Genomic DNA, 52,885 nt, shown 5'->3' with positions numbered 1-52,885 from the left:
TAGAAAGCCCTGATTCGTGCAGATGCCCTTCGCCTAAACAGCCAAGGTTACTTGTTATAAGACACCTGTTGACGAGCTTCATGCTTTCCTGCTGCTATTTCACACAAAGGTTATTGTACCATGAATAAAGTCAAAAGTAAAGGGGAATAAACAAAAAGAGTCTGGGACAAAAGTCCTAGCCTCTCAATTGTCTTTGGATTGTCGAGCAAGACGCAGTGGTTGAGTGGGCTCTATTACGCTGATTTCATCAGCTTTTACAGCCCTACTCAACTGTGCGGAGGTGGGACGACGAAATCGAATTCTAACGAATTACCGATTTCTGTCCCACTCTCTAAAGTCATTTTTAGAAAACAAGGCAACTCACAGCCCCAAAAGCTTCAAAATCTCTTGCTTGTATCGCAGCTTCTGCAGTTCTTTATCCTCGCTGTCTGACCAGGTCAGTTGGAGGTTTGCCACGATTTGTCCAGGCCAATTTTTCAGAATATAGATGCGGTCACTGAGAGCCAGAGCTTCCTCAATGCTATGCGTGATGAGAAGAGTCGTCAACCCCAACCTGCGGTGAATGTCCAGATACCAAGCGTGCAGCTCCATCTTGGTCAGCTCATCCAGAGCACTAAAGGCCTCGTCCAGAAGAAATAGCTTGTGGCCGAACATATAGGTCCGCAGCAGAGCCACGCGCTGCCGCATCCCCCCGCTTAGTTCATGTGGATACTTATTTGCCACATCAAAGAGCCCGAACTCCTTCAAAATCTGAGTTGCCTGCTCCGTCGCTTTCTTTTTGGATACCTTTCGGATGAGGAGGGGCAAGATGACATTGCCCAGCACCGTCTTGTGCTCCAGCAGCAAGTCCTTCTGCAGCATATAACTCACCCGGCCCTTGGGATTTTCCTGCCCATCTAGGACAATCCGGCCCGACTGGACCTCCAAAATCCCAGCAATCAGATTAAAGAGGGTCGTTTTCCCGACTCCACTAGGTCCCAAAATTGCTACGACCTGGCCTGCTTCTACCTCTAGGCTGATATCTTTCAAAATCTGCTGCTCATCATAAGCATAGCTTACATTTTCAAGTTTAATTTCTGTCATTATTTTATATAATCGTTGCTAAATCCCTTGTCACTCAAGTCATTGTTCACGATGCCATTGTCCTTAGTCCATTTGTAAAAGGCATTCCAGCGGCTAGCCTCAAACTGACCCCACTTGTCCTTATCCGATGCATATTGCTCGGACAGATATTTTTGCGAAGCCAAGACAAAGTCGCGCTTGCTTTTCAACTCTGGCGCATGCTTGATTAAAATATCCGCTGCTTCTTCAGGGTGCTCCATGGCGTATTGATAGCCCTTCTTGATGGCCTGCAGGACCTTTTTCGCCTCGTCCGGATTCTTCTTCAGATAGTCATTATTGGCAATGATGACCGGAGAATAATAGTCAAACTCCTTTACATAGTCCTTCATGTAAAAGAAATTAGTATCCATGCCCTGAGTCTGAGCCATGATGCCGTCCCAGCCATGATAAATCCAGGCCGCATCAAACAAGCCATTTTCAATCGGCGTAATAGAGTTGGAATCGTTGTTGGGAACTTTTTCTACCGCATCAAACTGACCGCCTTGGCTTTCGACCAAAGTTTTGAGCATGCCTAGCTCCACTGGATCATTCCAAGTACCGTATTTCTTGCCAGCCAGATCCTTAGGGCTTGTAATCCCAGCAGATTTTTTGGAAATAATGCCCGAAGTATTATGCTCTACAATAGCCGCGACAGCTGTGATTTCTGCGCCCTTATCCAGTTTTTTAGCCATAGAGTCCTGGAAGTAAATACCAAAAGGTGCCTTGCCGTTGATAATCAAATCCGAACTGCTATCTTCAGGCGGCAACTTGATATCCACATCCACACCTGCTTCCTTGAAGTAGCCCTTTTCCTGAGCCACATAAAGGCCGGTATGGTTGGTGTTTGGTGACCAATCTAGGATAAAATCAATCTTTTTGTCCTTACTAGCAGACTCTGAGCCTGACTTGCTGCAAGCCGCTAGGCCAAAGATAGAAACGGCAGCCAAGCCTGCCAGCAACATTTTATAAGTTTTTTTCATTATAATCCTCTTTTCTTTTTTGGAAATAGCAGAGCTGAGCTCTTATTTCCATTTAATGACATATTTTTCACTGATAGCCACCAGCTTCATCCCCAGAAGACTGATAACCGAAACCAATATGATAATAGCAAACATGGTGTCGTACTGGAAAAGTTTCTTAGACTGAATCATGTAAACACCCAAACCTTCGAAACCACCCAGCCATTCAGAAACTACGGTCGTGATAAAGGCATAGGAGACACTGACACGCAAGCCCGCATAGAAATAGGGCAAACTGGTCGGAATCTTAAAATGCCAGAGAATCTGCCAGCGATTGGCCTGCATGAGCTCAAAGAGCGTCAGAGTATCCCGATCACAATGCCGAAAACCATCCAGAATACTGACGATAATCGGAAAAGTCGTCGTCAGAATAATCAGCACAATCTTGGGCAAAATCCCATAACCCAGCCAGAGAACCAAAATTGGCGCCAAAGCAATGGTCGGAATCGTCTGCACCACGACCATCATGGGATAAATCAAATCATTGAGCCAGCTCATGCTGTCCATGAGTATAGCTAGTATACAAGCCAAGATGACGCCCAAGACTAACCCCAGCAAGGCTACTTTTAAGGTGGCCCAGCTATGACTTGCTAGAAAGCCAGCATCTCTGATAAAGGCCTGACCGATTTCCAGAGGTGTCGGCAGGATAAACTTGGGCAAGAGCTTAAGCCAGCCCATGACCTGCCAGATGACAAGAATTCCCAGCATACCCAAAAGGCTAATCTGCTGGCGCAGGATATTTTTCAAGTTTTTCATCAATACTTAAAATCTTTCCATAGTTTATTTTCACATTAGCAAAAACATTGTCTGCCTGAGTGCCTGCAAGCTCAATCGCCTGCTGTAGAATAGGAAATAAAGTCTCCCATTCCCCTTCTAGAACGGTCTCAAAAGGCGTCACGACCATCTTCACTGGCTGTTTTTGCAAAAACTCAATCACTTCCTCTATGACTGCCAAACGATTCACATCATGTGACAAAGGAAGAATTTGTAAAGCAATACTGGCTTTCATCTCTTCACCTCCTTACTTTCATGTTTCATCTGAGAATAATGTATGCAGATAGGATTAAAATTCACAAGAAAATAACTTGGCATTTAAACAAAAAGACAGCGAGCTCCCTTTATAAACACTTTGCTTTCCATACAAAAACACCTTCCCCAATATGGAAAAGGTGCTGCATGCATCAGTAAACTAACTTGGCGAATAACTCCCCATTTTAGCAAAACCACAAGGTCTTTACAAATACAATTCCCTACGCTGGCATTACCCAGATCAGGTGCGGTCGAAGCTTACACTTCCTCTCAGACTGTACACAGACTCCCATATATAGGATTATGATAACGCAATCATCAGCAAATGTCAAGATTGGAGCTTGGACTCACTACTTTTCAACTACAAGTGAATCAAACGATCATCAATCAGGCAAACTCTCCTTTCGCAGCCAACAAAGACTCCATAGCCCTGATATTCTCTGACTCACTTATGGATAAGATGGTTTCAAAACCCAGTTCAGCTGCCGTATCCAAGTTAGCCTGAATATCGTCAATGAAAACGGATTCTGTCGGATCAATCTCGTACTTTTTCAGCAGTTTTTGATAAATCTCTGGCTCTGGCTTGACAACCCCGACTTCTGAGGAAAGAATATAGCCCGACAGTAGTGGATAGATGGGTAGCAAACCAGCTTTTTCAATATGATAAAAAATCTCGCAAGTAGTTGACAGGATGTAAATGCGATAGCCTTGATCAGCCCATAAGCCAATCTGCTCCTGTAAACCACTGTAAACCTCCACAACCTCATACCAATTGTAGAAGATATTCTGAACAGCAGAATGATACGAATCTTCCAGCTGAGCTAGTCCTTCGTCACAGGCTTCTTTCAAGCTCAACTCTCCCTTGTCTGTTTGATGCCAGACACCCGACTCAAAAATGACCTGTCTAAGAAGCTGTCGCCGCTCTTTCTCAGGTTCAAAAGAGGTCAAGATTTTCTCAGAATTCCATTCAATCAAGACATTTCCTAAGTCAAAAACCAAGTTTTTTATCATTTCCTTCACCAGCACTTTCCCTTTTAATAGAAGCTTTCGTAAATTCTAGCTCATGCCACTGCAAATCTGCCATTCCAACCTATCTTGACTATCCCTAATATAGCATGTTTAGGTTAAGAAAAATCCCAGAAATGAACTGTTCCTCAAAGTTGGGTTTTGCCCAACTCTAGGAAACAATACAAAGTTCTGGAATCACCTATTATTCTTAGTCAAAATAGCGAATTAAATTTTTCTCTGTCAAAATATCTGAGTAAGTGTAGGACTCCACATAGGTGTTAGCAATTTCACCTGGTTGGCCTCCTTCATTTTCATACTCAACGATAAATAGAGAAGGATAAACTTCAATCAAGCGACCTTGTTTGCTCTTTTGGCGCTTACGGCCATTTTCCAAGGTCATCTCTACCATCTGCCCCTCGTGAGCCTTGATGTCCTCCTTGATTTTCTTCATTTTTGCTACATCTGTAAATGCATCACTCATACTATACATCCTCTCTTTTAGAAATACTTGAAAATTTATTATATTCTTTTTGGAAAATCAGCTCAACCGTACCACGCGCCCCGCTCCGGTTTTTCTCAATAATGACTTCAACCTTGTTGTTCGGAATGCCTTCCTCTTCCTCACCGGCCCGTTCATAATAGTCGTCTCGGTAAAGAAAGGCTACGATATCCGCATCCTGCTCAATAGACCCAGACTCCCGAATATCAGACAGTACTGGGCGCTTGTCCTGCCGTTGCTCCACGCCACGCGAGAGCTGACTCAGCGCAATAACCGGCACCTTGAGTTCCTTTGCTAAAATCTTAAGCTGGCGGGAAATTTCCGAAACTTCCTGCTGGCGATTTTCACGACCCGTTCCTGTAATCAATTGCAGGTAGTCAATCAAAATCAGGCCAAGATTGCCTGTCTCTTGAGACAGCTTACGAGCCCGCGAACGAATCTCCGTAATCCGAATCCCTGGCGTGTCATCAATATAAATACTAGCATTGGCCAGATTCGCTGTCGCAATGGTATATTTCTGCCACTCTTCATCTGTCAATTGCCCCGTACGGATAGAGTGAGAATCAATCACTCCTTCTGAAGCCAGCATCCGGTCGACCAGGCTCTCTGCCCCCATTTCTAGGGAGAAGATAGCCACTGTCTTATCCAGCTTAGTCCCGATATTCTGAGCAATATTGAGGGCAAAGGCTGTCTTACCGACTGCTGGACGAGCAGCTAGTATGATTAACTCTTCTTCGTGCAAGCCCGTCGTCATCTTATCCAACTCACGGTAACCCGTCGCAATCCCTGTAATATCAGTAGTTTGCTGAGAACGGGCTTCTAGATTAGCAAAGTTAAGATTTAGAATATCTTGAATATTTTTAAACCCACTGCGGCTGGCCGTTTCACTGACATCAATCAGAGCCTTTTCTGCTCCTGCAATGATTTCCTCGGATGGTCTCTCACCGTCATAGGCTTGGTTGATGGATTCTGTCAAACGTGAAATCAGGCGGCGTAAGATTGCTTTTTCAGAAACGATCTTGGCATAGTACTCTGCATTGGCAGAAGTCGGCACAGAGTTAACGACCTCCACCAGATAGCTTAGTCCGCCAATATTCTGCAAGTCTCCTTGGCTATCCAAAATATTGCGAACGGTGGTCGCATCGATAGCATCCCCACGATCCGCCAAGTCAATCATGGCCTTAAAAATCAGACGATGGGCATATTTAAAGAAATCCCCAGGCTCAATATATTCACGGACAAAGACCAGTTTGCTCTCATCGATGAAAATGGCCCCTAGTACAGACTGCTCTGCTAAAATATCTTGAGGCTGAGCTCGCAACTCATCAATCTCTGCCATAGGTGAATCCTTCCTTTAATACTTTTTACCCTTCCGTAACCCGCAGGCGAATCACACTTGTCACGTCTTGGTAAATCTTTACAGGAACATCAATCAAACCAATCGAACGAATGGGAGAATCAACCTTGATATTCCGTTTGTCAATTTTTAGGCCAAATTGCTTTTGTAGTTCATCAGCAATTTTTTTGTTAGTAATCGAACCGAAAGTGCGTCCGTCTGGTCCGACTTTCTCTGTAAAAGCAACAACCGTTGTTTCTTCTTCCAACTTAGCCTTAATAGCTTGAGCTTCTGCCACCATCTCTGCATGAGCCTTTTCCTGAGATTTTTGCTTTCCTCTCAGCTCACCGATAGCTTGTGCATTGGCTTCCTTAGCCAGATTTTTCTTAATCAGGAAATTTTGAGCGTAGCCAGTAGGCACTTCCTTGATTTCCCCTTTTTTCCCTTTTCCTTTTACATCCTCTAAAAAAATGACTTTCATTTTATTTCTCCTTTTCTATTGATTCCTCATTATCCATCACTTGATCCATAATCTCTTGATTTAGACGTTGAGTGACTTCAGCAACCGTTTGATCGCTAACTTGCGCTGCTGCTAGATTAAAGTGGCCGCCACCACCCATTTTCTCCATAATCCGCTGAACATTGATCTTGCTGCGACTACGAGCTGAAATGGATACGTAACCCTCAGTATTTCTGCTAACTACAAATGTTGCTTCAATGCCCGACATGGCAAGCATGGTGTCAGCTGCCTTGCTAATGACGACTGTATCATAGCTGGCATTTTCAGGACCCGCTGCTACAATCACATTTGGCAAAAGCTTCTTACCATTCAAAATCAGCTCATTGACTGCTCGATACTCTTCAAAATTCGTAGAAGAAATATCCTGAATGACGACACTATCACTGCCCCGAGCCCGCAAATAACTGGCTACATCAAAGGTTCGACTGGTCACTCTGGAAGTGAACTTCTTGGTATCCAGCATAATCCCAGCCATAAGCAGGCTGGCTTGAATTTTATTCAGGCGATTCTTCTTGGAATTTTGAAACTGAATCAGCTCCGTTACCAATTCGCTGGCACTGCTGGCCCCACTTTCGATATAGGCGATAACTGCATTTTCAGGGAAATCCTCATCACGGCGGTGATGATCCACCACAATCGTCTGACTAAATCGGTCAAATAATTCCCTTGAAAGCGTTAAGGCCAGCTTCGAGTGGTCCACCATTATCAAGAGCGAACGACTGGTTACTCGGTTCATGGCTTCCGAAATCGACAAAAGATAATCAGCGCCTTCCGACGTCAATTTTTGAATGGAGCGATAGATGTCTGAGCCCATCTGTTGGTCATCATACACAACATAGGCTTTCTCAATGATATTGCTGGCAAAAAGCTGCATACCCACCGCGGAACCTAAGGCATCCAAATCAAGATTGCGATGACCAACCACAAACACCTGATCTACACTCTTGATTTTATCTGAAATAGCTGCCATCATAGCCCTCGTACGCGTGCGTGTACGTTTGACAGATGCAGCCGTTCCACCACCAAAGTATACTGGATTCTTGGTCTCGTCATTCTCTTTGACAACCGCTTGGTCACCACCCCGGACCTCAGCTAGGTTAAGATTAAGGAGGGCAATCTTACCAATTTCATCATGCTTACCATCCCCGTAAGAAAAGCCCATACTAAGCGTCAGAGGAAGTTTTCGATTCTTGGCTTCTGTCCGAAATTGATCAATGATCGAAAATTTACTATCCATCAGTTGTTCCAAAACCGTATAATCCGTGAAAAGATAATAACGATCCATCCCCACCCGACGGTAGAACATATGAAATTGCTCAGAAAACTCTGCTACAAAGTTAGCTACAAAACTATTGATATGACTAATATCTGAATCTGATACAGCATCTTCCAAATCATCATAATTATCAACTGAGACAACACCGATAACTGGTCGTGTCGTAACGAGCCCAACTGTTGCTTCATACTCACTTGATGCATCAAAAAAGTACAGGACACTAGAAGCTGAATCAAAATAAACAGAATATTGATTGTCTCCTACTGTTGCGTAGCTACCCGATTTCGAAGCAGCAAGGTGAATAATTTCCTGCAGGAGATCACTATTTAGCTCCCCATCATCCGTTGTAAAAATCAATTCAGCATAAGGATTGAACCAGTCCACATCTCCACTATTTTCATTGATTTTAATCACACCAACTGGCATCTTATCCAATAAGGAAGCCAAACTTCCTTCTGCTTGATGATTGACATAGCGAATCTGATCAAGCTCGTCCAATTCAGTCACTCTTTGCTGCTGAATAAATAGCCCAATCAAAAGCGCCAGCACTATGAAAAGAGAAGCCAGCATAGCAAAACTGTCACCAAAAAGGCGCAAACAAATAGCTAATATGATAAAGGAAGTAACCCCCGCTATTGCCAAGTGGCTTGGGGCAAAACGAATTTTTTTCATTAAAAAACCTCTTATTGCGCCATTTTACCATATTTTCTTAAAAAAAGCGAGTTTTCACTGCCCTTGGACACTTGTAAAGCAAGACAGAGTCAAGTCGCTAGAATTCTTTTCGGATAAGAACTTGTGAATCGCTTTCAATCTATGTAAATCTTGTAAACATAAAAGTTTTAATGATTTACAACATCTGTAAACTCTATTTTGTATAAAGAGATTATTTTGTCAACTTTCGTTTACAAAACTGTAAACTATACAAAAAACGCACCATCTATTAAGACAGTACGTCGATAGCTTATCATCTTGCTTGATTTTTAGAAATGCTTCTAGACTTGCCTTCTAAGTAAACCATCAAAATAGAAATATCTGCTGGATTAACACCCGAAATACGACTAGCCTGACCAATTGTTTCTGGATTGATTTTCTTGAACTTCTGACGCGCTTCTGTCGCAATCGAGTCAATATCATCCCAGTCAATATTTGCTGGAATCCGCTTTTCTTCCATGCGTTTCATCTTTTCAACCTGATCAAGGGCTTTAGAAATATAACCTTCGTACTTAATCTCTGTCTCAATTAGCTCGATAATCTTTTGGTCCAACTCTTCTGCCGCTGGACCAATGAACTGAACCACATCTTGATAAGACACTTCCGGTCGCCGCATAAATTCTTTGGTTGTCACTGCATCTGTCAGAGCTTTAAAGCCAAGCGCTTCTATCTTAGCATTGGTTTCCTTGACGGGTTTCAACTTGATGGATTCCAAGCGCTTCATTTCATTGTCAAACTGATTCTTTTTAATCTCGAAACGAGCCCAGCGCTCATCATCTACCAGACCAATTTCTCGTCCCATCTCTGTCAAACGCATATCGGCATTGTCGTGGCGGAGAATCAAACGGTACTCAGCTCGGCTAGTCAAGAGTCGATAAGGTTCTACAGTCCCCTTGGTCACCAAATCATCAATCATGACTCCAATGTAACCATCACTACGCTTCAAGATCAACTCTGGCTTCCCTTGGATCTTCAAGGCCGCATTAATCCCAGCGATAATTCCTTGACCAGCTGCTTCTTCATAGCCAGAAGTCCCATTGGTCTGACCTGCTGTAAAGAGGCCAGAAATTTTCTTGGTTTCCAAGGTTGCCCGCAACTGGTGGGGCATAATCATATCGTACTCAATGGCATAGCCTGTCCGCATCATCTCAGCATTTTCTAAACCTTTGATAGAGTGAACCAAGTCCTTCTGTACATCTTCTGGCAGACTAGTTGACAGCCCCTGCACATAAACTTCTTCCGTATCGCGACCCTCAGGCTCTAAGAAAAGCTGGTGGCGTTCCTTATCCGCAAAACGGACGATCTTATCCTCAATAGACGGACAATAACGTGGCCCTACTCCTTTAACGATACCTGAAAACATAGGAGCCCGATGCAGGTTATTTTGGATAATTTCATGACTTTCTGCATTGGTATAAGTCAACCAGCAAGGCACTTGATCTTTCACATAGTCCTCATCACGAGACGTGTAAGAGAAATGATTGGCTTTTTCATCACCTGGCTGAATCTCGGTCACATCATAATTGATAGATGACGCCTTAACACGTGGAGGCGTTCCGGTTTTAAAACGACCAATTTCAAAACCTAGATCCCGCAGGTTATCTGCTAAAGGAATGGCTGCCAAGCTATGGTTTGGACCAGATGAATACTTGAGATCACCAATGATAATTTCTCCCCGCAAGGCTGTTCCAGTTGTAACAATGACAGCTTTAGCTGCATATTCCTGTTGCGTCGCTGTTTTAACACCAATTACTTTACCATCTTCAACCAAGATTTCATTAATCATGGTTTGTCGCAAAGTCAAATTTTCTTGATTTTCAACAGTCTTGCGCATTTCTTTAGAATAGAGCTCTTTATCCGCTTGCGCTCTAAGAGCACGAACTGCAGGTCCTTTGCCAGTATTGAGCATTTTCATCTGGATATAGCTCTTGTCAATATTCTTAGCCATCTCCCCGCCCAAAGCATCTACTTCACGAACGACAATGCCTTTAGCAGACCCTCCGATAGATGGATTACAAGGCATAAAAGCCAGCATCTCAATATTTATAGTTGCTAGCAAAACTTTACATCCCATGCGGCTAGCAGCCAGCGATGCCTCAACTCCAGCATGGCCTGCTCCAATCACGACAATATCATAACTTTCAGTAAAATTGTGTGTCATCTCTTTTTCCTTCATTTTTTCACCAAAAAAGGCCAAGTCTCTAGAAGTGCAGGACAAAAAGCCTGCAACATCCATGAGCTTTGACCATCATAGGTATTGCTTATCTTATTGTAGCAAATTGAGCGAAATTGTCAATCTAAAGCAACTAAGATTGGCGAATTGCTTCAAAAGCTTCTTTATCAATCTCGACAGATTCAGAGAATGCATCCAGAACAATCCCTCTTAATGAAAATCTCCCTCTGCCTTCAACTGCAAACAATCAATCTGTGACAGGCAGTTGCAACCAAGAAAAGCGATCATAGTATTCTTTTGGAATCTCTTGCTCGTTTGAGAAAGAGGGATAGAAATAATCATCTCCCTTCTGCAGAATATCGGGTTTTAGGCGAGCACCCTCTTGGCCTTCACTCTCATCCATTAGATAAGCATTGAAAGGAACCCAAACCTTAGATTGCTTTAATACCTTAAATAATGCCTCTATAGATTCTGTCGTTTTCTCATGCAAATACTGCTTCTTATAGTCAGAAAGAGTTTCAAGTTCCTCCTTCTTAACAGTCTTTTTCTTAAAAAATTGAAACATTCTCGTTCCTCTTGTAGCTACTTAAATGTACTGCAAGACTTGACCATTCTTATAAGCTCTGTCAATCAAGCCACCACCTAAGCACTCATCTCCATCATAGAAAACGACTGCTTGACCTGGAGTAACTGCCCTTTGTGGTTGATAAAAGTTGACAACAGCCTTGTCACCCTTTACAGTAACTGTCACCTTAGAATCTGGCTGCCGGTAGCGAAACTTAGCTGTACATTCCATAGTAAATTCTTCTGGCATTTCTTTTGTGAAATGAACCTGACTAGCGTCAAGGCTGGTTGACATTAAATGGTCATGATAGAATCCTTGACCAACATAAAGAATATTTTGGCTAAGATCTTTTCCGACCACAAACCAAGGTTCGTTGTCACCGCCCTGCTGACCACCAATTCCAAGACCACCCCGCTGGCCAATGGTATAATACATGAGTCCTGCGTGCTGTCCCATATCTCGGCCATCCATTGTCATCATGCGACCAGGCTGGGCTGGTAAATATTGACTCAGAAATTCTTTAAAATTCTTCTCACCTATGAAGCAAATGCCAGTCGAGTCTTTTTTCTTAGCAGTGGCCAAGCCAGCTCTTTCAGCAATCGCTCGAACTTCTGGCTTTTCTAAATGCCCCAGAGGAAACATGGTCTTTTGCAGTTGTTCCTGTGATAGCTGGCTCAAGAAATATGTCTGATCCTTATTGTTGTCCTTACCACGTAACATATGGACTAGGCCATCTTGGTCTCTCTTCACCTGAGCATAGTGACCCGTTGCCACGTAATCCGCTCCCAGTGTCAAGGCATAGTCAAGGAAGGCTTTAAACTTGATTTCCTTGTTACACATAACATCTGGGTTCGGAGTCCTACCAGCTCTATATTCTGCCAAGAAGTATTCAAAAACGCGATCCCAATACTCTTTTTCAAAGTTAACAGAGTAGTAAGGAATGCCAATCTGATCTGCAACAGCAGCTACATCCTTGTAGTCTTCCGTAGCTGTGCAGACACCAAATTCGTCTGTGTCGTCCCAGTTTTTCATGAAGATGCCAATCACATCGTAACCTTGTTCTTTCAAGAGTAAAGCAGTTACTGATGAATCGACACCTCCGCTCATACCAACGACGACACGAATCTTAGAGTTATCACTCATTGTGTTCTCCCATCTTTTCGTTATTTCACAATTGAAGGTCGTGCTGTGCTTTCAACGATTGAAGGTCGCTTGAGCAAGGTCTATTATAGCATGATTTAGCAAGGAGAACAACGAATAACCTTTGGCTCGATCTGATGAGTATTTTAAGTTGTCAATTAGATTTACAGAATTGTAAACCCCTTGATACAAAACGTCATAAGCCTACCAATATTTACTAGTAATTGCAAAAAGGGACTAGAATATAAACTCCAATCCCTGTAAATATAATTTTTCCTAAAGTCTTAATACCAGCCATTTGCTAACCAGAAATTTTTAGCAGCCGACCATGAGCCATAGCGACCTGCTACATAAGCATCTGCTGTCTTCTCTTGATTTTCTGGTGATAAATCTCCATTTAGATAGGTGATAGTCAACTGATAACGACCATAGTATTGCCCATTTTGCGCTGTATAACTGCCGCTGGACTCTTTTTGAGCAATCCACTCCTTAGCTTCTGCATCTTCAGCACTCAAGCCAGAACTTGGGTTTACAGTAGATTGCTCAGCCTTATCTGATTTTTCAACAGTCATCTGCTCAGACACATCATCATCCAGCTCTAAAACCTGACCAATACTAATCAGGTCGATATTGCTAATCTTGTTTTTTTGCGCAATCTTGTCAACAGTCATCTGATGAGAAGCAGCAATCGCTGACAAGGTATCACCTGACTTGACAGTATAACTTTCTGCATTGACTACAATAGGAAGCAAAACAGCAGCTCCTGCCATCAAACTGAGTAAGCCTGCTTTCATCATTCTATTTTTAAAATACAAATTCATGTTTAGAATTCTCCTTTTCTGTGATATATCTATCCTAAAGCAAAAGTATTACAGAACCTTATTACTTTGATGAATTATATTACAGACTATTGAAGAACTTGTAAAAACAGACATGTATTTTGAATTTTTTTGATAGTTTAAAGGCTATCCCGAGCTATTTCTATGTTTTTTGCTCCATTTAAATCGAACTATATCGTAGAAGAAAAATAAAACTATACCTAAAATGAAGGCTGCTGTTCCTTCCTTTAATCCCCTTGGAACAAATGATAGGGTAACTCTGCCTGCTCCTCTGCTCACATCAAGTTTCATAAAACCATTCTGCGCACGTTTTAACGGTACCTTCTTGCCACCTACACTAGCCGTCCAGCCTCTGTCATAAGGAATGGTGAAAAAGAGAGAACTATTTCTATCCGCTTGATAATCAACCGTTACCGTATTGGATTTTGTCGTCACAGAAACTTCTTGTTCTTTCAATTTACTTATTAACTGCTGATATTTATTCACATCCACAGAGAAAAATTCTGGCTGGTTAAAAGACACAGTCCGATTCTCTGGAAAAGAAAATTGGATAGAAACCGTCTGTGCTTCCTTAAAATAACCAATATTCAAAAATGGAAAAACATTATGAGTTGAGTAACGATTCGTGATTTCATTTACAGTGATATTGACATCCGTTTGATTATCGTTTGAAAAATCAAGATCTGCAAGGTTGACATAGACTTGACTACCTGCAGGCACCTCAATTGTGTAAGTAATGCTAGCATAGCTTAACTGAGCATCATTTTCAATGCTTGCAGTTACTTTCCCTTCAGTTTCTTCCTCATTACCAACTATAGAAATCCGCTCATAATATTTATGCTTCAAACCTGATAATTGATTTAAAAAGGCTGTTTGATTGTCAAGCGTTAAATTTGTAAACTTGACATCTTTGTAAACATCATTGGTTAAGAAAGCCAAGCCCAAAGTATAATTGTTCTCATACAGTGTCATTGACCGCTCAGTCTTCTCTGCAGAAAAACCAAATTTCTGTGGGTCTCTTTCAGATAAGTTATATCTTACAGCAAAGATACTATCCATCAAAATAGTATTATTTTGATAGCGGAGATTGAGATTAGTTCCTGCCGATTTAAATCCTAATTTATCTAAAGTTGAGCTAGCTTGCGTATTTCTGACTGATGAAAATTGAGAAATTCCATTATAATTAAATTTCATACTGTCATTGCCAGTCTGAGGATCAAGCCTCTCTGTTCGAAAGAAATCTCTATTTTCCCTCTTACTATACTTGACAAGTTTGTCAATTTCATCCATCTTTTTCGAATAGGAAGAACGACTTGCAAAGACCCATTCTTTAGCAATACCATCGACCTGATAATAAGAGTTTAAGGTGAGCTCAAAAACCACAAAAAATAGTAAAGATAGTGTAAACATACTCTGCCTAACGTGACAACGAATAAAAGCAAAGCTGATTAACAGATAGGCAAAGAAAAACTCTAAAGTAAAAATGTAATTTTCAGGACCAAGAAAATCATAGCGTTTACTATAGTATAAAGTGGCTAGAAAACCAAAAGAAATGAGCAGGAAGCTAAGGAATACTTGCCACCATTTAACTTCCTCCAAACGATTGAGCGTTTCTGCAGCCATCAAAATGATAAGAAGAGAAAAAAGCCAAGAATAGCGATGTAAAAACATATTTGGCGCATGCATTCCCTGCCAGAGTAAATCCAAATACTGCAGTCGGAAGCTCACTATAAAAATGCCAATCAACAGAATGTAGGTCAGTTTCACGCGAAGCTTAATACTTTTTATCGTGAAAAACAAGATACTTAAAATGAGAGGAAATAGACCAACATAAATCATAGGAATAGAACCGTACTTAGTTGTGTCAAAACTTCCTATAAAATTTTTAGCAAAAATATCTAGATACCAACTTTTCTCAGTAAACAAGCCTTCAACCTTTGTCAAGGTCTCACCATGTGAACTCAGATCTAGATAAGTCGGCAAAATCATAATTAGACTAGTAAGCCCTGCTAATATTGACACGATCGCAAAATCAGGGAAAGACCGAATCCTGGCCTTAAAGTCCCAAGAGAGCTGAACGAGATACCAAAGAACTAAAAACAGAGCCATCATGTAACCAAAATAATAATTCTGGATAAAGAGAATTGACAAGCTTGCAAAGTATAAAACTCTCCCTTGTCCATTCATCAACTTGTGTAAACCAAAGATGATAAGGGGTACCAATATAAATACATCTAACCAAGTTTTAATTTCTAGTTGACTGACTGAGAAACTCATCAAGGCAAAGGAAGTTGACAGAATCAAGATTAGTGTGTCTGGAATTTCTTTAAAGATCCCTTTAATACTAATACAAGTTGTCAAGCCAATCAAGCCAAACTTGATAAGAGTAAACAAGTAGACTGCATCCGGCATTGATTTTAAATCGAAAAAGTAGACGAAGGGGGAAAGGAAACTTCCTAGATAATAGCTGGAGAGAGCATAAAAATTTTGCCCTAATCCACTTGAAAATGTGTAAAAAAGACTATCCGTTCCATGAAGGATATTCCTCAATGTCGTATCAAATACGACATACTGATGGAAGCCGTCTCCAAGTAACGGCGAAGTATCGCTTCCCCAGTAAATACCTTGACTCAGATAAACGAAACACATAATGAGAAAAGGTAAGGTGAAGGAAGCTAAATAAAGCCAATTTTTCTTAAAAAAATATCTGATTTTTTCCATGTTTCTTATAGAGAAAGAGGCCGAAACGTTGTTTCATGCCTCTGTAAACTTCTGTCAACTTATGTTGACAACTTATTAATCTTTCCAAAGTTCTTTGACTTTTGCCTGAACTTCTTGATTTTCCAAAAATTCATCATAAGTTTCGTCAATGCGGTCAATCACACCATTTTTTGAGAGAACGATGATATGGTTGGCCAAGGTTTGAATAAACTCATGGTCATGGCTGGCAAAAATGATTGACTCTTTAAAGTTCTTCAAACCATCATTAAGACTAGAAATAGATTCCAAATCCAAGTGATTGGTTGGATCGTCCAAGACCAAAACATTTGACTTGAGAAGCATCAGTTTAGACAGCATAACCCGAACTTTTTCTCCACCTGACAAGACGTTGACAGACTTGTTAACTTCATCGCCAGAGAAGAGCATCCGACCCAAGAAACCGCGAAGGAAGGTATTATCATCCTCTTCCTTGCTAGCAAATTGACGGAGCCAATCAAGAATAGATTCACCACCCGCAAAGTCGCGAGAATTATCTTTTGGCAAATAAGAACGACTGGTTGTAACGCCCCACTTGACAGTTCCTTCATAGTCAATATCTCCCATCAAGGCACGAATCAAGGCAGTTGTCTGGATATCATTTTGTCCAATCAAAGCTGTCTTATCTCCAGGGCGCAGGATAAAGCTGATATTGTCAAGAATAGTCTCGCCATCAATCTTGACAGAAAGATTTTCTACTGTCAAGAGATCGTTTCCGATTTCACGCTCAGCTTTAAAGCTGATAAATGGATATTTTCGACTTGACGGAACAATTTCTTCCAATTCAATCTTATCCAGCATCTTTTTACGAGAGGTTGCCTGTTTAGACTTAGAAGCATTGGCTGAGAAGCGAGCCACAAACTCTTGCAATTGCTTGATTTTTTCTTCCGCCTTAGCATTTCGGTCAGCGAGCAACTTAGCTGCCAATTCACTTGATTCTTTCCAGAAATCATAGTTTCCGACATAAAGTTTGATCTTACCAAAATCAAGGTCAGCCATATGCGTACAAACTTTATTTAAGAAGTGACGGTCGTGGGATACGACAATAACTGTATTCTCAAAATCAATCAAGAAATCTTCCAACCAAGTGATAGACTGGATGTCCAAACCATTGGTCGGCTCATCCAGAAGTAAGACATCTGGCTTGCCAAAAAGAGCCTTGGCAAGAAGGACCTTAACCTTGTCACCATTCGACAATTCACTCATATTTTGATAATGCAAGTCTTCTGGAATATTGAGGTTTTGTAGCAATTGAGATGCTTCACTTTCAGCTTCCCAGCCACCCAACTCAGCAAATTCTCCTTCCAGCTCAGCTGCTCGAACTCCATCCTCGTCAGAGAAGTCAGGCTTCATATAAATAGCATCTTTCTCTTTCATAATGCTGTAAAGGTGCACGTTCCCCATGATAACGACATCAATGACCCGCTCATCCTCATAGTCAAAATGATTTTGACGCAAAACAGAGAGTCGCTCATCTGGCCCTAAAGAAATATGGCCTGTCGTTGGCTCAATATCCCCAGCTAAAATCTTCAAGAAGGTAGATTTACCTGCACCATTCGCCCCAATCAAACCATAGGTATTTCCTTCTGTAAATTTAATATTTACTTCATCAAATAATTTTCGATCACTGAAACGCAGTGACACATCAGATACTGTAAGCAATGATTTTCTCCTATATATGTGATCTCCTCCATTTTACTAGAAAATTCTTCTTTTTTCAAATTATTATGGGATAAAAAACTATTTTAAGAGATAAATATGTTGTAAACCTTGTAAATACCATGTAAACATGTTGTCAATTAATTGTTTTTTGAGCTGCGAATCTTCTTTTTTCTTCTAGATTCTTCCGCATTTTCTTTGAAAATGATATAATGAGAACAACACTAATTGAGGAGCAAGCAATGACAAAACCCATTATTTTAACCGGAGACCGTCCGACTGGAAAATTACATATTGGTCATTATGTAGGAAGCTTACGTAACCGTGTCCTTTTACAAAATCAAGACAAGTATGAGATGTTTGTTTTTCTGGCGGACCAACAAGCTCTGACAGACCATGCGAAAGATCCACAAACGATTGTAGAATCCATTGGTAATGTGGCTTTAGATTATCTAGCAGCTGGACTGGATCCCAAAAAAGCAACTATTTTCATCCAGAGTCAAATTCCAGAGTTGGCAGAACTGTCAATGTACTATATGAACTTGGTGTCTTTAGCTCGTTTAGAGCGCAATCCGACTGTCAAGACAGAAATTGCTCAGAAAGGTTTTGGAGAAAGTATCCCAACTGGCTTTTTGGTTTATCCTATCTCTCAAGCAGCTGACATTACAGCCTTTAAGGCCAATTATGTACCTGTCGGAAATGACCAAAAGCCTATGATTGAGCAGACACGTGAAATTGTTCGTTCTTTCAATCATGCTTATGATTGCGAGGTTCTGGTGGAACCAGAAGGCATCTATCCAGAAAATGAAGCGGCTGGTCGTCTGCCAGGGCTTGATGGCAATGCTAAAATGTCCAAATCATTGAACAATGGGATTTATCTAGCGGATGATATGGATACTCTCAAGAAAAAGGTCATGAGCATGTATACCGATCCCGACCACATCAAAGTTGAAGATCCAGGAAAAATCGAAGGTAATATGGTTTTCCATTATCTGGATGTTTTTGGTCGGCCAGAAGATGCTGCTGAAATTGCGGCTATGAAAGAACACTACCAACGCGGTGGTCTGGGTGATGTCAAAACTAAACGCTATCTCTTAGAGATTTTGGAGCGGGAATTAGGACCAATCAGAGAGCGTCGCCTCGAGTTTGCAAAAGACATGGGCCAAGTCTATGACATGCTGAAAGAAGGCAGTGAACGTGCTCGACAAGTTGCTGGACAAACCCTGTCAGAAGTCAAAAATGCAATGGGAATTAATTACTTTAAATAACGAACAATAATAGCAGATTGTATCAAAAACCATCGTCTTTTACCTTCAAAAGAGATGGTTTTTAATTTTTGCATAATAATCATTGACAAATGCCTATAGAATGGTATGATATTAACAATAAAAAGACGAGCCCTGCTCAATATATAAGAAAAGAGGAAACTGTGGATGTCTAACTGGGACACTAAATTTTTGAAAAAAGGTTTTACCTTTGATGATGTATTGCTCATTCCAGCTGAAAGTCATGTGTTGCCAAACGATGCTGATTTAAGTACAAAACTTGCTGAGAATTTGAAATTAAATATCCCAATTATTACTGCGGCTATGGATACAGTTACCGAAAGTCAAATGGCGATCGCCATTGCCCGTGCCGGCGGTCTAGGTGTCATCCACAAAAATATGTCTATTGCACAGCAGGCTGATGAAGTTCGTAAGGTAAAACGTTCTGAAAATGGTGTCATTATCGATCCATTCTTCCTGACTCCTAATCATACAATTGCTGAAGCAGATGAATTGATGGGTCGCTACCGCATCAGTGGTGTGCCAGTGGTTGAAACGATGGAAAATCGTAAATTAGTCGGTATCTTGACTAACCGTGATTTACGCTTTATTTCAGATTATAATCAACCAATTTCCAACCACATGACCAGTGAAAATCTTGTTACAGCTCCAGTCGGAACTGATCTGGCAACTGCTGAAAGAATTCTGCAAGAACACCGGATTGAAAAACTACCTTTAGTGGATGAAAACGGTCGACTTTCTGGTCTCATTACCATTAAAGATATTGAAAAAGTGATTGAGTTCCCAAATGCAGCTAAAGATGAGTTTGGTCGTCTGCTAGTTTCGGGTGCGGTAGGGGTCACTTCAGATACTTTTGAGCGTGCAGAGGCCCTCTTTGAAGCAGGAGCAGATGCCATTGTTATTGATACAGCCCATGGCCATTCAGCTGGCGTTCTACGTAAAATTGCTGAAATTCGTGCTCACTTCCCAGATCGCACTTTGATTGCCGGAAATATTGCAACTGCTGAAGGTGCACGCGCCCTCTTTGATGCCGGTGTTGATGTAGTAAAAGTCGGAATTGGACCAGGATCTATCTGTACAACTCGTGTCATTGCTGGTGTTGGTGTCCCACAAGTAACAGCAATCTACGATGCAGCTGCAGTTGCGCGTGAATATGGAAAAACCATCATTGCTGATGGAGGCATCAAGTACTCAGGTGATATCGTCAAAGCGCTTGCTGCAGGTGGAAATGCAGTTATGCTTGGTTCCATGTTTGCTGGAACAGACGAAGCACCAGGTGAAACTGAAATCTTCCAAGGACGTAAATTTAAAACTTACCGTGGAATGGGCTCTATCGCAGCTATGAAGAAAGGCTCTAGCGATCGCTACTTCCAAGGTTCTGTCAATGAAGCTAATAAGCTAGTTCCAGAAGGAATTGAAGGGCGTGTAGCTTATAAAGGAGCCGCTGCAGATATCGTCTTCCAAATGTTGGGCGGTATCCGTTCTGGTATGGGATATGTCGGTGCAGCTAATCTGCAAGAACTTCATGAAAATGCTCAATTTATTGAGATGAGTGGTGCTGGTTTGAAAGAAAGTCACCCTCACGATGTACAAATCACCAATGAAGCTCCAAACTACTCTGTCCAATAAAATTATAAAGAAAAACAACCTTGTCAACTCCTTGACAAGGTTGTTTTTCTAATTTACAAAGTTGTAAAATGTATTTACAATTTATTGACTAATCTGTAAAGTTAACATTCTCTTCTTTCTTTATTACACCCTGACTTATCTGAAAAATATTAATATCTTCTGGTAGATTATGTAAGTGATCTAAGCTAGTTGTCGTGATGAAAGTCTGGATATTTTGAGAGATAGTTTCTAGCAATTTTAATTGACGCATATTGTCAAGCTCGCTCATTACATCGTCAAGCAATAATATCGGAGTATCTTTTGTAAGACTTTCAATTAGTTTGATTTCAGCTAATTTGAGAGATAGAACAACACTGCGGTGTTGGCCTTGGCTACCAAATCCAGCATCCATATCATTGATAAAAAAGTTGATATCGTCTCGATGAGGTCCGACACCTGTATTCTTTTTGAAAAGATCGCGTCTACGGCTCTCTGATAAGGCAGCTCGAAAAGAAGCTTCCAAATCTTCGAGACGTGAAAACGGAACAGATGACAAGTACTTGATTATAAACTTCTCTTTTCCTTGAGAAATATCTCTATGACTTTCCTGAGCAAAACCTTCCAACTTTTCAATAAAGTCTAAGCGATGTTGCATGACACGACAACCAAAATCAATCAGTTGCTCATCTAAAACAGAGAGAAAGGTTTCATCTACCTTGTCATTGGCCTTAAGATAGGCATTTCTTTGCTTGAGCACATGATTATAACTAGATAAGTCAGCAAGGTAGATGGGCTTGATTTGCCCAAGCTCAATATCAATAAATTTTCGGCGCAAAGCAGGGGCGCCTTTAATGAGCTGTAAATCTTCTGGAGCAAACAAGACAACGTTGACAATCCCTATATAATCTGATAATTTCCCTTGTTTTAAATGATTTATCTTGGTTATTCTCCCCTTTGGTGTCAACTCGATGTCAAGTGGGATTTTACCCGTTGTTTTTTCAATGATTCCTGAAATTTGAAGATTTTTCTCTTGAAAATGAATCAAATCCTTATCGGTTCGGGTTCGGTGACTGCGAGTAAGGGCTAAAAAATAGATGGCTTCTAGAATATTGGTTTTCCCCTGTGCATTTTGCCCCAGAAAGATATTAAGGCCAGGATCAAAATCAACCTCCGCAGACTGGTAATTACGAAAATGTTTAATTTTCAGCGTTTTTAACCACATGGCTTAGGTTCCTGGAAAGCGAACAGGTGCTTTTTTGCTTCTCTGCTCGGGCTTTCTTTTCTTCTGTTCTTTTTTTGCTGGTTGAGATTTTTTCAAGTCCTTATTCATGGCTTTAACTAAGTCTGCCACTCTTTTTTTCTCTACTTGCTCCTCTTGATGTTCAAGGATCTCCTCCTGACTTGGGGCAAGGAGGACAATCTCCAGTTCTTGGTCTGGGAGAGAGACGACATCTCCAATTCTAAGTTTTTTTCCTCGTCTATTTTCTAGTTCGCCGTTAAAAAAGACCTGATTATCTGCTAAAAAGGACTTGATTGCTCCACCACTTTGAATAATACCGACTTCTTTTAAGAGAGCCTGTAGAGTAATGTATTCGTCAAATAATTTATATTCCATATTTCACCTCAATCCTTGTCATTATATCATAATTTAAGCAGAAACTGTTCCGTGGTAGTCTCATTCAAGGACAAGTTTTACTAGAAAAACAGAAAACGCTTTAATCACTAAAATTGCCGATCCTTACAAAGCATTAAATAGCATTTCGTGTTATAATAGAAGTCTATATTATTCGGTATGAGGAGCGCAATGGAAATCATAAAAGGAGTACATCTTCACTTCATTCAATCAGAAAAATTTAAAACTAATAAAATTAAAGTGCGATTTTCAGCTCCTATGTCTGAAAAAACAATAGCTGGGCGGGTTCTTACGGCCAGTATGCTAGAGACTTCAAATGCTCTTTATCCAACATCGCAAGCCTTTCGAGAAAAATTAGCGAATTTATACGGTGCTAATTACTCAACAAGCCTCTCTCGACGGGGTTTAGTGCATTATCTGGATATCAATCTTTCTTTCGTGCGAGATCAATTCTTGAGCCGTAAGAATATGTTAGCAGATGAAATGCTAGATTTTTTGAAGGCTAGTCTCTTTTTTCCTCTGTCAAATGGAAAGGCTTTTGATACTAAAACCTTTGAAATTGAAAAGAGAAATGTTTTAACAGACTTGGAAGCTGAAATTGAGAATCATTTCTACCATGCTCACAGAGAGTTAAATAATTTATTTTACGATTTACCAGAAATGCGAATTCCGCGCGTGGCAACAATCGAGCTAGTAGAAAAAGAAACAGCTGAAACTAGTTTTTCTGCTTTTCAACAAATGCTAAATCAGGATCAAATTGATTTTTTCTTCATCGGTGATTTCAATGAGATTGCTGTCCGTGAGAAAATCCAAGAATTCCAGTTTTCTGAGCGAGAGCAGTCTTTACAGCTTAGCTATCAGCAAAACTATTCAAATATAACTAGAGAAAAGCTGGAGCAGCGAGATGTGCATCAGTCCATTGTTGAACTAGCCTACCATTTTTCTAGTCAATATGGGGATCGCAGCCATCTGCCCCTGATTGTTTTGAATGGCTTGTTGGGAGGATTCGCCCACTCCAAACTCTTTGTCAATGTCCGGGAAAAAGAGAGCCTAGCCTACACCATCTCTAGTAATTTTGATATTTTTTCTGGTTTGATGCGAATCTATGCTGGAATTGACCGAGCAAATCGGACAAAGACCATCGCTTTAATCAACCGCCAAATTCTAGATTTGAAGCGGGGGCATTTCACAGATGAAGAACTTGAACAAACCAAGAATATGCTAAAAAATTCGATCCTTCTGGCTCAGGATCGACAAAACACCTTGATTGAGCGTGCTTACATGTCCTCTGTTCTAGGGAAAAAATTTCTGTCACTAGAGGCTTGGCTGAAAGCATTAGAAAATGTCAGCAAGACTGATCTTATAGAGGCAGCCCAGCAGTTGAAATTACAAGCGATTTACTTTATGGAAGGGAAATAATGCAGAATCCAGGTCTAGAAAAAATCAATTATATAGCCGTGGGAGAAAGCATCTATCGGGCGGTGCTAGCAAATGGATTGCAGGTTTACCTACTCCCTAAAAATGATTTTAATGAAACCTACGGCATCATCTCAACCCATTTTGGCTCTGTTGATACTAAGGTTGTTTCACGTGAAACAAAGCAAGTTTCTCATTATCCAGCAGGGATTGCGCATTTTTTGGAGCACAAATTATTCGAGCGTGAAAACGGCGAGGATTTGCTGCAGGAATTTACCAAGTTTGGTGCAGAAAGTAATGCCTTTACAAGCTTTACACGAACCAGCTATCTGTTTTCTACGACAAACTGTGTAGCAGAAAATCTGAAGCTGTTGCAGGAACTCGTTTCCCAAGCTAATTTTTCAGAAGAATCTGTTCAGCGTGAGCAAGGAATTATCCAACAAGAAATCGAAATGTACCAAGACGATCCAGATTATCGGCTCTTCTTTGGTGCTTTGAGCAATCTCTACCCTCAAACTCCACTAGCAGAAGATATCGCTGGAACGACAGAGTCAATCATGGATATTACTGTGGAAGATCTGACAGAGAACTTCGAGCTTTTCTACCGTCCGTCCAATATGACTTTATTTGTCATTGGAAATTTCGACTTGGAGTCCACTTTTGAAGACATTGTCCAAACACAAGAGACCTTATCGCCTCAATTATTAACTTCAGTAATTAAAAAAGAGCCTATCAGCTTACAACCTGTGCTTCCAACCGCTACTAGTCGCATGGAAGTTGCTAGTCCTAAGTTGGCGATTGGTATTCGTGGGAAAGATGCGATACAGGATACGGAGCTTTATCGCTATAAAATTGCCCTGAAATTGCTTTTTGCCATGATGTTTGGTTGGACTTCCAAGCGTTTCCAGACCCTGTATGAAAATGGCAAGATTGACAATTCGCTCACTCTTGAAGTAGAGGTGGCAAAGGAATTCCACTTTGTCATCCTAACTATGGACACGCAGGAACCAGTAGGAATTTCTCATCAATTCCGCTCAGCCATTCGGAAGTTTGCCCAGGATCCAGATGTCACAGAAACACATCTAGACACGATTAAAAGTGAAATGTTTGGAGATCTTCTGCATGGTCTGAATTCTCTTGAATACATGGCAACCCAGTATGAACCGCATTTAAAAGGTGAAAATCTTTTTGATTTACCTAAGATTTTACAGGATATCACTCTAAATGACGTCTTAAAAGTCGGATGTCGCTTTATTGACCAGTGTGATATGACAGATTTTACTATTTTCCCAAAATAGTTCCGAGTTTATTTCAAAATTTTGTTAGAATAATGTCTAAGAGAAAAGGACTATCCCTATGAGAAAAAAAACGATAGGAGAGGTACTCAGACTTGCTCGAGTAAATCAAAAACTTACTTTAGCAGATGCAGCCAAAAAAACAGATATAAAAACTGACTACCTAAAGGCTCTTGAAAACAATCAATACGAAAAATTTCCGAATGCCTTTTACGTCCGTAGCCTGCTACGAAAATATGCTTGGGCTCTGGATTTAGACGAGACAATTCTTTTAGAGGCCTACGACACAGATAATACTGTCGTTTATGACGAAATTGAATTAGCTGAAAACGAAGAATTTCGAAGTAGAAAATATAAAAATCGTTCTTTCTCGCTTCCGCTCTTTTATTTCCTAGTAGTTGCCTTGTCTATCATTATTTTTGTCACCTATTACGTTTGGCAATATGCAAATACAACTACTCCGCAGTTTACCAGCTCTGATAGTTACAGCCTCGTCTCTAGCTCAAGTCTCGAAGATCGTTCAAGTCCACCTGAGACCTCCACTACAGATTCTAGTTCAACAAAAGAAAAGCTGGAAGTCACTGGAGAAGGAAACTATTTAACTGCAAAATATCGCGGTGAGTCGCAAACTACTCCGTTAACAATCTCAGCGAGCAACACCTCAAGCTGGATTAGTGTGACAAATACAGACTTGGCAGCAGGTACAACCCTTACTCCAACCCAATCAAGCCAAACTGTGACACTCTCTCCCAATACAACTTATACAATTACCTTAGGAGTTGTAAAAGGCGTCACTGTCACTGTCGGCAGTCAGAAAATAGACCTATCTACCTTGACCAGTGACAGTGCTGTAATTACCCTTACAATTGAACCATAAAGGAAGAATGATGAAAAAAGAAAATATCCCCAACGCTTTAACCCTTGCCAGAATTGCCTTAATTCCAATCTTTATTTTGATTTTGACTTTTGGGCATTCGCCAGCCATGCATATCCTAGCTGGAATTATTTTCGCCCTTGCCAGCATCACAGACTATCTAGATGGCTATCTGGCGCGCAAGTGGCAGGTCGTGACTAATTTTGGAAAATTTGCCGATCCCATGGCCGATAAACTGCTGGTTATGTCCGCTTTTATCATGCTGATTGAAATGAAAATGGCTCCTGCTTGGGTGGTAGCTATCATCATTTGCCGAGAGCTGGCCGTCACTGGTTTGAGACTCCTCCTAGTCGAAACTGGCGGAACAGTTCTAGCGGCCGCTATGCCAGGCAAGATCAAGACTTTCACGCAGATGTTTGCCATCCTCTTTCTTCTGCTTCATTGGACGTTACTCGGTCAGATTCTCCTTTACATAGCCCTGATTTTCACTATTTATTCTGGCTATGATTATTTCAAGGGCAGTGCCTATCTCTTTAAAGATACATTTAAATAATATGGAAAATATCATTGAAGTAAAAAATCTTAGTTATCGTTATGACCATAACTCTGAAGATTATATTTTAAAAGACGTATCGTTTCACGTGAAACAAGGAGAATGGCTATCTATTGTCGGTCACAATGGTAGCGGAAAATCGACTACTGTTCGTTTGATTGACGGTCTTTTGGAGGCCGAGAGTGGCGATATTATCATTTCTGGAGATAAATTGACGGCTGATAATGTTTGGGAAAAACGTCGCCAAATCGGTATGGTCTTTCAAAATCCTGATAATCAGTTTGTTGGGGCGACTGTTGAGGATGACGTTGCATTTGGTCTGGAAAATCAAGGCATGGATTATCCCATGATGGTGAAACGCGTCCATGAGGCTCTGGAGCTAGTCGGCATGCAGAATTTTAAAGAGAGGGAACCTGCTCGACTTTCTGGCGGACAGAAGCAAAGAGTCGCTATTGCTGGCGTAGTCGCGCTCCAGCCAGATATTATCATCTTGGATGAAGCAACCAGTATGTTAGACCCTGAAGGACGACTGGAATTGATTCGGACTGTCAAAGAAATTAAGGATAAGAATCATTTAACAGTCATCTCCATTACTCACGATTTGGACGAGATTTCGCTGAGTGACCGTGTACTTGTTATGAAAAATGGTCAGGTTGAGTCAACTGCTACACCGAGAGAACTCTTTTCTAGACCTGATTTGGAAGACTTAGGCTTAGATCAACCTTTTGTCAACCAGGTCAAAGCTGCCATGATTCAAACGGGGTTAACTCTGCCAAAAAACTATTTAACTGAAAAAGAATTGCAGGAACAATTATGGGAATTACTCTAAATAAAGTCAGTTATACCTATCAGGCTGGAACTCCATTTGAGGGTCCAGCGCTTTTTGAAGTTGATTTGGAAATCAAAGATGGCTGCTATACGGCTTTGATTGGGCACACTGGTAGCGGAAAATCAACCATTTTACAACTCTTGAATGGCTTGCTGACTCCTAGCGAGGGCAGCGTGCAAGTCAACAATGTTACCATTACCTCAAATTCCGTCAACAAGGACATCAAACAAGTTCGTAAACAGGTTGGTTTGGTCTTTCAATTTGCTGAAAGTCAGGTTTTTGATGAGACTGTTTTGAAAGACGTGGCCTTTGGCCCGCAAAATTTTGGGGTTTCTAAAGAAGAAGCTGAGGCTTTAGCACGTGAAAAATTAAGCCTTGTCGGCATTTCTGAAGAATTGTTTAGCCGCAGTCCTTTTGAACTTTCTGGCGGGCAGATGAGAAGGGTCGCCATTGCTGGAATCCTAGCAATGGAGCCTGATATCTTGGTTCTGGATGAGCCAACGGCTGGACTTGATCCAGCAGGGCGCAAGGAATTGATGGAACTCTTTAAGAAACTGCATCAAGCTGGAATGACCATTGTTCTTGTAACCCATTTAATGGATGATGTTGCTAATTTTGCCGATACGGTCTATGTGTTAGAGAAGGGCCGCGTCGTCAAAAGCGGTCAGCCTGCTCAGGTTTTTCAAGATATCGATTTTATGGAAAAGATTCAGCTAGGAGTGCCTAAAATCACGAAATTCGCTCAGGAATTAGCTGAAAAAGGAATGACATTTTCTCATTATCCAATTACAATTGAGGAATTTAAGGAGATGATACATGGATAAATTGATTTTAGGACGGTATATCCCAGGAAATTCAGTCATCCATCGATTGGATCCGCGCAGTAAATTGGTGGCCATGTTCTTCTTTATTTTATTAATTTTCTGGGCCAACAATCTCATCACTAATTTGCTGCTATTTGTTTTCGTTTTTACTCTGATTTTTCTCTCAAAAGTTCCTTTGACATTCTTCCTAAAGGGCATTCAATCCATGGTTTTCATCATTGCCTTTACCACCCTCTTCCAGCTCTTTCTGACGGGGGGAGGCAAGGTACTTTTCCAATTTGGTTTCATTAAAATTACAGAATTTGGTCTTTCTCAAGCGGGGATTATCTTTAGCCGTTTTGTTTTGATTATTTTCTTTTCAACTCTGTTGACCTTAACCACAACACCGCTCAGCCTTTCAGATGCAGTAGAAGCCCTACTAAAACCACTCAAAGTCTTTAAAGTTCCTACGCATGAAATTGGCCTCATGCTGTCTATGAGCCTGCGCTTTGTACCAACTTTAATGGACGATACAATGCGGATTATGAATGCTCAGAGGGCTCGAGGAGTTGATTTTGGCGAAGGAACGATTGTACAAAAGGTTAAGTCAATTATTCCAATTTTAATCCCTTTATTTGCTTCTAGTTTCAAACGGGCAGACGCCTTAGCTATCGCAATGGAAGCGCGTGGCTATAGTGGTGGTGAAGGAAGAAGCCGCTATCGACAACTTTCTTGGAAAATGATTGACAATCTGGCTATTCTCTCTATTTTCCTGATCGGTATCTTGCTCTTTATCTTAAAAAAATAAAGAATAGTATAAGTTTGATAGCAATATTTTTGTTAGAGATCTAATGAAATACACTAAAAATCCTTTTAAAATAATATTTTTATGTGTAAATCTCAATATTTTTGTAATATTCGTACTTAAAATGTAATCTTTTAGTAATATTTAATGTGTATGATAGTATTATAACTAAAGGAGAAAACTTTTAAAATGAGTATGAAAGTGAAAAAATTGACTCTAGCAGGAACGATTGCTACAGCAACACTATTTGCATCAACTATTGTTGCTAATGCTGAATCTTATACAGTAAAAGCTGGAGATACCCTATCAGAAATCGCTGAAAGTAAAAAAACAACTGTTGAACGTTTGGTAGAATTAAACAAAATTTCAAATCCAGATTTTATCATGACTGGACAAGTTTTGGAATTAGGTGATTTGAAAGATGTTGCAAAACAAACAACATCAGCACCTGCTGTCTCACCAGCGACACCAGCAGTCCCAGCTCCAGTAACTCCAGCTGCCCCAGTAGCTACGGAAACTCCAGTAACGACAGAAACTCCTGCAGTTGCTGCAACTTCAGACTACTCTGCCTATTCATCAGACGTCGTACTCGCAAATGGTAATACTCCAGGTGCTGTAGGTTCTTACGCAGCTGCTCGTATGGCTGAAATGACAGGAGTGTCTGCATCTACATGGGAAAATATTATTGCTCGCGAATCTAACGGACAAGTCGATGCCTACAACCCATCAGGAGCAAGTGGTCTTTTCCAAACAATGCCAGGTTGGGGATCTACTGCAACTGTTGAAGATCAAATTCAAGCAGCTTACCGTGCTTACAGTGCACAAGGACTATCTGCTTGGGCTTACTAAAATAATAAAAAAATGACTAGAATATCTAGTCATTTTTTCTTGCTCAAAGATACTATTTATTCTCCAAAAATTTCTTTTGAAAGTCTACGGCCGGTAGGAGTTGTAGCTAGCCCTCCTTCAGCCGTTTCCCTGAAGGCAGTAGGCAGGCTAGAGCCTACTTGGTACATGGCATCAATGACTTCGTCAACAGGGATTTTAGACTCGATTCCGGCCAAAGCCATATCCGCTGCGATAAAGGCGTAGCTAGCTCCCATGGCATTTCGCTTGACACAAGGAACTTCTACCAAACCAGCTACTGGGTCACAAATCAAGCCCAGCATATTTTTGATGACAAAACAGATAGCTTGACTCGCCTGAAAAGCAGAGCCACCAGCAGCCAGAACCAAAGCAGCTGCACTCATAGCAGAAGCAGAGCCCACCTCAGCTTGACAGCCTCCTTCTGCGCCGGAAATAGAAGCGTTATTGGCAATAACCAAGCCAAAAGCACCAGCAGCCAACAAAAAATCTAATTGCTGCTCCTCTGTCAAATCTAATTTTTCAATCGCTGATGTAAGCACGGCTGGCAAGCAGCCGGCACTACCAGCCGTAGGAGTTGCACAAACCAGCCCCATTTTAGCGTTGTGCTCATTGACTGCAATGGCATTTTTTGCAGCAGTCAGCACAGTGTGATCTGACAAGGCCTTCCCTGACTGGATATAGTGGTGCAGTTTGGCTGCGTCTCCACCGGTCAATCCGCTGCGAGACTTGCTCTCATCAAGCCCAAGAAGGACTGAGGCTTTCATCACTTCAAGATTTCGGCTCATCAGGCGTAAAACTTCGTCTCTTTCCCGACCTGTCAATTCATACTCGGTCGCAATCATTAATTCAGCGACATTGCCATTAAAGTCTAAATCAGCTTGCTCAACCAACTCTTTTATTGAATAAAACATCTCTTCTCCTATTTAAAGAAATTGACATTGTGAAGATGGGGGATTTTCCGAATCTCTTCGATAGCCTCTTCGCAACTACAACTATCCACCTCAATGATCATAATCGCTTTCTCACCCGCTTTTTCTCTAGTCACCGTCATTTGAGCAATATTGATATTGTAGCGGGACAGAGCCTCCGTTACATGGGCAATCATACCTGGAACATCTTGGTGGACGATGATAATGGTTGGCGTATTCATGCTGAGAGAGACTGAGAAGCCATTTAACTCGGTCACCTGAATATTTCCACCACCGATAGATACACCCGTTACACTGATGGTCTTATAGTTATTCTTAACCGTGATTTTTGTCGTATTTGGATGGGGAGCATTGCTATCTTTCTGGATAGTCCAGACGATCTTGATACCGCGTTTATGGGCAATTTCAAGGCTATTAGGAATTTCAGGATCATCCGTATCCATTCCTAAAATACCTGCTACCAAGGCCAAATCTGTACCATGTCCGCGATAAGTCTTTGCAAAGGAATTAAAAAGCTGAAATTCAACCTCGGTCGGTGTGTCATCAAAAATCGAAGATACGATCTTGCCGATACGCACAGCACCTGCAGTGTGACTGCTGGAAGGGCCAATCATGACAGGCCCGATAATGTCAAAAACAGATTGAAATTTTAATGATTTCATAAGAAACCTCTTGAACATATTTTCTAAAATTATTATATCAAACTTATCAAAGTTCTGCCTGATATCATACAAAAAAAGAGGACAATTGTCCTCTTTTCATTCTTGGTAATTCGCATACCTGAAACTCTTTTACTCCGCCAGTAGGACTCGAACCTACGACATCATGATTAACAGTCATGCGCTACTACCAACTGAGCTATGGCGGATAGTATAGTCCGTACGGGATTCGAACCCGTGTTACCGCCGTGAAAAGGCGGTGTCTTAACCCCTTGACCAACGGACCATCTATGTTCTTTTCAGAACATATTCTATTATACCAGGTTTTGAATCTTTGTCAACAGTTTTTTTATTTATTTTTTAAAATTTCTTTTAAATGTTTTGTTCTTAGCCTGGAAACAGGGCAACGGCGGCCTTCATAAAATATAATTTCCTTGGTTTTCTTATCATAATCGCAGATATTATCGATATTGACTAAGAAAGATTTATGGGAAGCAAAAAAACGTTGGGTTTTCTCATCCTGATCTTGAACACTGGCAATTGTTCCATAAAATTCCTTTATAAAGTTTTTTCCGACCATCCGTAACTTATGAGAGGAGCTTGAGGTTTCGATATACAAAATATCATTAAATGGCACGCGCACATCATTGCCTCGATAGCTATATTCAAAGTAATCAACCATGTTGGTGTTTGTAATTAAGGTGTTTTTCGTATAAATGATACAATCTTTTATACGTTTTTTAAACGAATCATCGTTAATATCCTTGTCAATAAAATCAAGAGCAGATACTTTATATTTAAAGGTCATGGTCGCAAACTCCGATTTTGAAGTTACAAAGACAATAATGGCATATGGATTATGATGACGAATAAAACGAGCAACCTCCAATCCTTTGGTCTCTTCCCCTTTAATATCTATATCCAGAAAATAAATCTGATTGACATCTTCATTTTCGACGTAGTCCTTAAATTCTTGAATTTTTCCTGTGATTTTTACCTGGATATCGAGCCCCATTTCTTCAGCAATCTCTGCTAAAGTTTTCTCCATGCGGACTTGGTGCGCTAAAGTATCTTCTAATGCTAAGATTCTCATAAACTATTCCTTCTTTTAATTGTTAATACTTGGGTGAAATCATACTTACTTATTTCTGTATCGAGCATGATATATTCATAATTCTCTAAAATTTCTTTTAGATTATTTAAACCTAAGCCTCTTCGACAACCTTTCGTTGAGAACTCTGGTTCATAAATTTCTTCTAAATCTAATTTTCTTTGCTTGCGGGAATTTTTTACAACAAAAATGATTTCTGTATCGAGTTGAACTAAAGTCACATGAATCATTTTTTCATAGCTTTCGATTGCGCCTTCAACAGCATTGTTTAGCAAAATACTGGCCATTCTTACCACATCTAATAGCTTAATCGGTAATTTCTCAACAGGATCTTTGACTTCGAATGTCAAATCAATCTGGTGCTCACGCGCCTTGAACAAAGTCTCTGTCATAACGCTTCGGAGAGCTGAGTCACCAACATTGTTCAAATCAAAATAAGTGTATTTATCCGAGCGTAATTTTAAATTTGCATCAACTAAAACTTCTTGATATATTTTTTCAATTTCCTTGATATCTTGAGTATTGATGGCCGTCTGAAAGCTGGTCAGCATGCCAGCATAATCATGGCGAAAGCCACGAATTTCATTATAAAGAGAAACAATTTCATCTGTATACTGCTGCAGCTGCAACTGTTCCAATTCTCTTTGTCGAATCTCCTCTTCTTTTTCATACTTTTCCCGAATCGCCTTTAAATAGAAAAGAGTCGTCATAAAGATCAAGAAACAAATAGTCGCTAGCATACTACTAAAACTATTAAAATGATCGTCTTCACTTAACCAATGCGAAACATTCAATATGAGGATCGTTAGAAAATAATAAATATTAATCTTTTGAACTATTTTTTTAAAGGAAGAGTCTTTAAAATCTCTCAGTTGAAATTCAAAATAATCAATGGATTTTAGCATAAACAAAACAGAGATACTGTTTATCGTAATATAAAAGATAGCCCAATTACTTTTTACAAATTGATCCCCTGTAATGGATGAAATAATAACTGAAAAAAAGGTAGACGAAGCCTGAGTTGCTAAATAAAGGAAAAAAGATAAAAATAAAGAAAGATAATTAGGCAACTTTTCTTTCTTATAAAAATAAGCATAAAAAAGGAAAGGTTGCACCATTAAGATGATGTAATAGAGTAATAAATTAATCAGAGATGCTAAAGGAGCAATAATAACCGTAAAAATACAAAGACAAATAAAGTAAAATCTAGATTTTACTTTACTTTCTACTTTTTTATATATTTTTACAATTGCAAAAATTTCTATTAATTCACATATAAACCATAAAATGAAGTTTAATATCATTTTTATCTCCTAATTACTTCCTTTACTTAAAAATAATTCGAGGAAGGCCTATCTTTCTAAAATCTCCTCCAAGAATTTCTGTAAGTTCTTTTTCATTCAAGACCGGGAACTGAGCGATTGTTTTAAAGTTTTTCTGAGTATTTTTCATAATAGATTCTCCTAAAAATTTTTTCGTAAGTGTTACCTTACAAGATCTATTATAAATAAAATTTCAAATAATCTGTCATCTTTCCCTGAAATGTCATTTTTTATTCCTGAAATGTCGTTTTCTCAAAAAATATAATAAAAAAACACGAAATTTTTCGTGTCTGAATAGTGTATATTATGATCCCAGCAGGATTCGAACCTGCGACCGTTCGCTTAGAAGGCGAATGCTCTATCCAGCTGAGCTATGAGACCGATACCTTTTCATTCTATCAGAAAAATCTAGTATCGTCAAGATTTACTTATGGTAGGGACTCCCCTGTTGAATCATGAAAGCCCGGTAAATCTGCTCTACCAAAACAAGGCGCATCAATTGATGAGGCAGGGTCAATTTTCCAAAACTCATTAGTAGATTGGCTCTTTTTTTAACAGCAGGAGACAGGCCCAAGCTGCCGCCAATCACAAAAGTAATATCGGAAAAGCCACGGACTGTGATGTCGCTCAAGATCGAACTAAACTCTTCTGAAGGAAATTGCTTTCCTTCAATAGCTAGAGCAACCACGAATTCTCGTTCAGAGACTTTTGCTAAGATCCGATTTCCCTCTTTTTCGAGGATTTGCTGATTTTCTACCTCACTGGCCTTATCTGGTGTTTTTTCGTCTGCTAATTCCACAATTTCTAACTTACAAAATCGATTCAGGCGTTTGGCATATTCAGCAATTCCATCCTTAAGATACTTTTCTTTTAATTTTCCAACGGTTACAAGCTTTATTTTCATACTTCCATTCTATCATATCCACATGGATTTCACACTTTATTCACATCAGTCTTTTATGGAAAACTTGGTTGAATCTATGTATTTTCTAACCTCTATCAACATTTTTTATAAGTTTTCCACAAGTTGTGGAAAACTTGTGGATTTTAAGTTATAATTAAGAATAGATTTCTATAATTTCATCAATTGTAATCAAGGAGGAAAATATGAAAAACGCTTCAAATTTCTTTAAAAAATCTTTGTTGCTTTTTATTGTTTTAGTTGTAGGATTTATCGGCGGAAGCCTAGGAAATTTAGCCACTGCATTTGTTAATAATAAAATGGCTAATATTAGTCCTTCTAGCTCAAAGACCACTGTATCAACGTCTTATAAAAACACAACCGACACCACAAAGGCTGTAAAAAAAGTGCAAAACGCAGTTGTATCGGTGATCACTTATACCGGTTCTAATCAAGAAGGAGTGATCAATAATGAATCAACCAGTGATCCTCAAGTAGCTAGTGAGGGATCAGGTGTCATTTATAAGAAGGAAGGAAAATATGCCTACCTTGTTACCAATACTCACGTGCTAAATGGAGCAAAAAATCCCGATATTCTACTAGCAGATGGTAGTAAGGTTCCTGGTGAAGTGGTGGGATCAGATGTTTATTCTGATATTTCTGTAGTAAGAATTAGCTCTGAAAAGGTGAAAGATGTAGCTGAATTTGGAGATTCCAACTCCCTGACAGTAGGAGAAACTGCTATTGCCATCGGAAGCCCTCTCGGAACAGAATACGCTAACTCTGTTACACAAGGAATCATCTCTAGTTTGGGTAGAAATGTAACCCTGCAATCTGAAGACGGCCAAAATATTTCTACAACTGCCTTGCAAACAGATGCTGCTATCAACCCTGGTAACTCTGGTGGCCCACTCATCAATATCCAAGGACAAGTTATTGGTATTACGTCCAGCAAAATCTCTCACAATGGTCAAACTGCTGTAGAAGGCATGGGCTTTGCAATTCCATCAAACGATGTTGTCAATATCATCAAGCAATTAGAGAAAACTGGAACAGTGACTCGTCCTGCTCTGGGTATCCAAATGCTCGATTTATCTAATATCGCCACTTCTGACTTAGCAAAATTACGTCTACCTTCATCTGTAAAATCAGGTATCCTTGTCCGCTCTGTGCAAGAAGGAATGCCTGCTGAAAATAAACTTCAGAAATACGACGTCATCACAAAAGTTGATGATAAAGATGTTGAGTCAACCAGTGATTTACAATCTGCTCTCTACAGACACTCTCTAGGAGATGAGTTAAAAGTGACTTACTTTAGGGATGGTAAAGAAGCTACTACAACCATTAAATTGACCAAATCAACCCAGGACTTAAGTAACAACTAAGCCTTTACATAATTGTCAACACACCTTTACACGATCGTAAAGGTGTGTTATGCTATATACAAATGGAAAATTATCAATACATACCACTAAAAGACATTCGAACTAATCCTTATCAGCCTAGAAAAAGCTTTTCTCAAGAAAAAATAAATGAATTGGCAGCTTCTATTAAAGAGAATGGAATTATCCAGCCCATTATTTTGAGAAAGTCTTCCTTATTTGGTTACGAAATTTTAGCAGGTGAAAGACGATTCCGAGCTGCTAAGATTGCTGGCTTAGAAAATATTCCTGCCCTCATTAAAGACCTATCTGACGATGACATGATGAAGCAAGCCATCATCGAGAATTTGCAAAGAGAAGACCTCAATCCGATCGAAGAAGCGGAATCCTATCAGCATCTGATTGAGAAAGGATTAACCCATGAAGAAATTGCAAAAATCATGGGAAAATCTCGGCCTTACATCAGTAATCTTGTCCGCTTGTTACAGCTACCAGCTTTTATGATGGACGCTGTCAAAGAGGAAATGATTTCGCAAGGTCATGCTCGTCTCCTCATTCTACTCAAAAAGGAAGAGCAAGTCTTTTGGCTTGACAAAATTATTCAAGACAATTTATCCGTTCGTGCTCTTGAACTTTCATTACAAAAGAGAAAAAAGTCAAAGAACAAAAAGAACAAAGAAATTTTCTCCCATTCGGAAGAAGAAAGATTGAAAAAAATCCTTGGCCTCAATGTCTCCATTCAATTAAAAAATTCTTCAAAAGGAAAAATCGTTATTCCTTTTGAAAACGAGGAAGAGTATCAAAGAATTATAAACAGCCTGAAATAGGGCTGTTATTTTCTTTTTTCAAACTAACAGACTTTTCCACCTTTAAAAGCAGCCTAAATTGTTGAAAAATAAGGATTTTACAGGTAATCCACAATCTGTGGATAAGTCTTATAAACATTGTTAATTTTTCTCCACAAGTTGTGGAAAACTTAGCCATTTTATGTTAAAATGAGAATCGACATAGAGAATAATTTTTTGAAAAGGAGGAGGCAATGACCAAAGAGCAAGAATTTTGGCGAAGAATTTTAGAACTTTCAGCTGCTCAACTAAAACAGACAACCTATGATTTTTTTGTTGCAGAAGCAAAATTAATAGCCATTGAAAATAACCAGGCCACTATCTTTCTGGATAGCCCAGTCAAACAGCTATTTTGGGAACAAAACTTAGTGGGCGTTATTCTCACAGCTGGCTTTGAAATTTTCAACGATCAAATCACGGCCAAATACGTCTTTGAAGAAACAGGACATGACAGTATTTCTAAACATCAGCTGGAAGAACTTCCTGAAAAAACTCCATTTCGACCAAGTTTGCCGCCCATTGATACTGGATTAAAAGCTAAATATACATTTGATAATTTTGTACAAGGGGACGGGAATATCTGGGCTAAAGCAGCAGCCTTGGCTGTGTCTGAAAATCTAGCAACTACTTATAATCCCCTATTTATCTACGGCGGTCCAGGTCTAGGAAAAACCCACTTACTAAATGCTATTGGAAATCAAATTTTAGAAAATATTCCTGATGCGCGTGTAAAATATATTCCAGCGGAAACCTTTATCAATGACTTTCTGGAGCATCTGAGGCTCGGTGACATGGATAATTTCAAAAAAATCTATCGGAGCTTGGATTTGCTCTTGATTGATGATATCCAGTCTCTTGGCGGAAAAAAAGTCTCTACCCAGGAAGAATTCTTCAATACGTTTAACGCTCTGCACGGCGATAACAAGCAGATTGTGCTGACCAGCGACCGCAGTCCAGATCATCTTGATAATTTGGAAGAACGCTTGGTCACGCGCTTCAAATGGGGGCTCACTCAAAATATTACACCACCTGATTTTGAAACGCGGATTGCCATCCTCCGAAACAAAATTGAAAATCTGGACTATATTTTCCCTAATGATACTTTAGAGTACCTCGCCGGACAATTTGACTCAAATGTCCGTGACCTAGAAGGAGCGCTTAATGATATTACGCTCATTGCAAGAGTCCGCAATCTCAAGGAAATTACGATTGATATTGCTGCCGAAGCCATTCGAGCTCGCAAGCAGGATTCTAGTCAGGTGACCGTCATTCCGATTGAAAAAATCCAGTCTGAGGTCAGTAATTTCTATGGCGTCAGTGTCAAAGAAATGAAGGGAAGTCGTCGCGTCCAAAATATCGTTTTGGCTCGACAAGTGGCCATGTATCTAGCCCGCGAACTAACAGACAATAGCCTACCAAAAATCGGGCGAGAATTTGGTGGCAAAGACCATACAACAGTCATTCACGCGCATGGAAAAATCAAAAATCGACTCGAAACTGACGATAGCCTGCGACTTGAAATCGAGAATATAAAAAACAAGATAAAATAAGGGTGTGGAAAAGATTGAGCGAATCTGAAGTTTTTTCCACAGGTTGTGAACAAGTCTTAAAACTTGATTTTAGATACTTTGCTCCATTTTTCCACAGCTTCCACAAGAACTACTATTACTATTAACTTAATAATCATAAATAATAAAAGGAGTCCCTATGATTCACTTCTCTATTAATAAAACTTTATTCCTACAAGCTTTGAATACAACTAAAAGAGCTATCAGTACCAAAAACGCTATTCCAATTTTATCAATGGTTAAAATTGATGTAACGAAAGAAGGCATTACCTTGATTGGTTCCAATGGTCAAATTTCCATTGAAAACTTCATTTCAGTTCAAAATGAGAATGCTGGGCTCTTGATTACTTCACCAGGTTCAATCCTCCTCGAAGCAAATTTCTTTATCAATGTCATTTCTAGCTTGCCAGATATCGTGCTTGATTTTAAAGAAATTGAGCAAAAACAAATCGTCCTTACCAGCGGCAAGTCAGAAATTACGCTAAAAGGAAAAGATGCAGATCAATACCCACGTATCCAGGAAGTCTCTACCAGCAATCCTTTGATTTTAGAAACAAAAGTCCTCAAAAATATCATCAATGAGACGGCTTTTGCTGCCAGTACGCAAGAAAGTCGTCCTATTTTGACGGGTGTTCATTTTGTCTTGACAGATAATCAATCCCTCAAAACAGTTGCGACAGACTCTCACCGGATGAGCCAAAAGAAAATTACTTTGGACAAGAAGGGGGATGACTTCGATGTGGTGATTCCTAGCCGTTCTCTGCGTGAATTTACAGCTGTTTTTACAGACGAAATTGAAACAGTAGAGGTTTTCTTTGCCAATAATCAACTTCTCTTTAGAAGTGAAAATATCAGCTTCTATACACGCCTGTTGGAAGGAAACTATCCTGACACAGACCGCCTGATTCCGACAGAATTTTCAAGCGTTGTGACCTTTAATACCAATAATTTACGTCATGCCATGGAACGGTCTCGTCTTCTGTCCAATGCAACTCAAAATGGAACAGTGAAATTGGAAATTGTGAAGGGCATTGTCAGCGCTCATGTCCATTCACCAGAAGTTGGGCGCGTGAATGAAGAAATTGATACAGAAAGTGTTTCAGGAGAAGATTTGACTATCAGTTTCAATCCTACCTACTTGATCGAAGCGCTAAAGGCAGTTGATAGTGAGAAGGTGACCATCAGCTTTATTTCAGCCGTTCGTCCTTTCACCTTGGTACCAAGCGAAGATGCTGAAAACTTTATCCAGCTGATCACACCAGTCCGTACTAATTAGAAGATAAGATTTAAGACAAGGTTGACTCGATCCGCCTTGTCTTATTTTGATCATTTACAAGCCAGCTGACTCTAAACTTGTGGTATAATACAGCTAGAATGGAGAGAAGCGCCAATCTGTATTTTTAAGATAATAAAAAAAGATTGTCAAAAGGAGAGAAAATGTACGAACTTGGAACTTTTGTAGAAATGAAAAAGCCCCATGCCTGTACCATTAAGTCGACGGGCAAGAAGGCCAATCGTTGGGAAGTCGTCCGCATGGGAGCAGATATTAAGATTCGCTGCAGCAACTGCGAACACGTTGTCATGATGAGCAGATATGATTTTGAAAGAAAAATGAAGAAGGTCATTGAATAGTCCATATTTGAGACTTAGCTTGATTTTGAATGAGCTGCCTCATCAACAAAGAACGAGATTGGGACAGAAATCGGTCATTCGTTAGAATTCGATTTCGTCGTCCCACCTCCGCACAGTTGAGTAGGGCTGTAAAAGCTGATGAAATCAGCGTAGTAGAGCCCACTCAACCACTGCGTCTTGCTCGACAATCTAAAGACAATTGAGAGGCTAGGACTTTTGTCCCAGCCTCGTTTTTCTGCTTTTATTTAAGTTCTTCAAATTTGCCGTCTTTGACTTCTTTATAGCCAGAAGCTTCAAGAGATTTTACCGTTTCTTTATAACTGATATAATTAGCTTTTTGGTCTCCATCTGTTTGAATAAGCTGCTTGCTTTTCAGTTCTGAAATATCTGCCTTGCTAAAATCCATCGTCATCTTTTGCGTCAAATGATCGTCTTTATACTCGATTTTATTAGTAAGTCCTTTAATGTTTTCCAGAGTTTGCATATAGCCTCCAATTTGTTCTTTGGCGGTATCTTTTGTCAATCCGATAGGCTCATAATAGAAAACATTGCTGGTTTCATTGTTCAGCAAATCATCTCCCTTATACTCAAGAGTGATCCGGCTGTCTTGCTTGGTCTTTTGATCAATCAACTGAAAATAGGCTTTTTTAGGACTGCTACTGCAGGCAGCTAAAAAAAGTAAAGTAAATATCGTCAAGAAAGAAAGAACAAAGGTTTTCATTGTCATTTTTTTCATGGCTAACTCCTTTTATCAAAATATTAACTATATTATATCATTTTTTGCAGAAATATTTTCTATTTCTATCCAGAAAGAAGGAAATTTTTCATTCAAATCCGCTGTTTAGGATAAGGATTTATGGTATAATGGTTTGGATTGAAAAGATGAATGGAGAAGATACGAATGGCTTTAACAGCAGGGATTGTGGGACTGCCTAATGTTGGCAAGTCAACTTTATTTAATGCAATTACAAAAGCAGGGGCAGAAGCTGCTAACTACCCTTTTGCGACCATTGATCCAAATGTCGGGCGGGTAGAAGTTCCGGATTCGCGGTTGGATAAACTAACAGAATTGATTAAACCTCAAAAGAAGGTTCCCACTACATTTGAATTTACAGATATTGCTGGTATTGTAAAGGGAGCTTCAAAAGGAGAAGGTCTGGGAAATAAATTCTTGGCCAATATCCGCGAAGTAGATGCGATCGTCCATGTAGTCCGTGCCTTTGATGATGAAAATGTCATGCGGGAACAGGGCCGTGAGTCTGACTTTGTCGACCCCATGGCTGATATTGAGACCATCAATCTAGAGCTTATTTTGGCCGATCTGGAAAGCATTAACAAACGCTATGCGCGTGTTGAGAAGATGGCTCGTACCCAGAAGGACAAGGACTCTGTTGCAGAATTTAATGTTTTGCAGAAAATCAAGCCTGTTCTGGAAGATGGTCTGTCAGCTCGAACAGTTGAGTTTACAGAAGAAGAGCAAAAAATCGTCAAAGGTCTCTTTCTTTTAACGACTAAGCCAGTTCTCTATGTGGCCAATGTCGGTGAAGATGAAGTTGCAGATCCAGACAATATTAACTATGTGAAGCAGATTCGTGAATTTGCAGCTACAGAAAATGCTGAAGTTGTTGTCATCTCAGCGCGTGCCGAGGAGGAAATTTCTGAACTGGACGATGAAGACAAGGCAGAATTTTTGGAAGCTATCGGCTTGACGGAGTCAGGTGTAGACAAATTGACACGTGCAGCCTATCATTTGTTGGGACTTGGAACCTATTTTACAGCTGGTGAAAAGGAAGTCCGAGCTTGGACCTTCAAGCGTGGTATGAAAGCCCCTCAAGCAGCTGGCATCATTCACTCAGACTTTGAGAAGGGGTTCATCCGTGCAGTGACGATGTCTTATGATGATTTGGTAAAATATGGATCTGAAAAGGCTGTAAAAGAAGCTGGACGTTTGCGTGAAGAAGGAAAAGAATATATCGTTCAAGATGGCGATATTATGGAATTCCGCTTTAACGTGTAAATCAAGTGTAAATTTAAAATACATAGGTTGGAAAGAAATTTCCAGCCCTTTTGGCTTTTATAAAGGAGTAAAATGACAAAATTAATTGTTGGATTGGGAAATCCAGGAGATAAATATTTCGAAACCAAACATAATGTAGGTTTTATGTTGGTTGACAAGATGTGTAAAGAATTAAATCTAAAGTTTACAGCAGATAAGATTTTTCAAGCAGACATTGCTTCAACTTTCTTGAATGGAGAAAAAGTCTATTTTGCAAAACCGACTACTTTTATGAATGAAAGTGGGAAAGCAGTCCATGCCTTGCTCACTTACTACGGCTTAGATATAGATGACTTACTCGTTATTTATGATGATCTGGATATGGAAGTTGGGAAAATTCGTCTTCGTACCAAAGGTTCAGCTGGCGGGCACAATGGTATTAAGTCCATCATTAAACATATTGGAACACAGGAATTCAAGCGAGTGAAAATTGGCATTGGAAGACCTAAAAATAATATGTCAGTTATTCATCATGTTTTAGGAAAATTTGATGAGGAAGATTATATCAGTATTTTAAATACATTAGATAAAGTTGACAGTGCTGTAAATCATTATTTACAAACTGAGAATTTTGAGCAGACCATGCAACAATACAATGGATAAGACAATGACACTACTTGATCTATTTGGTCGAAACCGACAAATTGTAGACTGGAAGAGACAATTACAAAAGAAGACCCGTCAGTTAGTGATGGGACTTTCAGCTTCAACAAAGGCTTTAGCGATTGCTAGTAGTTTAGAAGAGCAGGATAAAATCCTAGTCATCACTTCTAGTCAAAATGAAGCAGAGCGTCTAGCTAGTGATTTGCTTTCTTTGTTGGGGGAAGAAAAAGTCTATACTTTCTTGGCAGATGATACCCCTTTGGCTGAGTTTGTTTTTTCATCGCAAGAAAAAATCTTTGCCAGATTAGAGGCCATGAATTTTTTATCAGACAAAGAGAAGAATGGGATTCTGATCATCAACGTCGCAGCCAGTCGTTTATTCTTGCCTAAGCCTGATATTTTTAAACAATCTGAGCTTATCCTTTCTGTTACTGAAGAATATAACCTTGACAACCTAGTAAATTCCTTGTCAAGTAATGGTTATAAAAAGGTTTCTCAGGTTCTCAGTCAAGGAGAGTACAGTCTGAGAGGGGATATTCTAGATATTTTTGAACGCTCGGCTCAATATCCTTATCGGATAGAATTTTTTGGCGATGAGATTGATGGCATAAGGATTTTCAATCCTGAAAATCAACTTTCTCTTGAAAATGTGGAACAGATTTTGATAGAGCCTGTCACAGACCTTTTATTGACGGAAGAAGATTATGCAAGGGGACAGAAAAATCTAGAAGCGTCCCTCTCTACGGTTCTTGATCCTTCTTTAAAATCCTATTTAGAAGAAGTATTAAGCTCTGTTAGAGAGCAATCTCATCATGCAGATATTCGTAAATTTCTTTCCTTTTTCTATCAGAAAGAATGGACCATTTTAGACTATTTGCCAACGCACACTCCTATATTTTTTGATGATTTTCAAAAGATAATGGACAAGCATGCACAGTTTGAGTTAGAAGTTGCCGATATCTTGACAGATGATTTACAAAATAGTAAAGCACTGTCAAATCAACAATACTTTGCAAATAATTATCAGGACTATCGTAAATATAAACCTGCTACATTTTTTTCTAATTTCCATAAAGGCTTAGGAAATCTAAAATTTGATGCACTTTATCAATTTAATCAATATCCAATGCAGGAATTCTTTAGTCAGTTTCCTCTCTTAAAAGAAGAAATCAATCGCTTTAGGAAATCGGACTATACGGTAGTCTTACAAGCAAATTCAGCCTCAAGTTTACAAAGTTTACATAAAACTTTACAGGATTATGAGATTCATTTAGATTACATCAAGGAAAAAGACATCCATGAAAAAGCTGTCCAGCTCATAGAAGGAAATCTAGTTCAAGGATTTAATTTTGTCGATGAAAAAATCGTTTTGATTACTGAGCATGAGATGATTCAGAAAAAAATCAAACGTAGGATTCGTCGTCAAAATATTTCTAATGCTGAAAGATTGAAAGACTATAATGAACTGGAAAAAGGCGATTATGTGGTTCATAATATCCACGGTATTGGTCGCTATTTAGGAATTGAAACGATTGAAGTTTCAGGAGTTCATCGGGATTATTTGACGATTCAGTATCAGAATGCGGATCGTATCTCTATTCCAGTGGATCAAATCAACCTTCTATCTAAATATGTAGCTAGCGATGGAAAAGCACCTAAAATTAACAAGCTAAATGATGGGCGTTTCCAAAAAACGAAGCAAAAAGTACAACACCAGGTTGAAGACATTGCCGATGACCTTATTAAATTATATGCAGAGCGTAGTCAATTAAAAGGTTTCCAATTTTCTAGTGACGACCAGCATCAAGTAGAGTTTGATAATGCCTTTCCATATGTGGAAACAGAAGATCAGCTCAGAAGCATTCAGGAAATCAAGAAGGATATGGAGAGCGACCGTCCAATGGATCGACTCTTGGTTGGCGATGTTGGTTTTGGGAAGACAGAGGTGGCTATGAGGGCTGCTTTTAAGGCTGTCAACGACCATAAACAGGTGGCTATCTTGGTTCCGACCACTGTTTTAGCTCAGCAACACTACACAAACTTTAAAGAACGCTTCAATGATTTTGCCGTGAATGTCGATGTTCTCAGTCGTTTTAGAAGTAAAGGGGAGCAAAAAGAGACTCTGGAAAAATTGGAAAAAGGGCAGATTGATATTATTATCGGTACCCATCGCCTCCTATCAGCAGATGTAAAATTCTCCGATTTGGGGCTACTGGTGATAGATGAAGAGCAGCGCTTCGGTGTCAAGCATAAGGAAAAGTTGAAGGAACTAAAAAAGAAGGTTGATGTGCTGACCTTGACGGCTACCCCTATTCCAAGAACCCTTCATATGTCGATGCTAGGGATTCGAGATTTATCGGTCATTGAAACACCACCGACAAATCGTTATCCAGTCCAAACTTATGTTTTAGAGAATAATAGGACTGTTATTCGGGATGCGGTTTTACGTGAAATAGACCGAGGCGGACAAGTTTACTACCTTTACAATAAAGTTGACACTATTGAGCAAAAAGTTTCAGAATTAAAAGAGTTGATTCCAGAGGCTTCAATTGGTTATGTTCATGGACAGATGACAGAGGTGCGTTTAGAAAATACCTTACTAGACTTTGTTAATGGCGAATACGATATTTTAGTTACAACAACGATCATCGAAACTGGTGTCGATATTCCAAATGCAAATACTCTCTTTATCGAAAATGCTGACCACATGGGGCTGTCAACCTTGTATCAACTTCGTGGCCGGGTTGGCCGCAGCAACCGAATCGCCTATGCCTATCTTATGTATCGGCCAGATAAATCTCTGACTGAAGTTTCAGAAAAAAGACTAGAAGCCATTAAAGGATTTACCGAGTTAGGATCTGGATTCAAGATTGCGATGAGGGATTTGTCTATCCGAGGAGCGGGGAACATTTTAGGAAGTTCACAGTCTGGTTTCATTGATTCTGTAGGATTTGAAATGTATTCTCAGCTTTTAGAAGAAGCCATTGCTAAGAAGCAAGGTAAGGAAACCAAGCGCCAAAAAAGCAACGCTGAAATCAATCTTCAGATTGATGCCTATCTTCCGAATGATTATATTTCTGATGAGCGTCAGAAAATCGAGGTTTACAAGAGAATTCGTGAAATTGACAATCGTGTAAACTATGAACATCTGCAAGATGAATTGATTGACCGCTTTGGAGAATATCCGGATGTAGTGGCTTACCTACTGGAGATTGGTTTAGTCAAATCCTATCTTGATCAAGCTTTTGTTACACTTGTTGAGCGGAAGCAAGAGTCTGTCACTATTCGTTTTGAAAAAATTTCTCAGCAAATCTATCTGACCCAGGATTATTTTGAAGCCTTGTCAGCGACAAATCTAAAAGCTCGAATTGGAGAGCAGCAAGGCTTGATTGAAGTCATTTTTGATGTTCGGAATAAAAAAGATTTCGAGATTTTGGAAAACTTGCTGAACTTTGGTGAGAAACTGGTAGAAATCAAGAATCGAAAAGCTGAATAAACATTACAATTCGGTAAAATTTCAGCTTTTAAGCTTTGTTTCTTTCAAAAGAATGATAGAATATTAAGAGAAAATCGAGGAAAAGACTATGAGATTAGACAAATATTTAAAGGTATCACGCATTATCAAGCGGCGCCCTGTAGCTAAAGAGGTAGCAGATAAAGGTCGTATCAAGGTAAATGGAATCCTGGCAAAAAGTTCGACAGATTTGAAAATCAATGATCAAATTGAAGTTCGTTTTGGCAATAAGCTGTTAACAGTGCGGGTGCTAGAAATGAAAGACAGCACTAAAAAAGAAGATGCTGCTAAAATGTATGAAATTATCAGTGAGACAAGGATTGAAGAAAATGTCTAGAAATATTGTTCAAATAAATAATCGCTTTATCCAAGATGAAAATCAGCGTCGTAGATACCTCGATGAGGAGCGTCGGAAGCGAAATCGTTTTATGGGATGGGTTCTAATTTTAGTCATGCTACTTTTTATCCTTCCAGCCTATAATTTATACCAGAGCTACGAAACTTTACTTAATCGCCGTGCTCAATATGCACAACTACAAAAAAAATATGAAAAACTAGGTGAAGATAAGGAATACCAGTCTGATATTGCGACCAAGTTGAAAGATGACAGCTACGCTGCTAAATATGCTCGTGCCAAGTATTCTTTTTCAAAAGAAGGAGAATACATTTACACAACACCAGATTTATTACCACAATAATCATGGAAAATTTACTTCAAAATATAGAGAAATTTTTATCTTTTTCGGATGAAAAACTAGCAGAATTATCCGAAAAGAATCAAGCTTTAAAACTTCAAGAAACAAAAAAGGAAAGGGGAGGTCATGCGTAAGTTACTTTTGCTGATATTTTTACTGCCAGCTTTATGGAGCAGTCAAACAGCAATCAGTACTGAAAAGGAACTTGTTTTAGACGAAGAAGAAAAGTATCAGTTGACAGGTACAGCTTATGGCCGTTACCATACGAGTATCCCTACAAATCCTAATGTTTATGAAGAAACGCCTACTTTTACAGATGCTACTTTGACTAAGGTAGCTGGGAAACTTCTGCCGGATCAGCCATTACAGCTGACAGAGTTGCACGTGAATGAGGCTGGGATTCCTATCTTTAAATTAAAGAATGGCCAGTTTGTAATTGCAGATAAAAATAGTATTTATGAGGATACGGTTCAGTCTATCACAGATGTTAAACAGGAAAGATGGCTGGTCCCTAACTATGTGCTCTACGATACTATCCCGATCAATTCTTCTAAAAAGATTGCAGCTAAACTACCTGCTTATAGCAAAGTAAAGGTAGTACAAATTGCTCAAACAGCTAAGGGAGAATACGCTAAAATTGAAGGTCAAGGTTGGGTTTCTGTTGATTTTCTTTCCCAAGAAGATAATCGAATGGAAAAAGTTCAGGAGCTTTTAAATTCTAAGTACAAAAAAGCTGACTTTTCAATTTATGTAAAACAGCTAGACACGGGCAAAGAAGCAGGAATTAATCCAGATCAACAAATGTACTCAGCCAGTGTGACGAAAATTCCTTATCTTTATTATGTTCAGGAGCAACTGAACAATCATACCATTTCCTTGGATAAAAAGTTAAAATATACAGCGGCTGTCAATGATTTTGCAGGTGCCTATGACCCTGAGGGAAGCGGCAGTATTTCCAAATCAGCAAATGATAAGGAATATTCTGTGCAGGACTTAATCAATGGTGTAGCAAAAGAGTCGGATAATGTTGGCCACAATATCCTCGCCTACTATACAAGTAATCAATCTGATAGCAAATTTCAAAATACTATTGAAAAAATTGCGGGCAAGAAGTGGGATGTGGAAAGCAGACAAGCTTCAGCTCGAATGGCAGGTAATGTTATGGAAGCCATTTATGAGCAAAATGGCATGATTATTGATGCCTTATCTCAGACAAATTATGATAATCAGCGAATTTCTAAAAACATCAATGTAAAAGTTGCTCATAAAATCGGTGATGCTTACGACTTCAAGCACGATGTCGCTATTGTGTATGCGGATTCGCCATTTATCATTGCCATTCTTACGAACAATTCGGATTACGATACAATTTCTAAAATCGCAGATGATGTGTACGGAGTTCTGAAATGATTGATCAGAAGTTTCGCAAGCAAGTGCAGGAAAAGCGGTATTTTCAAAATCATCGAAAAGTGCTGGTAGCAGTTTCTGGTGGCTTGGATTCGATGACTTTGTTCCATCTTTTGTACCAAAACAGGGAAGAGCTAGAGATTGAGCTGGGAATAGCGCATGTCAACCACAAGCAACGTCCAGAATCGAATATGGAAGAAAAAGAGCTGTCAAATTTTGCCCAGCAACTTGGTGTGAAATTTTTCAGCTCAAATTTTTCTGGTGATTTTTCTGAGGAAAAAGCTCGGCGATTTCGCTATCATTTTTTTGAAGAAATCATGCTGGCAGAAGGCTACACGGCCTTGGTAACGGCTCACCATGCTGATGATCAGGCCGAGACGGTGTTTATGAGGTTAATAAGAGGAGCAAGACTGCGCCACTTGTCTGGAATGACAGAGGTTCAACCCTTTGCAAACGGGGAATTAATCCGACCTCTGCTTTATTTTCATAAGCAAGACTTTCCTGATATTTTGCATTTTGAAGACGAGAGCAATCTTCAAAATGACTATCTCAGAAATCGGATCCGTAATCTCTATCTTCCCAGTCTTGAAAAGGAAAATCCACGCTTTAAGGATTCTCTGATTTCTTTAGGGAAAGAGGTTGAGGATTTACAGACAGCTTTGTCTCATCTGACGCAGGGATTGGACATTACAAAACTTGAAGTGTTTGAGCGGCAAATTCCAGAAGTTCAAAATTTCCTTCTGCAGGAATATTTAAAGAAATTTCCTTCTTTAAATCTAAATAAAAAGCAGTTTGTAGAAATCTTAGGCATTTTACGAACCAAGGCTAATTACATACACCCTTTAAAGGATGGATATGAATTGGTGAAGGATTATAAGCACTTTGAAATCAGAAAAATCAGTCGTAGGTCTGATTTGAAAATGGACTCAATTCTGTTAGAATGTGGTAATCAACTTCAATTTGGGGACTATCAATTCTCATTTGGCTTTCCTTTGGAGGGTGAAAATGTTCAAGCGATTTTTGTTTCACGTGAAACACCACTTCTTTTACGTCACAGGAAAACAGGTGATTATCTTCGTTTGAAGGGACATCACAAAAAACTTCGTCGGCTATTCATTGATCAAAAAATTCCATTTGAAGAACGCGAAAAAGCGATTATTGTGGAGCAAAATCAGCAGATCTTGGCAATTGTAAATATCGCTATCAGTGATTTGAGTAAGGAATTAAAAAGTGATATAATGAGTACTGTACTTTATATTCAGAAATTAGATAGGTAAAATTATGCTAGAACAAGATATTAAAAAAGTATTGGTTTCTCATGAGGAAATCGTAGCAGCGGCAAAAAAATTGGGCCAACAGCTGACAGTAGACTATCAAGGTAAAAAGCCTATTTTTGTAGGAATTTTGAAGGGTTCAGTCCCTTTTATGGCCGAATTAATCAAACACGTGGATACAGATATTGAATTAGATTTTATGCTGGTGTCTAGTTACCATGGCGGTACAACTAGCAGTGGCGTGATTAATATTATCAAAGATATTGATCAAGATATTACGGGTCGTGATATTCTTTTTGTCGAAGATATTATCGATACTGGCCAAACTTTGAAGAATTTGTGTAATTTATTCAAAGAAAGAAATGCAGCATCTGTAAAAATTGTTACGTTGTTGGATAAGCCAGAAGGACGCATTGTTGATATTGAGGCGGACTATACTTGCTTTACAATTCCAAATGAATTTGTAGTGGGTTATGGACTAGATTATGATGAGTATTATCGCAATCTTCCTTATGTAGGTGTCTTGAAAGAAGAAGTTTATACAAAATAAAGGTTTACTAGATATAAATGAAAAATAAACAAAATAATGGTTTTATAAAAAATCCTTTTCTCTATATTCTAATTATTGTAGTCCTTGTTACAGGCTTTCAGTATTTCTTTACAGGAAATGCGACAGGTCGTAGCCAGCAAATCAACTACAGTCAATTAGTAAAAGAAATCCAAAATAATAATGTTACGGAGATGAGCTACCAGCCAAATGGTAGTATTATCGAGGTATCGGGTACTTACAAAAAACCTAAAGAATCAAAAGATACGACAGGAATCCTGTTTTTCAGTCCGGAAATTTCAAAAGTTAGCAGATTTACCAGTGTTGTGTTGCCATCAGATACAACAGTTTCTGATTTGCAAAAGCTAGCTGCTGAGCATGAGACAGAGGTAACTATTAAGCGCGAAAGTTCTAGTGGAATGTGGATTAATCTTTTGATTTCCTTGGTTCCATTTATCATCATTGCCTTCATCTTTATGTCTATGATGAATCAAGGCGGCGGTGGCGGTGCCCGTGGCGCTATGAATTTTGGACGCAACAAAGCTCGTGCTGCCAATAAAGAAGATATCAAAGTACGCTTCTCAGACGTTGCTGGTGCAGAAGAGGAAAAACAAGAACTTGTTGAAGTTGTTGAGTTTCTAAAAGATCCAAAACGTTATACTAAGCTGGGTGCTCGTATTCCGGCAGGTGTTCTTTTGGAAGGCCCTCCAGGGACTGGTAAGACCTTGCTTGCTAAGGCGGTTGCTGGTGAAGCTGGTGTTCCTTTCTTTAGCATCTCAGGTTCTGACTTTGTTGAAATGTTCGTTGGTGTCGGAGCAAGCCGTGTTCGTTCTTTATTTGAAGATGCGAAAAAAGCAGCGCCTGCAATTATCTTCATCGATGAAATTGATGCTGTTGGTCGTCAGCGTGGTGTTGGCCTCGGTGGCGGTAATGATGAACGAGAACAAACCCTCAATCAGCTCTTGATTGAAATGGATGGTTTTGAGGGCAATGAAGGAATTATCGTAATTGCTGCGACAAACCGTTCAGATGTTCTTGATCCAGCTCTTCTACGTCCAGGCCGTTTTGACAGAAAAGTCTTGGTTGGTCGCCCTGACGTGAAGGGTCGGGAAGCTATTCTTCGCGTTCATGCTAAGAATAAACCGCTGGCTAAAAATGTTGATTTGAAACTAGTTGCTCAGCAGACACCAGGTTTTGTTGGTGCTGATTTGGAAAACGTCTTGAATGAAGCTGCTTTAGTTGCTGCTCGTCGGAACAAGAAAGTCATTGATGCAGATGATATTGATGAAGCAGAAGACAGAGTAATCGCAGGACCGTCTAAGAAAGATAAGACAGTTTCAGAGCGTGATCGTCAGATTGTCGCTTATCATGAAGCGGGACATACGATTGTCGGACTTGTTCTATCAAATGCGCGTGTCGTCCACAAGGTAACCATTGTCCCTCGTGGACGTGCAGGTGGTTACATGATTGCACTTCCTAAAGAAGATCAAATGATTATCTCTAAAGAGGATATGAAAGAGCAATTAGCTGGTCTCATGGGTGGTCGGGTAGCTGAAGAAATCATTTTCAATGTACAAACGACAGGTGCTTCTAATGACTTTGAACAAGCTACACAGATGGCGCGTGCAATGGTCACTGAATACGGTATGAGTGAAAAACTTGGTCCGGTTCAATATGAAGGTAATCATGCTATGTTTGGTGCACAAAGTCCTCAAAAATCAATTTCAGAACAAACAGCCTATGAGATTGATGAGGAAGTTCGTTCATTACTAAATGAAGCAAGAAACAAAGCAGCTGAGATTATTCAAGCAAATCGTGAAACCCATAAATTGATTGCAGAAGCATTGCTTAAATATGAAACGCTTGATAGCACCCAAATTAAATCTCTCTATGAAACAGGTCATATGCCAGAAGAATCTGAAAAAGACCTGGAACGAGAAGCACATGCCCTTTCCTATGATGAAATAAAATCCAAAATGGAAGAAAATTAAGAGATGCTTTTCTTATTAAATAGCTTGATTACTAATTGTGTAATCAAGCTATTTTTTTATTCTTTAAAGCCTAACATGTCATAAAAAGTCTCTGAGATGCCGAAATTTCTTACATTAAGTACCAGTTAGGGTATAAAATAGACAGGATAGGGACAGGAGGCCTGAGGGAAGAGCTTTTCTTGTAGAATCATATTATCAAAGAAAAAGGAGATAACATGAACTTCAAGGAACGCTATGAGAAAGTGCAGTGGATCGTCCGGCGCTGTGCACGAGATTATTATGTACATTTATGGGAGAGTAGTGACTGGGAACAAGAAGGTATGCTGGTTTATCACCAGCTGGAAGAAAGTCATCCAGATATCAGTCAAGACGAAAGTCGCCTCTATCGCTACTTCAAGACAAAATTTCGGAATCATATTCATGACATACTTCGCAAGCAAGAGAGCCAAAAACGCCGCTTTGACCGTCAATGCTATGAGGAAGTCAGCACCATTAGTCATAGACTGAGCAAGCGCGAACTAGCCTTAGATGATTTGGTTGCTCTTCGAAGTTCGTTAGCAGCCTACACTTCCAAGTTAGACAAAGAACAACTAGAGTTATACCACCGCTTACTAGGTGACGAACGGTTTAAGGGACGTCAGAGTCTGTTGCGCGACTTGGGGGCATACTTATCAGATTTTTCTGAGATAATTATTTAGGAATAGAGTAAAAGGGAGAGTTTATCTTTCCCTTTTAAGATATTGGTTTATAGGTAGTTTTAGAGGGGTTTGGAAGAAAAGATGAAAAAAAGATAAAAAAAATTCAAAAAAGTGTTGACAAGGGAGTAGATAGGTGATATACTGATATAG

At 39.6% G+C, this 52,885-nt stretch carries 50 protein-coding genes and 3 tRNA genes; 26 read left to right on the top strand and 27 right to left on the bottom strand.

Annotated elements, in window-relative coordinates:
• Positions 1–360 precede the first annotated feature (360 nt).
• From RWS39_RS03165 to RWS39_RS03095, 15 genes are all read right to left on the bottom strand, one after another.
• A complete protein-coding gene (locus RWS39_RS03165; RefSeq protein WP_314480391.1) occupies positions 361–1,083 on the bottom strand; it encodes an ABC transporter ATP-binding protein in 723 nt (240 codons plus the stop codon).
• Entirely contained in the window at positions 1,083–2,081 is a 999-nt protein-coding gene (locus tag RWS39_RS03160) for an ABC transporter substrate-binding protein (protein ID WP_185774106.1), read from the bottom strand. The genes RWS39_RS03165 and RWS39_RS03160 overlap by 1 nt, the downstream gene beginning before the upstream one ends.
• 42 nt (positions 2,082–2,123) lie before the next feature.
• A complete protein-coding gene (locus RWS39_RS03155) occupies positions 2,124–2,876 on the bottom strand; it encodes an ABC transporter permease (RefSeq protein WP_314480381.1) in 753 nt (250 codons plus the stop codon).
• Positions 2,839–3,129: a thiamine-binding protein gene (locus RWS39_RS03150; protein ID WP_314480378.1), complete on the bottom strand. Its 291-nt coding sequence runs from the start codon at positions 3,127–3,129 to the stop codon at positions 2,839–2,841. The genes RWS39_RS03155 and RWS39_RS03150 overlap by 38 nt, the downstream gene beginning before the upstream one ends.
• A 407-nt stretch (positions 3,130–3,536) precedes the next feature.
• Positions 3,537–4,160 (bottom strand): HAD family hydrolase, encoded by a 624-nt coding sequence (locus tag RWS39_RS03145; RefSeq protein WP_314480375.1) that lies wholly within the window; start codon positions 4,158–4,160, stop codon positions 3,537–3,539.
• 205 nt (positions 4,161–4,365) lie between these two features.
• Positions 4,366–4,638 (bottom strand): Veg family protein, encoded by a 273-nt coding sequence (locus tag RWS39_RS03140; protein WP_005592064.1) that lies wholly within the window; start codon positions 4,636–4,638, stop codon positions 4,366–4,368.
• Between the two features lies 1 nt (position 4,639).
• Positions 4,640–5,995 carry a replicative DNA helicase gene (gene dnaB / locus RWS39_RS03135; protein WP_314480372.1) on the bottom strand — a complete coding sequence of 452 codons (1,356 nt, stop codon included), beginning with the start codon at positions 5,993–5,995 and terminating at the stop codon, positions 4,640–4,642.
• Positions 5,996–6,020: 25 nt separating this feature from the next.
• Entirely contained in the window at positions 6,021–6,473 is a 453-nt protein-coding gene (gene rplI, locus RWS39_RS03130) for a 50S ribosomal protein L9 (RefSeq protein ID WP_061909903.1), read from the bottom strand.
• A gap of 1 nt (position 6,474) precedes the next feature.
• Positions 6,475–8,460 carry a DHH family phosphoesterase gene (locus RWS39_RS03125; RefSeq protein ID WP_314480370.1) on the bottom strand — a complete coding sequence of 662 codons (1,986 nt, stop codon included), beginning with the start codon at positions 8,458–8,460 and terminating at the stop codon, positions 6,475–6,477.
• Positions 8,461–8,752: 292 nt separating this feature from the next.
• Entirely contained in the window at positions 8,753–10,660 is a 1,908-nt protein-coding gene (gene mnmG / locus RWS39_RS03120; protein WP_314480367.1) for a tRNA uridine-5-carboxymethylaminomethyl(34) synthesis enzyme MnmG, read from the bottom strand.
• A gap of 259 nt (positions 10,661–10,919) precedes the next feature.
• Positions 10,920–11,237 carry an SseB family protein gene (locus RWS39_RS03115; RefSeq protein WP_260470227.1) on the bottom strand — a complete coding sequence of 106 codons (318 nt, stop codon included), beginning with the start codon at positions 11,235–11,237 and terminating at the stop codon, positions 10,920–10,922.
• A 21-nt stretch (positions 11,238–11,258) separates the two neighbouring features.
• Positions 11,259–12,380, bottom strand: coding sequence for a tRNA 2-thiouridine(34) synthase MnmA (gene mnmA / locus RWS39_RS03110; protein ID WP_314480361.1), 1,122 nt, complete (start codon positions 12,378–12,380; stop codon positions 11,259–11,261).
• 281 nt (positions 12,381–12,661) lie between these two features.
• Complete coding sequence (gene apf, locus RWS39_RS03105; RefSeq protein ID WP_314480358.1) at positions 12,662–13,198, bottom strand: aggregation-promoting factor; 537 nt, start codon at positions 13,196–13,198, stop codon at positions 12,662–12,664.
• 144 nt (positions 13,199–13,342) lie between these two features.
• Entirely contained in the window at positions 13,343–15,937 is a 2,595-nt protein-coding gene (locus tag RWS39_RS03100) for a YfhO family protein (protein WP_314480357.1), read from the bottom strand.
• A 75-nt stretch (positions 15,938–16,012) separates the two neighbouring features.
• On the bottom strand, positions 16,013–17,635 hold the full coding sequence (locus RWS39_RS03095) for an ATP-binding cassette domain-containing protein (RefSeq protein ID WP_314480355.1): 1,623 nt from the start codon (positions 17,633–17,635) through the stop codon (positions 16,013–16,015).
• A gap of 239 nt (positions 17,636–17,874) precedes the next feature.
• On the opposite strand from RWS39_RS03095, the gene trpS reads away from it, so the two are divergent.
• Together trpS and guaB are read left to right on the top strand one after the other, a co-directional pair.
• Positions 17,875–18,900 carry a tryptophan--tRNA ligase gene (trpS, locus tag RWS39_RS03090; protein WP_062004568.1) on the top strand — a complete coding sequence of 342 codons (1,026 nt, stop codon included), beginning with the start codon at positions 17,875–17,877 and terminating at the stop codon, positions 18,898–18,900.
• A 165-nt stretch (positions 18,901–19,065) separates the two neighbouring features.
• The gene (gene guaB, locus RWS39_RS03085) at positions 19,066–20,547 is read left to right on the top strand and encodes an IMP dehydrogenase (protein ID WP_314480350.1); all 1,482 of its coding nucleotides are present in this window, start codon (positions 19,066–19,068) and stop codon (positions 20,545–20,547) included.
• Between the two features lie 88 nt (positions 20,548–20,635).
• Here the strand turns inward: guaB and recF are convergent, their stop codons facing one another.
• Together recF and yaaA are read right to left on the bottom strand one after the other, a co-directional pair.
• Complete coding sequence (recF, locus tag RWS39_RS03080) at positions 20,636–21,748, bottom strand: DNA replication/repair protein RecF (protein ID WP_314480346.1); 1,113 nt, start codon at positions 21,746–21,748, stop codon at positions 20,636–20,638.
• A gap of 3 nt (positions 21,749–21,751) precedes the next feature.
• Positions 21,752–22,141, bottom strand: coding sequence for a S4 domain-containing protein YaaA (yaaA, locus tag RWS39_RS03075; protein ID WP_314480343.1), 390 nt, complete (start codon positions 22,139–22,141; stop codon positions 21,752–21,754).
• A gap of 189 nt (positions 22,142–22,330) precedes the next feature.
• Here yaaA and yfmF point away from each other — a divergent pair, with 189 nt between their 5' ends.
• The 8 genes from yfmF to RWS39_RS03035 all read left to right on the top strand — a co-directional run bounded on the left by yfmF (position 22,331) and on the right by RWS39_RS03035 (position 29,583).
• Positions 22,331–23,578, top strand: coding sequence for an EF-P 5-aminopentanol modification-associated protein YfmF (gene yfmF, locus RWS39_RS03070; RefSeq protein WP_314480340.1), 1,248 nt, complete (start codon positions 22,331–22,333; stop codon positions 23,576–23,578).
• Positions 23,578–24,873: an EF-P 5-aminopentanol modification-associated protein YfmH gene (gene yfmH / locus RWS39_RS03065; RefSeq protein WP_314480337.1), complete on the top strand. Its 1,296-nt coding sequence runs from the start codon at positions 23,578–23,580 to the stop codon at positions 24,871–24,873. The genes yfmF and yfmH overlap by 1 nt, the downstream gene beginning before the upstream one ends.
• 58 nt (positions 24,874–24,931) lie before the next feature.
• Positions 24,932–25,747 carry a cytoskeleton protein RodZ gene (gene rodZ, locus RWS39_RS03060; protein ID WP_314480333.1) on the top strand — a complete coding sequence of 272 codons (816 nt, stop codon included), beginning with the start codon at positions 24,932–24,934 and terminating at the stop codon, positions 25,745–25,747.
• Positions 25,748–25,757: 10 nt separating this feature from the next.
• Entirely contained in the window at positions 25,758–26,297 is a 540-nt protein-coding gene (gene pgsA, locus RWS39_RS03055) for a CDP-diacylglycerol--glycerol-3-phosphate 3-phosphatidyltransferase (protein ID WP_005592114.1), read from the top strand.
• Between the two features lies 1 nt (position 26,298).
• Entirely contained in the window at positions 26,299–27,126 is an 828-nt protein-coding gene (locus tag RWS39_RS03050; protein ID WP_314480330.1) for an energy-coupling factor ABC transporter ATP-binding protein, read from the top strand.
• Positions 27,111–27,950: an energy-coupling factor ABC transporter ATP-binding protein gene (locus RWS39_RS03045; protein WP_314480328.1), complete on the top strand. Its 840-nt coding sequence runs from the start codon at positions 27,111–27,113 to the stop codon at positions 27,948–27,950. Before RWS39_RS03050 ends, RWS39_RS03045 begins: the two co-directional genes overlap by 16 nt.
• Positions 27,943–28,737 (top strand): energy-coupling factor transporter transmembrane component T family protein, encoded by a 795-nt coding sequence (locus tag RWS39_RS03040; RefSeq protein ID WP_314480325.1) that lies wholly within the window; start codon positions 27,943–27,945, stop codon positions 28,735–28,737. Before RWS39_RS03045 ends, RWS39_RS03040 begins: the two co-directional genes overlap by 8 nt.
• 186 nt (positions 28,738–28,923) lie before the next feature.
• Positions 28,924–29,583 carry a LysM peptidoglycan-binding domain-containing protein gene (locus tag RWS39_RS03035; RefSeq protein WP_314480323.1) on the top strand — a complete coding sequence of 220 codons (660 nt, stop codon included), beginning with the start codon at positions 28,924–28,926 and terminating at the stop codon, positions 29,581–29,583.
• A gap of 56 nt (positions 29,584–29,639) precedes the next feature.
• Here the strand turns inward: RWS39_RS03035 and sdaAA are convergent, their stop codons facing one another.
• The 9 genes from sdaAA to rlmH all read right to left on the bottom strand — a co-directional run bounded on the left by sdaAA (position 29,640) and on the right by rlmH (position 34,526).
• Positions 29,640–30,512 (bottom strand): L-serine ammonia-lyase, iron-sulfur-dependent, subunit alpha, encoded by an 873-nt coding sequence (gene sdaAA / locus RWS39_RS03030; protein WP_125388431.1) that lies wholly within the window; start codon positions 30,510–30,512, stop codon positions 29,640–29,642.
• Positions 30,513–30,520: 8 nt separating this feature from the next.
• Complete coding sequence (gene sdaAB, locus RWS39_RS03025) at positions 30,521–31,192, bottom strand: L-serine ammonia-lyase, iron-sulfur-dependent subunit beta (RefSeq protein WP_314480320.1); 672 nt, start codon at positions 31,190–31,192, stop codon at positions 30,521–30,523.
• Between the two features lie 132 nt (positions 31,193–31,324).
• Positions 31,325–31,398: transfer RNA gene (locus RWS39_RS03020), tRNA-Asn, on the bottom strand.
• Between the two features lie 5 nt (positions 31,399–31,403).
• Positions 31,404–31,475 (bottom strand) — tRNA-Glu (locus RWS39_RS03015).
• A gap of 63 nt (positions 31,476–31,538) precedes the next feature.
• Entirely contained in the window at positions 31,539–32,282 is a 744-nt protein-coding gene (gene comE, locus RWS39_RS03010; protein ID WP_314480317.1) for a competence system response regulator transcription factor ComE, read from the bottom strand.
• On the bottom strand, positions 32,279–33,604 hold the full coding sequence (locus RWS39_RS03005) for a GHKL domain-containing protein (RefSeq protein WP_314480314.1): 1,326 nt from the start codon (positions 33,602–33,604) through the stop codon (positions 32,279–32,281). Before RWS39_RS03005 ends, comE begins: the two co-directional genes overlap by 4 nt.
• Positions 33,605–33,626: 22 nt before the next feature.
• Positions 33,627–33,752 carry a competence protein gene (locus RWS39_RS03000; RefSeq protein WP_314480311.1) on the bottom strand — a complete coding sequence of 42 codons (126 nt, stop codon included), beginning with the start codon at positions 33,750–33,752 and terminating at the stop codon, positions 33,627–33,629.
• Positions 33,753–33,929: 177 nt separating this feature from the next.
• Positions 33,930–34,003, bottom strand: a tRNA-Arg gene (locus tag RWS39_RS02995).
• Between the two features lie 43 nt (positions 34,004–34,046).
• Entirely contained in the window at positions 34,047–34,526 is a 480-nt protein-coding gene (gene rlmH, locus RWS39_RS02990; protein ID WP_314480308.1) for a 23S rRNA (pseudouridine(1915)-N(3))-methyltransferase RlmH, read from the bottom strand.
• A 203-nt stretch (positions 34,527–34,729) separates the two neighbouring features.
• Here rlmH and RWS39_RS02985 point away from each other — a divergent pair, with 203 nt between their 5' ends.
• The 5 genes from RWS39_RS02985 to RWS39_RS02965 all read left to right on the top strand — a co-directional run bounded on the left by RWS39_RS02985 (position 34,730) and on the right by RWS39_RS02965 (position 39,950).
• Positions 34,730–35,908, top strand: a complete 1,179-nt coding sequence (locus tag RWS39_RS02985) for a S1C family serine protease (RefSeq protein WP_314480306.1) — start codon at positions 34,730–34,732, stop codon at positions 35,906–35,908.
• 62 nt (positions 35,909–35,970) lie between these two features.
• Positions 35,971–36,732 (top strand): ParB/RepB/Spo0J family partition protein, encoded by a 762-nt coding sequence (locus RWS39_RS02980; protein ID WP_314480303.1) that lies wholly within the window; start codon positions 35,971–35,973, stop codon positions 36,730–36,732.
• Positions 36,733–36,944: 212 nt separating this feature from the next.
• On the top strand, positions 36,945–38,300 hold the full coding sequence (dnaA, locus tag RWS39_RS02975; RefSeq protein ID WP_314480300.1) for a chromosomal replication initiator protein DnaA: 1,356 nt from the start codon (positions 36,945–36,947) through the stop codon (positions 38,298–38,300).
• 157 nt (positions 38,301–38,457) lie between these two features.
• Positions 38,458–39,594, top strand: a complete 1,137-nt coding sequence (gene dnaN, locus RWS39_RS02970; RefSeq protein WP_314480296.1) for a DNA polymerase III subunit beta — start codon at positions 38,458–38,460, stop codon at positions 39,592–39,594.
• A gap of 161 nt (positions 39,595–39,755) precedes the next feature.
• Positions 39,756–39,950 (top strand): DUF951 domain-containing protein, encoded by a 195-nt coding sequence (locus RWS39_RS02965; RefSeq protein ID WP_005591376.1) that lies wholly within the window; start codon positions 39,756–39,758, stop codon positions 39,948–39,950.
• Positions 39,951–40,191: 241 nt separating this feature from the next.
• On the opposite strand, the gene RWS39_RS02960 is transcribed toward RWS39_RS02965, so the two are convergent.
• On the bottom strand, positions 40,192–40,686 hold the full coding sequence (locus RWS39_RS02960; protein WP_314480293.1) for a DUF1307 domain-containing protein: 495 nt from the start codon (positions 40,684–40,686) through the stop codon (positions 40,192–40,194).
• A gap of 165 nt (positions 40,687–40,851) precedes the next feature.
• Here RWS39_RS02960 and ychF point away from each other — a divergent pair, with 165 nt between their 5' ends.
• The 11 genes from ychF to RWS39_RS02905 all read left to right on the top strand — a co-directional run bounded on the left by ychF (position 40,852) and on the right by RWS39_RS02905 (position 52,735).
• Positions 40,852–41,967: a redox-regulated ATPase YchF gene (ychF, locus tag RWS39_RS02955; protein WP_125383155.1), complete on the top strand. Its 1,116-nt coding sequence runs from the start codon at positions 40,852–40,854 to the stop codon at positions 41,965–41,967.
• Between the two features lie 72 nt (positions 41,968–42,039).
• Positions 42,040–42,609 (top strand): aminoacyl-tRNA hydrolase, encoded by a 570-nt coding sequence (pth, locus tag RWS39_RS02950; protein WP_125383157.1) that lies wholly within the window; start codon positions 42,040–42,042, stop codon positions 42,607–42,609.
• Complete coding sequence (mfd, locus tag RWS39_RS02945; protein ID WP_314480289.1) at positions 42,602–46,105, top strand: transcription-repair coupling factor; 3,504 nt, start codon at positions 42,602–42,604, stop codon at positions 46,103–46,105. Before pth ends, mfd begins: the two co-directional genes overlap by 8 nt.
• An 88-nt stretch (positions 46,106–46,193) precedes the next feature.
• A complete protein-coding gene (locus tag RWS39_RS02940; RefSeq protein WP_005591371.1) occupies positions 46,194–46,460 on the top strand; it encodes an RNA-binding S4 domain-containing protein in 267 nt (88 codons plus the stop codon).
• Positions 46,453–46,821 carry an FtsB family cell division protein gene (locus tag RWS39_RS02935; RefSeq protein ID WP_015604164.1) on the top strand — a complete coding sequence of 123 codons (369 nt, stop codon included), beginning with the start codon at positions 46,453–46,455 and terminating at the stop codon, positions 46,819–46,821. Before RWS39_RS02940 ends, RWS39_RS02935 begins: the two co-directional genes overlap by 8 nt.
• Before the next feature lie 2 nt (positions 46,822–46,823).
• Positions 46,824–46,952, top strand: a complete 129-nt coding sequence (locus RWS39_RS02930; protein ID WP_125372373.1) for an SP_0009 family protein — start codon at positions 46,824–46,826, stop codon at positions 46,950–46,952.
• Positions 46,945–48,228 (top strand): serine hydrolase, encoded by a 1,284-nt coding sequence (locus RWS39_RS02925; RefSeq protein WP_314480283.1) that lies wholly within the window; start codon positions 46,945–46,947, stop codon positions 48,226–48,228. Before RWS39_RS02930 ends, RWS39_RS02925 begins: the two co-directional genes overlap by 8 nt.
• Complete coding sequence (tilS, locus tag RWS39_RS02920) at positions 48,225–49,502, top strand: tRNA lysidine(34) synthetase TilS (RefSeq protein WP_314480281.1); 1,278 nt, start codon at positions 48,225–48,227, stop codon at positions 49,500–49,502. Before RWS39_RS02925 ends, tilS begins: the two co-directional genes overlap by 4 nt.
• A 4-nt stretch (positions 49,503–49,506) precedes the next feature.
• The gene (gene hpt / locus RWS39_RS02915) at positions 49,507–50,049 is read left to right on the top strand and encodes a hypoxanthine phosphoribosyltransferase (protein ID WP_314480278.1); all 543 of its coding nucleotides are present in this window, start codon (positions 49,507–49,509) and stop codon (positions 50,047–50,049) included.
• A 17-nt stretch (positions 50,050–50,066) separates the two neighbouring features.
• Positions 50,067–52,037, top strand: coding sequence for an ATP-dependent zinc metalloprotease FtsH (gene ftsH, locus RWS39_RS02910; RefSeq protein WP_314480275.1), 1,971 nt, complete (start codon positions 50,067–50,069; stop codon positions 52,035–52,037).
• A 215-nt stretch (positions 52,038–52,252) separates the two neighbouring features.
• Complete coding sequence (locus RWS39_RS02905) at positions 52,253–52,735, top strand: sigma-70 RNA polymerase sigma factor region 4 domain-containing protein (RefSeq protein WP_314480272.1); 483 nt, start codon at positions 52,253–52,255, stop codon at positions 52,733–52,735.
• The last annotated feature ends 150 nt before the right edge of the window (positions 52,736–52,885 follow it).

The organism is Streptococcus cristatus (genome assembly GCF_963529205.1).
GTDB lineage: Bacteria > Bacillota > Bacilli > Lactobacillales > Streptococcaceae > Streptococcus > Streptococcus cristatus_O.
The sequence above is the reverse complement of the archived record's forward strand: the minus strand, read 5'-3'. Positions and strand labels throughout refer to the sequence as shown.

Coding starts and splice junctions, on each gene's coding strand:
- mnmG (WP_314480367.1), bottom strand. CDS start 10,660: ATGACACACAATTTTACTGAAAGTTATGATATTGTCGTGATTGGAGCA.
- RWS39_RS03035 (WP_314480323.1), top strand. CDS start 28,924: ATGAGTATGAAAGTGAAAAAATTGACTCTAGCAGGAACGATTGCTACA.
- RWS39_RS02930 (WP_125372373.1), top strand. CDS start 46,824: ATGGAAAATTTACTTCAAAATATAGAGAAATTTTTATCTTTTTCGGAT.
- RWS39_RS02940 (WP_005591371.1), top strand. CDS start 46,194: ATGAGATTAGACAAATATTTAAAGGTATCACGCATTATCAAGCGGCGC.
- RWS39_RS02980 (WP_314480303.1), top strand. CDS start 35,971: ATGGAAAATTATCAATACATACCACTAAAAGACATTCGAACTAATCCT.
- RWS39_RS03005 (WP_314480314.1), bottom strand. CDS start 33,604: ATGATATTAAACTTCATTTTATGGTTTATATGTGAATTAATAGAAATT.
- RWS39_RS02935 (WP_015604164.1), top strand. CDS start 46,453: ATGTCTAGAAATATTGTTCAAATAAATAATCGCTTTATCCAAGATGAA.
- RWS39_RS03000 (WP_314480311.1), bottom strand. CDS start 33,752: ATGAAAAATACTCAGAAAAACTTTAAAACAATCGCTCAGTTCCCGGTC.
- comE (WP_314480317.1), bottom strand. CDS start 32,282: ATGAGAATCTTAGCATTAGAAGATACTTTAGCGCACCAAGTCCGCATG.
- dnaA (WP_314480300.1), top strand. CDS start 36,945: ATGACCAAAGAGCAAGAATTTTGGCGAAGAATTTTAGAACTTTCAGCT.
- RWS39_RS03100 (WP_314480357.1), bottom strand. CDS start 15,937: ATGGAAAAAATCAGATATTTTTTTAAGAAAAATTGGCTTTATTTAGCT.
- yaaA (WP_314480343.1), bottom strand. CDS start 22,141: ATGGAATATAAATTATTTGACGAATACATTACTCTACAGGCTCTCTTA.
- RWS39_RS03050 (WP_314480330.1), top strand. CDS start 26,299: ATGGAAAATATCATTGAAGTAAAAAATCTTAGTTATCGTTATGACCAT.
- RWS39_RS02985 (WP_314480306.1), top strand. CDS start 34,730: ATGAAAAACGCTTCAAATTTCTTTAAAAAATCTTTGTTGCTTTTTATT.
- mnmA (WP_314480361.1), bottom strand. CDS start 12,380: ATGAGTGATAACTCTAAGATTCGTGTCGTCGTTGGTATGAGCGGAGGT.
- RWS39_RS02960 (WP_314480293.1), bottom strand. CDS start 40,686: ATGAAAAAAATGACAATGAAAACCTTTGTTCTTTCTTTCTTGACGATA.
- RWS39_RS03160 (WP_185774106.1), bottom strand. CDS start 2,081: ATGAAAAAAACTTATAAAATGTTGCTGGCAGGCTTGGCTGCCGTTTCT.
- tilS (WP_314480281.1), top strand. CDS start 48,225: ATGATTGATCAGAAGTTTCGCAAGCAAGTGCAGGAAAAGCGGTATTTT.
- dnaN (WP_314480296.1), top strand. CDS start 38,458: ATGATTCACTTCTCTATTAATAAAACTTTATTCCTACAAGCTTTGAAT.
- rplI (WP_061909903.1), bottom strand. CDS start 6,473: ATGAAAGTCATTTTTTTAGAGGATGTAAAAGGAAAAGGGAAAAAAGGG.
- recF (WP_314480346.1), bottom strand. CDS start 21,748: ATGTGGTTAAAAACGCTGAAAATTAAACATTTTCGTAATTACCAGTCT.
- apf (WP_314480358.1), bottom strand. CDS start 13,198: ATGAATTTGTATTTTAAAAATAGAATGATGAAAGCAGGCTTACTCAGT.
- RWS39_RS02905 (WP_314480272.1), top strand. CDS start 52,253: ATGAACTTCAAGGAACGCTATGAGAAAGTGCAGTGGATCGTCCGGCGC.
- RWS39_RS03045 (WP_314480328.1), top strand. CDS start 27,111: ATGGGAATTACTCTAAATAAAGTCAGTTATACCTATCAGGCTGGAACT.
- ychF (WP_125383155.1), top strand. CDS start 40,852: ATGGCTTTAACAGCAGGGATTGTGGGACTGCCTAATGTTGGCAAGTCA.
- rlmH (WP_314480308.1), bottom strand. CDS start 34,526: ATGAAAATAAAGCTTGTAACCGTTGGAAAATTAAAAGAAAAGTATCTT.
- sdaAB (WP_314480320.1), bottom strand. CDS start 31,192: ATGAAATCATTAAAATTTCAATCTGTTTTTGACATTATCGGGCCTGTC.
- guaB (WP_314480350.1), top strand. CDS start 19,066: ATGTCTAACTGGGACACTAAATTTTTGAAAAAAGGTTTTACCTTTGAT.
- mfd (WP_314480289.1), top strand. CDS start 42,602: ATGGATAAGACAATGACACTACTTGATCTATTTGGTCGAAACCGACAA.
- yfmH (WP_314480337.1), top strand. CDS start 23,578: ATGCAGAATCCAGGTCTAGAAAAAATCAATTATATAGCCGTGGGAGAA.
- RWS39_RS03115 (WP_260470227.1), bottom strand. CDS start 11,237: ATGTTTCAATTTTTTAAGAAAAAGACTGTTAAGAAGGAGGAACTTGAA.
- RWS39_RS03145 (WP_314480375.1), bottom strand. CDS start 4,160: ATGATAAAAAACTTGGTTTTTGACTTAGGAAATGTCTTGATTGAATGG.
- RWS39_RS02925 (WP_314480283.1), top strand. CDS start 46,945: ATGCGTAAGTTACTTTTGCTGATATTTTTACTGCCAGCTTTATGGAGC.
- rodZ (WP_314480333.1), top strand. CDS start 24,932: ATGAGAAAAAAAACGATAGGAGAGGTACTCAGACTTGCTCGAGTAAAT.
- trpS (WP_062004568.1), top strand. CDS start 17,875: ATGACAAAACCCATTATTTTAACCGGAGACCGTCCGACTGGAAAATTA.
- RWS39_RS03155 (WP_314480381.1), bottom strand. CDS start 2,876: ATGAAAAACTTGAAAAATATCCTGCGCCAGCAGATTAGCCTTTTGGGT.
- RWS39_RS02965 (WP_005591376.1), top strand. CDS start 39,756: ATGTACGAACTTGGAACTTTTGTAGAAATGAAAAAGCCCCATGCCTGT.
- RWS39_RS03165 (WP_314480391.1), bottom strand. CDS start 1,083: ATGACAGAAATTAAACTTGAAAATGTAAGCTATGCTTATGATGAGCAG.
- hpt (WP_314480278.1), top strand. CDS start 49,507: ATGCTAGAACAAGATATTAAAAAAGTATTGGTTTCTCATGAGGAAATC.
- ftsH (WP_314480275.1), top strand. CDS start 50,067: ATGAAAAATAAACAAAATAATGGTTTTATAAAAAATCCTTTTCTCTAT.
- RWS39_RS03125 (WP_314480370.1), bottom strand. CDS start 8,460: ATGAAAAAAATTCGTTTTGCCCCAAGCCACTTGGCAATAGCGGGGGTT.
- RWS39_RS03150 (WP_314480378.1), bottom strand. CDS start 3,129: ATGAAAGCCAGTATTGCTTTACAAATTCTTCCTTTGTCACATGATGTG.
- dnaB (WP_314480372.1), bottom strand. CDS start 5,995: ATGGCAGAGATTGATGAGTTGCGAGCTCAGCCTCAAGATATTTTAGCA.
- yfmF (WP_314480340.1), top strand. CDS start 22,331: ATGGAAATCATAAAAGGAGTACATCTTCACTTCATTCAATCAGAAAAA.
- RWS39_RS03140 (WP_005592064.1), bottom strand. CDS start 4,638: ATGAGTGATGCATTTACAGATGTAGCAAAAATGAAGAAAATCAAGGAG.
- pth (WP_125383157.1), top strand. CDS start 42,040: ATGACAAAATTAATTGTTGGATTGGGAAATCCAGGAGATAAATATTTC.
- sdaAA (WP_125388431.1), bottom strand. CDS start 30,512: ATGTTTTATTCAATAAAAGAGTTGGTTGAGCAAGCTGATTTAGACTTT.
- RWS39_RS03040 (WP_314480325.1), top strand. CDS start 27,943: ATGGATAAATTGATTTTAGGACGGTATATCCCAGGAAATTCAGTCATC.
- pgsA (WP_005592114.1), top strand. CDS start 25,758: ATGAAAAAAGAAAATATCCCCAACGCTTTAACCCTTGCCAGAATTGCC.